Raw genomic sequence first — 46618 nt, 5'->3', positions numbered from 1 at the left:
CGGTCAGCACATTGCCCGGCATCACCGCGTTGATGGTGATGTCGTCGCGCGCCAGCTCCGCCGCCGCCGCGGCCAGATCGCCCCAGGGCAAGACCGCGCAGTCCTCGCGCCGCGGCAGGCCCTGCCGCCAGAAATCGCCGCCGGCCAGTTCGGTGGCTTCCAGGGTCAGCCCGTGAAAGCCGCCGTCGAAACTCAAGGCGCGCCGCCGGCCGCCGGCCATCCGCGCCAGCTTCAGCGCGCCCTCCACCGCCTCCGCGCCGGTGCTGGCGAACAGGGCCTTGCCGTCGGCGAAGCCGGCCAGCGTCAGCAGCGCCGCGGCCAGATCGCCGGCCAGGCCGGAAAAGCCCAGCGGATGCAGATTGGGCGCCGGATCGAACAGGTCTTCCGCCAGGCCGGACAGCAGCGCCCGCGGGCGATGTCCCAGCGCCGCCGCGCCGTAGCCGGCGACGAAGTCCAGCCAGCGCCGGCCGTCCTCCAGCCGCAGCCAAGCGCCCTCCGCCTCCAGCGGCCGGGCGTCCAGCCCGCACTGCTTCAGCGTTTCCAGCCAGGCCGGATTGACGCTGGCGGCGTAGGCGGCTTGCGTCGCCGCGCGTTCAGCCGGCGACGGCATAGCCGTCCAGCGAGCAGACGGCCAGCTGCGCCTGCGGACCGTAGAAGTCCGCCACCTGGTCCATCGCCCGCAGATTGAGCTCCAGCAGGTACGCCAGATTGGCCTCTGCGCGCTGCTGCGTCCGCGGCGACAAGGCGCTGATTTCGCGGAAGAACAGCCGGGACAAGGCGGCGTGGTTGAGCTCCAGATTCAAATCGTCGTGGCGCTTGGCCACGCGCTGGTAATCGGCGCGGAACTCCACCAGCGACTCCAGCCGCTCGTGCACCGGATTATCCACGCCCAACATGCCCTCGGTGACCATGATGGAGCTCAGATAGCCGATGGGGTCGTAACGGCCCAGCACGGTGAAGGCGTCGACATAGGCCTGGAACAAGGGCAGCGGCAGCGCCTGGTCCAGCCAGGCCGGCGGCACGCCCAGCGCTTCGCAGGTGGCGCGCTCGTAGACTTCGTGGCCCAGCTCCTCCTGGAAATAACGGTAGACCCGTTGCTTCAGCGGGCTGCGCAGCCGCTTGGTCATCAGCGGCGCGATGATTTCCACGAAGCGCTGGGTGACGTGGTATTGCTCGATGAACAGGCCTTGCACCAGGGGGCCGAAGCCGGCGTCGTCGGCGTTCACCCTGCGCACATAGCGCGATTCGCCCAGCTCGGCCAGGCCGTCCAGCGCAAACTGCTCGGCGCGGCGCATGAAGTTGACGCCGCTGTCCACCGCCGAGGCCGGCTCGCGGCAGAGGAGCCGCCGCCGCGCCTCGGGCTTGGGCGCCAGCAGCAGCAGATCCACCAGGCACAGCGCATAGGCCTCCAGATGCGCCGGGCAGTAAAAGCCCTCGCTGGCCGGCATCTCCGCCGCGCCGGCCTCGCGGCGGCTGAGCCCGACGAAGCCGGCCCCGTCGGCGAAGCCGTTGAGCACCCGCCGCCACAGCGTCAGCGCCTGCGGCAGATTGTCGGCCAGGTACAGCTTTTGCAGATAGAAGGTTTGCAGCGCGAAATTGTCGCGCCACTCCGGCGCGCCCGCCTCGTCTATGCAAAAGGCGTCGGCCTGCGGCGCCGGCTCGTCCAGCAGGCGCAGCATGTTCAGCACCACCGGCGCGTAAGCGCCGCGCGCCGCGCCGGCGGTGGCCGCCAACAGCTTGTCCACGCAGCGGCGGCTCAGCGCCTCCCACTGCCGGCGCTGCCGCTCCAGCGCCGCCGGGTCCGCCGGCGCGTCGCGGATCAGCGACAGCGCGTCCAGCTGTTCCGCCAGCGACAGCTGCCAGGACGGCGCCGATCCGGCGTGGATGTCGAACCAGATTTCCGCGTCCGGATTGGCCATCGCCAGCACGCTGTCCAGCACCCGGCCGCCGTCCACGCCGGAAAACTGGATTTCATACTCCTTGGCGTCCGCCGCCAGCACCACGGTCTGGCCGTCGTCGGCCAGATGGGCGCTGAAGGGCACCAGGTGGGGCGCGCGATAATGGGTGACTTGCCAGGCTTCCATCGTTCTCTCCTTGGCTGCCGTCTCGAGGACTACTGCGGGGGATTACAAATAGAGCCGCGGCATCAAGGCGTCCGGCCGGCTGTAGTAATCGACGATTTCCTCGTCCTGCAGCGCCATGGTTTCTATGGTCAGCACCAGGTTTTTCTCCACCACCAGCTGCTCCTCGCGACTGATGGCGCTGATGTCCTGCAGCAGTTCGGAGGTGATGTCGTCGTGCCCCAGCGTATCGTTGAGGTAGGCGTGGCGCAGCAGCGGCTCCCAGAAGCCCTTGTCCAGTCCGGCGCGTTCGCAACAGCGCACCAGCGCGCGGTTGAACTCGTCGCCGGGCATTTCGAACAGAAACAACACGCTCTTGAACGACAGCAGATGCTGACGCGCGAACACGCCCAAGGCCGCGCACAAGGCGAAGGTGGACGGCAGGGGCTGCAGATGGTCCAGGCCCTCCACTTCCATGTCCACGCTGGCCAGGCTCTCGGCCAGCATCTGATCATGATCCAGCTCCGACACCAGGAAGCGCTGGATGCTGCGCTGGTTCTGCCGGCTGTCCGCGTGCGACAGCGCGGAGGCGATCAGGCCCGGCGCCGCGCGCACCAGGTAGTAATACTCCAGCGCGTAGCCGATCAGCACATTGCGCGGCGCGCTGCCGTCGGACAGCATGCCGTACAGCCGGGAATGGCCGCGCTTGCGCATCGCCCTTTGCGCCAGATTGCGCAGCCGGGTGTTGAACTCGCAACCGGACAGCGCGTCGTCCGGCAATTCGAAGCTGGCCTCGGTCACCAGGCCCAGGCGGTCCAACTCCTCCAGCAGGCCGGGAATCGTCCCCGCCAATTCCGGATGGGCGGCGCGCAGCGCCGACATGCTGGCCGGCGCGCGCTGCAGATCGTCCAGCAGGGCCAGCAATTGCAGCCGCCCTTCGTCGGCCACTTGCAGATCGCAGGACTGCTCGCGGTACAGCAGGGCCACGCCGCCGTCCTGCGGCTGGATTTCCACCCCGGGCCGCAGCGCCGGGTAACGAAACAGATCATGGGTGCCGGGGCCGTGCATAATGCCTCCTCAATAATGCTCGATGCGGCGCAGCAAGGTGTCGGCGTGCAGATAGTGCCGCCAGACCGCGCTGTAGAAAGCGTCGTAGAGCTCGACGAACAAATGGGTTTGCGCCAGCAGGCGTCGCGCCGTTTCCTGATCCACCACCGGGATCTGCGCGAAGATCTTGCGGGTCAGGCTGCCGTGCTCGCCCTTCAGATTGATGTCCGAGTGCGCCTTCACCGGGCGCAGGAAATCCGCGTCCACGCCCAGCCGGTAAGCGGCGTCCAGGAAGGAGTCCTGACGGATGTCCTTACCTTCCAAAATGCCCAGCGTGGTGAAGAAGAACAGCGGATCGTTGTGCGACCAATAGGCCAGCGCGTTGCACAGCGCCATGGTCTGCGGCAGCGGCACGGCGTGCGCCAGGTCCTCGCGGCTGATGCCGATGCGGTTCAAGGCCTGCAGCAGCAGCTCGTCGTGGCCGTACTCCTCGGCGAAGAAGGCGTTCATCGCCAGCCGCGCCTGGGTATTGGGCACATAGGACAGCACCGGCGCGTCGAAATAGCTTTCGCGGAACAAAAAGTGATAGTTCTCTATCACCATGCCGTGGAACACCCGCTCCGGAATATCCCCCGGCTGGCTGGCGTTCTGGCAATGGGTCCAGAACGGATTGCGGTACAGCGTCTGGTAGAGCAGGCGGTTGGACAGGTCCTCCACCTCCAGCAGCACTTCCAGCCCGGTCTTGCCGCGCGCCGGCGCCAGCGGGCGGATCACGCCGTAGTTTTCCAGGCTGACCAGCAAACGACGCACCTCGTCGGCGGACTGGCGCGGCAGGAGGCGCTCCGCGTCCCGCTGGCTGCAGCCGCCGGCCAGGCGCGCCATCAGCGCGCTGACCTCCTCCGTGCTGGCAAGGCCTGCGGAAATCTCCAATTCCTCGTCGCCGGCGGTTTTGACCACCAGCGGCGATTGCGAAATCACATCGCCGTTCAGGCAAAAACGAAGATCGGACGGATGGGACACAAAGGAGTCTCCTCTTAAAGATGAGCGCGGCCGCCGGCAAGCCGGCGGCGCGGAATCCGGATCGGCCCAGGGCTTTGCGCCTGAAACGGCGGCCCCGTTCCTACCCGATTACAAGTGGACCGGCACCAGGACCGGACGCGGATTGCGGGGTTTGACCACAACCACCGCTTCTTGCGTGCTGGCTTGCATTTGGCTCTCCTTGGCTTAAGAGAAAACAAAAACGCCCTTTTGCAGGCCTCCCTATCTTATGCCTGCCGCCGCAATGCAGAAACGCCTGAAAACTGACACAAATAACTGTTTTTAAATATTATTCTTAAAAATGCGCCCAGCTCGTCGAAACGAAAATCTCAAATGCGGGCGCGCTTACGCCGCAGCGCACGATTGACGCCGGGGCAACATTCTATATGCTGGCAGGGTCTTCCGTTCCCGCCTTAGTCGCTTGAATCCGGCATCAAACGGGCATCCCAAACGCATGCCGGGCCGCCAAAACGGCGGGAATCGGACAGATGAACAAATAGAAAGCCCCCAAGGGCCTGCCAAGCACTCATGAAGAAGGCGTCCGCGCCCTTCACCGCTCTGCAAATAGGGAAATAGCAATGAGAAAGATCCAACCGCAATTGTTGGCCGCGGCCTGCTGCGCCGCTTTCGCCGTCTCCGTCCAGGCCGCCGGCACCCTGGTCTACTGCTCCGAAGCCAGCCCGGACGGCTTCGACTCCGCCCAGTTCACCTCAGGCACCACCTTCGACGCGGCCGGCCACGCGCTGTTCGACCGCCTGGTGGGTTTCGAGAAAGGCTCGACCAAGGCCATTCCCAGCCTGGCCACCTCCTGGAGCGCCTCGCCGGACGGCAAGGTCTACACCTTCAAGCTGCGCCAGGGCGTGAAGTTCCACACCACCGACTATTTCAAGCCGACGCGCGACTTCAACGCCGACGACGTGGTGTTCACCTTCATGCGCATGTTCGACAAGAACCACCCCTTCCGCAAAGCCTACAACACGGAATTCCCCTACGCGGTGGACACCGGCCTGGCCAGCAACGTCAGCGCCGTGGAAAAAGTGGACGCGCAGACGGTGCGCTTCGTCTTGAAAGCGCCGGACGCCGACCTGGCGATCAAGATCGCCATGCCCTTCGCCTCCATCCTGTCCGCCGAATACGCCGAGCAGCTGCTCAAGGCCGGCCGCGCCGCCGACATCAATCAGAAACCGGTGGGCACCGGCCCCTTCATCTTCAAGCGCTACCAGAAGGACGCCCAGATCCGCTACGCCGGCAACAAGGCTTACTGGGACAAGAGCGCGGTGAAGGTGGACAATCTGGTGTTCGCCATCGCCACCGATCCCTCGGTGCGCTACCAGAAAATGAAGGCCGGCGAGTGCCAGATCATGTCCTATCCGCGCCCCAGCGATCTGGCGGTGATGAAGACCGATCCCAAGCTGAAAATGCTGACCGCGCCCGGTTTCAATATCGGCTACCTCAGCTACAACCTGGACAAGCCGCAGTTCCAGAAGCGCGAGGTGCGCCAGGCGCTGGACATGGCGATCAACCGCCAGGCCATCATAGACGCGGTCTACCAGGGCCAGGGCCAGGCCGCCAGCAACCCCTTCCCGTCCTCGCTGTGGTCCTACAACAAGAGCCTGAAGAACGCGCCCTATAATGTGGCCGCCGCCAAGGCGCTGCTGGCCAAGGCCGGCTACCCCAACGGCTTCGAGCTGAGCTTGTGGGCAATGCCGGTGCAACGGCCGTACAACCCCAACGCCAAACTGATGGCGGAGATGATCCAGTCCGACTGGGCCAAGATCGGCGTCAAGGCCAAGATCGTGTCCTATGAATGGGGCGAATACCTGAAGCGGATGAAGCGCGGCGAGCACGACGCCGGCCTGATGGGCTGGACCGGCGACTACGCCAGCCCGGACAACTTCCTGGGCGTGCTGCTCAGCTGCGAGGCGGTGAACGGCTCCAACTACTCGCGCTACTGCAATAAGGAGTTCGACGCGCTGATCATCAAGGCCCGCACCCTGAACGACCAGGCCGAGCGCGCCAAGCTGTACTCGCAGGCGCAAACCCTCTTCAAGCGCGATCTGCCGTGGACCACCATCGCCCACTCCATCATCAATCAACCGATGCGCAAGGAAGTGAACGGCTTCAAGATCAGCCCCTTTGGCGATTATCAGTTCAGCGGCGTCAGCGTGAAGTAAGCCTCAACAGGGCGTCGTCCAGCGGCGCCCTGTCTGGCGGCTACTTGAACAGTCTACGGGCCGCCGCACCCCGGCGGCTAAATACTATGTTGGCTCACCCGCAGAGATAAGGCTTCGGCGCTTTCCTTACGCTCGCTGTAACGATCCGTCAGATAGGGAGAAACATCGCGGGTCAACAGTGTGAACTTCATCAACTCCTCCATCACATCCACCACCCGGTCGTAGTAGGCTGACGGTTTCATCCGGCCTCCCTCGTCGAACTCCAGAAAAGCCTTGGGCACCGAGGACTGATTTGGAATGGTCAGCATCCTCATCCAGCGTCCCAAAATGCGCAGTTGGTTGACCGCATTGAACGACTGAGAACCGCCGGACACCTCCAGCACCGCCAAAGTCTTGCCCTGAGTGGGACGAACGGCCCCAGCGGACAGCGGAATCCAGTCGATTTGTGTCTTCATGACGCCCGTCATCGCCCCATGTCTTTCCGGGGTACACCACACCATGCCTTCGGCCCACAAGACCAACTCACGCAACTCCTGCACCTTGGGATGACTGTCCGGAGCCTCATCCGGCAAGGGCAAACCCTTGGGATCGAACATCCTGACCTCCGCCCCCATCGCAAGCAACAAACGGCCCGCCTCCTCAGCCAAGAAACGGCTGTATGAACGCTCGCGCAACGAGCCGTACAGCAGTAAAAAGCGGGGCGCATGCTTGGATGCGGGCACCGCAGACAACGGCGAATACGATGGGCTTTCAAATAGATCAGCCCGGACATTGGGCAAATCGGGGGAATGGATGAACATAGCGGCCTCCTGCAGATAACGAGTCAATCCCCCTGTGCGGACCCCGCGTTGCGGCCTCACAAGGGTGAGCGGAACGCAGGCCATGATAATGGATCTAGACATTATTTCAATAATTCTTGTATAGTTGAACCATGAAAAACACAACCGCGACCCAAATCTTCGAATCCCTGTCTTCCAGCATCCGGCTCGACATTTACCGCTTGCTGGTCAGGCAAGGACTGGAAGGCATGGTGGCTGGCCAAATCGCCGGCACGCTCAACCTTCCTCCCAACAATGTGTCCTTTCACCTCAAGGGCATGAGCCATGCAGGCTTGGTTTCGGTGGAGCAGGAAGGACGCTACCAGCGCTATCGCGCCAATTTGACCTTGATGCTGGAATTGATCGCCTATTTGACCGAAGAGTGCTGCGCCGGCCATCCGGAGCAATGCGTCGACATGCGTGCGGACTCATGCTGCCCCGAAGCCGCCTTGCCCCCATCATCCAAAACTGAAACGGAAAACTGACCCCATGAACGTGCTTTTCCTGTGCACCGGAAACGCCTGCCGCTCCATCCTGGGCGAAGCCGTTTTCAACCACCTGGCGCCGGCCGGCTGGAAAGCCATGAGCGCGGGCAGCCAACCCACAGGGCAAGTGCATCCGCGCTCGCTGGCGCTATTGAGGCGCGAAGGGATGGCTGCCGAGGGCTGCCGCAGCAAATCCTGGGACAATCTGCCAGCCACCCCCGACATCGTCATCACCGTCTGCGCCGGCGCCGCCGGCGAAACCTGCCCCGCCTACCTGGGGCCGACGCTGCGCAGTCACTGGGGAGTGGAAGATCCCGCCCAGGCCACCGGCTCCGACGCGGAAATCGACGCGGCCTTCATGGCGGCCTACCGCATTCTGCGCACCCGGATCGAAGCCTTCCTGGCTTTGCCGCTGGCCGAGCTGCAACAAGACCCCGCGCGCCTGAAAACGGAACTGGATCGTATCGGCGGCTTGCTGCCCTGAAGGCAAAGCGCCAGGCGGCATGACGGCCATGACCACGCAAGCCATCAGCGCGCGGCCAAGCGGCTGCCCCGATCAAGGCAATCGCAAAATCCCGATCAGCCCGCACGTTTGAAAAAGGAGAATTGTTTTGTCTACCCCTTGCGACGCCGCTCTTCGCCGGGACGGCCCGGCGTCGATGAGCAGGTTTGAACGCTACCTGACCCTCTGGGTTTTTCTTTGCATCATCGCGGGAATCGCGCTGGGACAAACGCTGCCGCAGCTATTCCAGGCTATCGGCAAGCTGGAAATCGCCCAGGTCAACCTGCCCGTCGGTTTACTGATTTGGGTGATGATCATTCCCATGCTGGTCAAAGTCGATTTTGGCGCGCTGCACGAAGTGCGCCATCATGTCCGCGGCATTGGCGTGACCCTGGTGGTGAATTGGCTGCTTAAGCCGTTCTCCATGGCGTTTCTGGGCTGGCTGTTCATTCGCAACCTATTTGCAGACATGCTCCCGGCGGAACAACTGGACAGTTATATTGCCGGACTGATCCTGCTGGCCGCCGCGCCCTGCACCGCCATGGTCTTTGTGTGGAGCCGGCTGAGCAATGGCGACCCCTTGTTCACGCTGTCCCAGGTCGCCCTGAACGATAGCATTATGGTTGTGGCGTTCGCGCCGCTCGTCGGCCTCCTGCTCGGCATCTCCGCGATCACCGTGCCATGGGACACCCTGCTGGTATCGGTCGTGCTTTACATCGTGATTCCGGTCATCCTGGCGCAATTATGGCGCAAGGCGCTGCTAGCCAAGGGGCAGGCGGCTTTCGATGCCGCCATGAGCAAGATTGGCCCTTGGTCTATCACCGCCTTGCTCGCAACCTTGGTTCTGCTCTTCGCCTTTCAGGGCGAAGCGATATTGAAGCAGCCGCTAGTCATTGCCTTGCTGGCGGTCCCCATTTTGATCCAAGTGTTCTTTAACTCCGCCCTGGCCTACTGGCTCAACCGGCTCGTCGGAGAAAAGCATAGCGTGGCCTGCCCGTCCGCTTTGATTGGCGCGTCCAACTTCTTTGAACTATCGGTGGCCACCGCCATCAGCCTGTTCGGATTTCATTCCGGAGCGGCGCTGGCCACTGTTGTCGGCGTGCTGGTTGAAGTCCCCGCCATGCTGCTGGTTGTTCGCATCGTGAACGCCAGCAAAGACTGGTATGAAAGAGGCGCGTAGTCGCTAAACACGCTCAGGCCGTTCGGTACCTGCCGCAAAGCCGCGACGCTGCCGGAGCCGTGCGGCAGCGTCTGAACCGTGGATTGAGTTGTCCGGCCTAGCCTCCCTCCCGAACGAGCCGCGACGGAACGCGTTCCCGGCCCTTGCCGGGGCAGCCGCTAGCGGACGCGCGGCAGGAACAGCTCGGCCAGCATGCAGCGGCAGCTGCCGCCGCCCACCGCCTCTATGGTGGGAATGGGGTTGACCACCGGCTGCCCGTGGCGCTCCAGCGTTCTTTGCTGCGCCGGCGTGAAGCCGTTCCAGGCCTGCTCCGACATCGCGATCAGCGGCTGGCCGCCGGCGCCGCGCAGTTGCAGAATATTGCCGCAGAAGCTGCGCTCCACCTGAGCCAGACTGATGTCGATCACCTCGTGGTGCTCGCTCAGCGCGCTCAGCACTTGCCGCCGCTGCTCCGGCCGGTGCAGGCTTTCGGAGCAGATCACCGCGAAGCCCTCGCCCACGCTCATCATCACATTGGTGTGGTAGATGGGCACGCCGCGGCTGTCCACGGTGTCGAACAGGTGCACCGCTTCCAGGCCGCGCCGGCGCGCGTAACGGTAGAGCGCGCCCGGATGGCAGCGCTGCGAGCGCGCCGCGTACACGCGCTTGCGCGGATGGTCGAACACCATCACCCCGGTGCCTTCCAGGATCAGTTCCTCTTCCAGCGGATGGCCGGCCCACACCACTTGCTCCACCTCGTAGCCGTGGCTCAGCAGCAATTGGCACAGCTCCTCCACCCGCCGTTCCCGGCGGCGGTTCAGCGTGTGCATCGGGTAGACGTGCAGGCTGCCGTCCACGCTGGTGCTGAACCAGTTGTTGGGAAACACCGCGTCCGGGGTTGGATAGCCGTCCGGACTTTTTTCCAGCACCAGCACTTCGACGCCGCGGTCGCGCAGCCGCTGCGCCATGGCGTCGAATTCCGCCAGCGCCCGCGCGGTAACCTGGGCCGGCGGCAGTTGCAGCCGGTGCTGGAACACATTGTCGGCGCCGGTTTGTTCATTGAAGGCGAAATCGTGAGGACGCACCATCACGACGGCGCGGGCCAATTGGCCTTGTCTGGCGCGGAGCCAGATGGGCTCCAGGTTTTCTTGCGCCGGCGCGTCGGCGGCGGCGATGGCTTGGGCTTGCATGGTGGGCGGCTCTTGGGTGGGGGTTCGCATGGCCGCCCGCGGGCGGCAAATCATTCTACTGACAGTACGCGTTGCGGCCATGCCGGAAACATGACGCAAACGTTCAAGCAAGCGACACGCGCGCGCCGGCGTCGGCCCGGCCCAGAATGCGGCACAGCTCCATGCCGGCCTGGGCGTAGCGCAGCGGGTGGCTGACGTAGAGCAGGCCCGCCGCCGGGCTGAGCACCGGGACGACCCGGTTTTCCAGCGGGTCGATCAGCTCCAGCAGCGGCTGGCCGCGCTCCACTTCCGCGCCGACCGCGCAATGGCGCAGCACCAGGCCGGGCGCGGGCGCGCTCACGCTGGTCATGCCGCGCCAGGTCCACGGCGCGGGCACCGGCGGCGGCAAGGCCGGCGCGGCGCCGGCGATGTGGCCGCGGCTTTGCAGATAGGCGTACAAAGCCTCCGCGTCCCGCCGCGCCTGGCCGTGGTCCAGATCGCCCTGCCCGCGCAGCTCCACCGTGGCGGCCACGCAGCCCAGCGGCAGCGGATGCGCCGGCCCCAGTTCGCCGGCCAGCCGCCACCAGCTCTGGCCGCAGGATTCCTCGAAAGTCGTGCCGCCCGGCGCCTCGTTCAAGACCGCCGCGGCCACGCCCAGATAGCGCGCCAGCGGCTCCAGCGCCGGCCAGAACGGCGCGTCGGCGTACACGTGCAGCAGCGCCTGGCTGTCGCAATGCAGGTCCAGCACCAGGTCGCTGTCCAGCGCCAGCCGGCTCAGGGCAAGGCGCAGCGCCTCCAGTTCCGTGACCGGGGTTTGCGCGTCCAGCGCGGCGCGCATCCGGGCGCGCACCGTCCGCAGATTGGCGGCGGCGTCGTCGCCAAGGCCGGCTTCCAGGCCGGGGCGCAGCAGCGGGTGGAAATCGGTGAAGCGGCGGTTGAAATTCTCGCCGCTGCGCAGTTCGAAACGCCCGGGCTGCTGCTGCAACAGCGCCTGGGCCAGCCCGATGGGATTGGCCACCGGCACCAGCACGATTTCGCCGCGCAGCAGGCCGGCCGCTTCGGCCTGGTCCAGCAGCCGGCGCAGATGGTGGATCACCAGCATGCCGGGCAGTTCGTCCGCGTGCAGGCTGGCCTGCAAATAGGCCTTGGGCCCGGCGCCGCGCCGGCCGTAATGCAGGCTCAAGAGTTCGCGCCGCATGCCTATGCTGGCCTGCGGCAACGCCAGGGTGACGAGCTCCATAAAACGCCCTCCCTTTCCATGTCATTGAAATATCAAAACCACGCTGGACGCGCCGCCTTGACACTGTCGGCGCCTGAGGCTCAAATCATCAGGCAGCCCATCCATCCTGAAACCCGCCATGAACGACAAGAAACCCAGCCTGGACCGTATCGACCTGAAAATCCTCGCCGCTTTGCAAGCCAACGGCCGCATGTCCTTTCAACGTTTGTCCGAGCAGGTCAATCTGACGCCTCGGCCCTGCCTGGAGCGCGTGCGCCGGCTGGAAAAAGCCGGCGTGATCCGCGGCTACCGCGCCGTGGTGCAGCTGCCGGAACCGGCCTACCCCGTCATCGTGGTGGCCCAGGTGGCGCTGGCCGATCACGCGCTGTCGCAGCAGGCCTTCATCAAGGAACTGCAACGCAGCGAGGCGGTGCTGGACGCCTGGCTGGTGGCCGGCAGCTTCGATTTCCAGGTGCGCGTCGGCTGTCGCGACATCCAGCAATACCGCGAGCTGGCCGAGCAATGGCTGAACAGCGCCGCCTTCAAGATCGACAAGATCATCACCATCACCGAGCTGCAGGAGATCAAGCGCAGCGCCGGCGCGCTAGGCTGAGCGCGGCCGCAGGAACTTCAGCCAGCGGCGTTCCGCCTGACGAAAGCCCGCCAGCAGCGCGAAGGTGCAGCCCAGGTAGATCGCCGCCGCCATCAGAAAAGGGAAAAACGGCGCGTAGGTGGCCGCGTACAAGGCGCGCGCCACGCCGGTGACGTCCAAGAGCGTGACCGTGGACGATAAGGCGGTGGCGTGCAGCAAAAACACCATTTCATTGCTCAGCACCGGTATCGAGCGCCGCAGCGCGCCGGGCAAGACGATGCGGCGGATGACCCGCGCCCGCGACATGCCGAAGGCCTCCGCCGCCATGATTTCCTCGCGCGGGTAGCCGGCGAGCGCGCCGGACAGGATTTCCTGCGCGTAAGCGGCGGTGTTCAACACATAGGCGAGGATGGCGCAGAAGGTGGCGTCGCGGAACAGCAGCCAGAACGGGGCTTCCGCCTGCCAGCCTTCTATCACCCAGCTGAATTGCGACACGCCGTAATAGATCAGCATCAGCTGCATGAACAAGGGCGTGCCGCGGAAGAAATAGCTGAAGGCGGCCACCGCCCAGCGCAGCGGCGCCGGGCCGTAGACCCTGAGCAGCGCCAGCAGCACCGCCAGCAACATGCCCAGGCCGCCGGACACCAGGAACAGCTTGGCGGTGAGCGCCAGCCCGCTCCATTGGCCGCCCTCTCCCCATAAATAGCTGGGCAAGGCGCGCAGGATTTCGTCTAGCGTCATCGTTTCCCCCTCAAAGCAGGCCGCGGCTGTAACGCAGCCCCAGCCAGCGGAACACCCCGCCGGAGGCGGCGGTGAACAGCAAATAGACCAGGCAGACCAGGAAATAGAACAGGAAAGGCATTTGGGTGGCGCGGCCGGCCTGCTCGGCGAGCCAGGCCATGTCCTCCAGGCCGATCAGCGAGACCAGCACCGCCGACTTCATCAGCGCCAGCCAGTTGTTGTTGATGCCGGGCAAGGCGTGGCGCAGCATCTGCGGAAACAGGATGCGCCGAAACAGCCGCCACGGCCGCATGCCGTAGGCGACGCCGGCCTCCAACTGGCCGCGCGGCACCGCCAGGAAGGCGCTGCGGAAGGTTTCGGTGTAATAGGCGCCGAAGATGAAGCCTATGGTCAGCACCCCGGCCAGGAATTTGTCGAACTCCACCGCCGGCAGCCCCAAGGCCGCCAGCAGCAGATTGAAGACTTTCTCGCCGCCGTAGAACAGCAACAGCATCATCACCAGTTCCGGAATGCCGCGGATCACCGTGGTGTAGGCGATGGACGCCGCCCGCAGCCAGCGCGGCCCGAACAGCTTGACGCAGGCGTTGGCGAGGCCGAACAACAGGGCCAGCCCCAGCGCGGCCAGCGCCACGCGCAGGCTGAGCCAGGCCCCGCTCAGCAACAGGGGCAGATAGGACGCCACCATGGCCGCCCTCCTTGGGGAAGCGGCCGGCGGGCGCCGGCCGGGGGTGGATAGGGATGGAAGCGGTGCGCGCGCCGCGCAGCAGACATTGAACAGGTTCTTAGTGGTAGATATCGAAGCCGAAGTACTTCTTGCGTATCCCCTCGTACACCCCGTTGGCGCGGATGGCGGCGATGGCGCGGTTGATCGCCGCCTTCAGTTCCGGATCGTTCTTGCGCACCGCGACGGCCACCGGATTGGACTCGCCCAGCTTGGGGCCGGCGAAAGCGAACTGCTTGCCGCGCTCGGTGCGTAGAAAGCTGGTCTCGGCCTGGATATTGTCTTGCAAGGCGGCGTCGATGCGGCCGGAGGCCAGGTCCAGGTAGACATTGTCCTGGTTGGCGTAGGTGACGATCTTGACCTTGCCCCCGCCCCAGTTGGCCTTGGCGTACTGCTCGTGCACCGAACCGGACTGCACGCCCACGGTCTTGCCGGCCAGCGACTGCGGCGTGGGCCGCAGCGGGCTGCCCTTGCGCGCCACCAGCTGCGAGGCGGACGCGTAGTATTTGTCGCTGAAATCCACCTGCTTCCGCCGCTCCGCCGTCACGTTCAGCGAGGCGATGACGGCGTCGAACTTATTGGCGTTGAGCGCGGCTATCATGCTGTCGAACGGCTGCTTGACGAAGACGCAGCGGGCCTTGAGTTCGGCGCAGACGGCTTTGGCGATGTCCGGATCGAAGCCGGTGATCTCGCCGTTGGGCGCCAGCACGTCGAAAGGCGGGTAGCCGCCGTCCACGCCCCAGCGGATTTGCTTGATGTCCTTGGCCAGCGACGGGCCGGCGCTCAGCGCCAGCAAGAGCGCGATGCTGATGGTTTTCATCTGGTTTCTCCTTGAGAGCCTGTTCCTCGCCGGCTCAGCGTCGGCGACAGGTTCTGAATCTTCCCGGCTCTGCGGCCGGTGGCGAATGGAACGGTTTTTCAGAAGCGCAGGGACATGCAGGTCAGCCCCCCGTCCATTTTGCGGATTTCGCTGGTGTCGGTCTCGATGATGGGCAGGCCCAGCGTCTTCAGCTTGCGCAGGGTGTCCGGGTAGCCGCTGGGCGTGATCAGGGTGTCGTTGATCCACAGGGTGTTGCCGGCGTATTCCTCGTCCCTGGCCAGCACGATCTGCTGATAGCCGCGGAATACCGGATCGTCGGCGCGGTCTTCGGACAGGATCAGCGTGTTGCGGCCCACGTAGTTGACGATGGATTTCAGATGCAGGCCGGCGCTGACTTCCACCGCGGTGACAACATAGCCAAACTTTTCCACCGCGGCGGCGAACTGGCTGACCCCGGCTTCGTTGGTGCGGCTGGTCAGGCCCACGAAGAAGCGCTTGTCTATCATCAGCACGTCGCCGCCGTCCATGCGCGCGTCGCCGTCCATCCACACCGCGTGACGGAAGCGGGACACCAGCGGCGCGATGCTGCGCACCTCGCCGCGGCGGGACGGCGCGCCGGGTTGGGTGAGCACCGCCAGTTCCGGCATCAGCACCGCGGTGTCTTCAACGAAATGGGCGTCGGGATAATCGGGCTGGGCCGGCAGCGTGCTGACGGTCAGGCCCAGGCTCAGCAGAATGTCCACGTAGTCGCGGAACTGGGCGCGGGTCAGCGCCGGGTCCGGCGCGCCGATATCGGCGGTGGTCAGGCCGCCGGCCACGGTGTCGGCCGGCAAACGGGTGATCGCGTGGGTGAAATGCATGGGCAGGCTCCTTGGTCGGGCGGCCCGGCAAGCGAATGATTGCCGGGGACGGCGCGGGGCCGTTCTCGCTCGAACCATTCTAGGCAGCGCCCCTTGCGGGTGTCGGCCGTATGCGGCGGCCGGCACAGCCGGTTTCGGCTGTTTTCCGGCCAGATACAGCCGTTTGCGCGGCCCGCCGCGGGGGGCGGCGGCGGCAGGATTTTGCTAAACTATCCCAACTACCAGTCGTCCAAAACCGGTATTTGCTTGAAATTGAGCATATCCATGCACAGGCGAGCCCATATGCCGTATATCAAACTCTCCATCCTCCTCGTTTTCGCGCTCTGTACCGTCTATATCCACTATCGCGGCCGCCAACGTCTGGGTTTCTGGCGGCAGTTGACCGATCACTCCACCTTCATGGCGCCGATCAACTGCTTCTGCTACTTGTTCTCCACCTTGCCGGCCCGCCCCTATTTGCCCTTGCAACAGTTTCCGGAATTGCGGACGCTGAACGACAACTGGCAGCGCATCCGCACCGAGGCGCTGGCCCTGTCCGACGGCGGCGCGATCAAGGCCTCCGACCGTTACGACGATCTGGGCTTCAATTCCTTCTTCAAAACCGGCTGGAAGCGCTTCTATCTCAAGTGGTACGACCAGCCGCACCCGTCCGCGGCCAAGCTGTGTCCGTACACCACCGCCTTGCTGGAGGGCATTCCCACGGTGAAGGCGGCGATGTTCGCCAGCCTGCCGCCGGGCAGCCGCCTGGTGCGCCACCGCGACCCCTTCGCCGGATCGGTGCGCTTCCACCTGGGCCTGTCCACGCCGCAAAGCGAGGCCTGCTACATCGAGGTGGACGGCGAGCGCTATAGCTGGCGCGACGGCGAGGCGGTGCTGTTCGACGAAACCTATTTGCACCACGCCGAAAACGCCACCAAGCACCAGCGCATCATCCTGTTCTGCGATATCGAACGGCCGATGCGCTTCCGGCTCGCCGCCTGGTTCAACCGCCAGCTCAGCCGCCTGCTGCTGGGCGCCGCCAGCGCCCCCAATCAGGACGGGGACCGCACCGGCGCGCTCAACCGCCTGTTCCGCTATGTGCAGGCGGTGCGGCTGTTCGGCAAGCGCATCAAGGCGCAGAGCCGCCTCGGCTATTACGCGCTGAAATGGCTGTTGTTCGGCGGCTTGTTGCTGGGCTGGCTGCTGAGTTGAGCCGCCCTATAAACTGAAGAAGGCCCGCGCATTGTCCGCCAACAGCCGCCGGCGGACCTCGGCGTCCGCCACCGTCTCGCGGACCAGGCCGCCCACCGTCTGCTCGCCCAGCGGAAAGGGCGCGTCCGAGCCCAGCATCACCCGCTCCGCGCCCATGGTGGCGATCAATAGCCGCAGCGCGCCGGGATCGAACACCGCGGAATCCACGTAAAACCGGTCCAGATAGCTGGACGGCCGCCGCGGACAGTCTTCGCGCACGATGTCGCGCTGCTCCCAGGCGTTGTCCACCCGGCCCAATAGATAGGCGAAGCTGCCGCCGCCGTGGGCGAAGCAGATTTTCAGGCTGGCCGGCAGGCGTTCGAAAGCGCCGGACAGGATGAGCGACAGGATGGCCAGCTGGGTTTCCGCCGGCATCGACACCAGCCAGGGCAGCATCCAGCGCTTCATCCGCGCGCCGGCGCCCATCATGTCCCATGGATGCACCAGCAGCGGGATGTTCTCGGCCGCGCAATGACTGAGAAACGTCAGCAGGCCCGCGTCGTCCAGATCCCGCTCGCCGACGTGGTTGCCGATCTGCACGCCGATGTGGCCGGCGTCGCGGGCGCGGCTGGCTTCGCGGCAGGCGGCGTCCACGTCCTGCAAGGGCACTTGCGCCAGTACTTTCAAGCGTTGCGGCGCGATGGCCGCCATGTCTAGCGCGCGGTCGTTCATCAGCTGCGCCCACGGCAAGGCGCGCTCTATCGGCGCGGCGTAGGCGAACATCACCGGCGTCGCGCACATGATCTGGATGTCTATGCCCTGCTCGTCCAGCCAGGCCAGCCGGCGCGCGCCGTCCCAAAGCGCGTCGTGCACCGGCCGGAACGGCTGCTCGCCCACCATGATCTGCCCGTTGCGGCCGGAGGTTTCCAGCCAGGGCCCGCGCCGCGGGTCCAGCCGGGCCGCCTCGGCCTGGCTGATCCGCGGGAAGAAATGGGAGTGGATGTCTATCATGGCTGCGTTTCTCGGTTAATTAAGCTTGCTTCAAGAATCGGTTCCCGTCTTGCGAGCTAGGGCGGGAACGCGGCGGTCATGGAACGGACGCTCAATGACGGGAGCGCTGCCGCAACTCGTGCCAGGCGGCGTAATCCTTGCCGGGGTGGACGGTGCCGCAATGGCGGCAGCGGCGCTCGTCCTCGCTCAAGGCGTAAAACAGCTGATAGGCCTTGGGCAGATCGTCCACCAGGCTTTCCAGCTGCTTGGAGAAACGCCAGATCTCGGCGGCGCAGACCGGGCAGTACCATTGCAGGCTGTCGTACTGGCCGACCGGCCGCGGCTTCTCCACCAGCAGGCATAGGCCGGGCTCGGGCCGTTGCGGCGAGTGGATGACGTGGGCCGGCAACAGGAAGGCGTCGCCTTCGCGCAGCTCGATGCGATCGAAGCGCCCGCGGTCCCATATCTCCAGATAGGCGTTGCCCTGGATCTGGTAGAAAATCTCCTCGGTGGGGTTGTCGTGAAAATCGGTGCGGGTATTCGGCCCGCCCACCATATTGATGATGTAGTCGCCGTCCGACCAAACGGCCGCATTGCACACCGGCGGCTTGAGCAGACCCTGGTTGCGCTGCGCCCAGTCCAGCAGATTGAGCGGCATGCCGTATTGCAGTTCCATCTCCTCTCTCCTTCTCTTGTGCTTGATTACACCTAAAAGAACCTACTCGCCGCGAGATCGTAAATACGTTCTTAAAGCGGCTTGTAGGCGATCGCCTTGATCTCAATGCGCAAATGCGGATGCGGCAGCTGATGCACCGCCACCGTGGTCCGCGTCGGCCCTTCCTCGTCGAAGTAGTCGGCGTAAACCCGGTTGTATGCGGCGAAATCGTTCATATCCACCAGATAGGCGCTGATTTCAACCACATCGGCCAGCCCGGCGCCGGCCGTGGCCAGGATGTCGCGGATATTCTCGATCACCGCCCGGGTTTGCAAGGCGATGTCCAGCCGCGTCGCGCCCATGGCGTCGGCCTCGGCGCCGGCGATGCTGTTGTCCGGCCGCCGCGAACTGGTGCCGGAGACAAAGAGGAAGTCCCCGGCCCGCTTCAAGTGCGGAAAGCGACCGCGCGGCGCGGCCTTGCCGCTGACGGTGGTGGCTTGGGTGCTCATCAGGCGCTCCCTTCGGTTTCAAACTCGCAGCGGCCCAGGCCGGCGATCTCCACGCCAACATGCAAGCCGGCGCGCAAGGGCTCGGCCGCGGTGGCCGCGCCGGCCAGCAGCAAGGAGCCGGCCGGCAGCGTGCGCCCTTCCGCGTGCAGCAGCGCGGACACTTCCATCAGCGCGCGCAGCGGCTGGCCCAGGATGGCGGCGCTGCTGCCCAGCTGCACCGGCCGGCCGTTGAAGCGCAGCGTCACGCCCAGATTGTCCAGCGGCGTGTCCGGCGGGCTCAGCGGGCCGACGACGAAATGGGACGATGAGCAGTTGTCCGCCACCACGTCCTCCAGGCTGAAACGGAAGTCGCGGTAGCGCGAATCGATGATTTCCAGCGCCGGCGCCACGCCGGCCAGCGCCAGCCCGGCCTCGGCCAGGGACAGCGGCCGCGAGATCTCCTGCGCGGTGATGAAGGCGATTTCAGGCTCCACCCGCGGATGGATCAGGCGGCCCAGCGCCAGTTCGCCTCCGTCCGCCAGCTGCATGGCGTCGGTCAGCTCGCCCCAGATCAGCGCGTCCACGCCCATTTGCACGCGCTTGGCCCGGCTGGTGAAGCCCAGCTTCAAGCCCAGCGCGCGCTCGCCGCGCTGCTGGCGCAGCGCGATGCCGGCCTGCTGGATGCGATAGGCCTGCGCCAGATCGAAAGGCCGCCGCGCGCTCAGTTGATCGACGGCTTCGCCGGTTTGGGTCGCGATGTCCAGTTCGCGGGCGCAGTTTTGAACAAAGTCCGTCATGCCGCGCCTCCTTTGGCCTTGAGCAAGTCCAGCGCCACGTCGACTATCATGTCCTCCTGCCCGCCCACCATGCGGCGGCGTCCCACTTCCAGCAGGATGTCCAGGGTTTTCAAGCCGTATTGCGCCGCCGCCGTTTCCGCATGGCGCAGGAAGCTGGAGTAGACGCCGGCGTAGCCCAGCGCCAGCGTCTCGCGGTCCACCCGCACCGGGCGGTCCTGGGTGGGCCGCACCAGATCGTCGGCGGCGTCCATCAGCCGGATCAGCTCGCAGCCGTGGTTCCAGCCCAGGCGCTCGGCGGCGGCGATGAACACTTCCAGCGGCGCGTTGCCGGCGCCGGCGCCCTGGCCGGCCAGCGAGGCGTCGACGCGGCGGCAGCCTTCTTCCACCGCCACAATGCTGTTGGCCACGCCCAGGGACAGATTGTGATGGGCGTGGATGCCGGTTTCCGTCTCCGGCCGCAGCGCGTCGCGCAAGGCGCGGAAGCGGTCGCGCACCTGCTGCATCAGCAGAGCGCCGCCGGAATCCACCACGTAGACGCAATGGGCGCCGTAACTTTCCATCAGCTTGGCCTGTTCGGCCAGCCGCTGCGGCGTGGTCATGTGCGACATCATCAGAAAGCCGACGGCGTCCATGCCCAGTTCCCGCGCGTAGCCGATGTGCTGTCTGGCGATGTCGGCCTCGGTGCAGTGGGTGGCGATGCGCGCAATGCGCGCGCCGGCGTCGTAGGCCTCGCGCAAGGCGCGCACGGTGGCGATGCCGGGCAGCAGCAAGGTGGCGATCTTGCTGCTGCGCACGGATTCGGCCGCCGCGGCGATCCACTCCACGTCGCTATGGGCGCCGAAGCCGTAGTTGAAGCTGGAACCCTCCAAGCCGTCGCCGTGCGCCACCTCGATGGAATCCACCCCGGCCGCGTCCAGCGCCGCGGCGATGGCGCGCACCTGGGCCAGCGAATAACGGTGACGGACCGCGTGCGAGCCGTCGCGCAGGGTCACGTCGGAAATATACAGTTTGTCCATGCCGGGCTCCTCAGGCTTGCAGCAGGCGGGCGGCGACGCGTTCGCCGCAGGCCATCGCCGCCGATGTCATGATGTCCAGATTGCCGGCGTAGGCCGGCAGATAGTGGGCCGCGCCTTCCACCTCGATGAAGACGGACACCTTGAGCCCGCCGCTCCGCGCCAGTTCCGGATAGGCCGTCAGCGCTTCCGCCGGCAGCGCCTCGAACTGCACCTCCTGCTTCAGCCGGTAGCCGGGCACATAGGCGCTGACCTTGTCCGCCATCGCGGCCACCGAGCGGGCGATGGCGTCCCGGTCCGCCGGCGCGGTCAGGCAAAACACCGTGTCCCGCATCATCAGCGGCGGCTCCGCCGGGTTCAGGATGATGATGGCCTTGCCGCTGCGCGCGCCGCCGACGCCGACAATCGCCTGGGCGGTGGTTTCGGTGAATTCGTCGATATTGGCGCGCGTGCCGGGGCCGGCGGATTTGCTGGCGATGGAGGCGACGATTTCGCCGTAGAACACCGGCGTCGCCGCGGCCACCGCGGCCACGATGGGAATGGTGGCCTGGCCGCCGCAGGTGACCATATTGATATTGGGCGCGTCCAGGTGCGCGTCCAGGTTCACCGCCGGCACCACATGGGGGCCGATGGCGGCGGGCGTCAGGTCTATCACCCGGACGCCGCGCGGCCGCAGCAGCTGTTCGTGGCGCGCGTGGGCGCCGGCCGAGGTGGCGTCGAACACCAGGCGGATGTCGGCGGCGCCGGGCATGGCCAACAGCCCTTCCACGCCCTGGTGGCTGGTGGCCAGGCCCAGGCGGCGCGCGCGGGCCAGGCCGTCGGAATCCGGATCGATGCCTATCATGGCGGCCAATTCCAGCTGCTGGCCGTGACGCAGTAGTTTGACCATCAGATCGCAAGCGATATTGCCGGAACCGATGATGGCCGCTTTGACGCGAGCGGGATGGCTCATGAGGATGCTCCCTGAAGTGGGGCGAAGCGGGCCGACACCTCGCCCAGGCTCTGAATGCGGGCGGTGAACACGTCGCCGGCGCGCGCCGGCGCCATCGGCCCCAAGGCGCCGGTCAGCACGATGTCGCCGGCCTTGAGCGGCTCGCCGCGCCGCGCCATCGTGTCCGCCAGCCACAGCGCGGCCAATAAGGGATTGCCGAGACAGGCCGCGCCGGCGCCCACCGAGACCGGCTCGCCGCGCAGCTCCAGCGTCATGCCGCAGCCGAGCAGATCGACGTCGGCCAGCCGCCGCGGCCGGTTGCCCAGCACGAAGAGGCCGCTGGACGCGTTGTCGGCGATGGTGTCGCTGATGCGGATATCCCAGCCGGCGATGCGGCTGTCCACGATCTCCAGCGCCGGCAAGACCGCGTCCACCGCCCGGAACAGATCGGCCAGCGTATGTTTGTCATGGTCCAGATCGCGCCCCAGCAGCAGCGCCACTTCCGCCTCTATCTTGGGCTGCAGCAGCCGCCGGCTGTCGATCTCCTCGCCGTCGCACACCGCCATGTCGGCGAACAGGCGGCCGAAATCCGGCTGCGCCACGCCCAGCTGCCGCTGCACCGCGGCCGAGGTCAGGCCGATCTTGCTGCCCACCAGCCGCCGGCCCTGGGCCTGCGCATGCCGGACATTCAGCGTTTGCACCTGATAGGCGGCGTCGACGTCTCCCTCGCCGAGCAGGCCGCGCACCGGCGCGCAGGGCTGGCCGGCGTCGGCGGCGCGACGCAGCTGCTCGGCGGCGGCTTGCAATGCGGATGGTGGAACTGGGCTCAAGGCGTTCTCCTTATTCAAGCGCTCCGGCGCGGACCAAACCGGCCGTATCAGTGGGACGCGTCCAGTCTATGGAGCGCGGCGATAAGGAGAAAATGAATATCCGGGCTTCTGCTATTCCCTAAAGTTATGCCATAGTCTTCTGCCGCGCCGTCCCAACCGCACAGGAGCGCCGATGGACCCTCTCACGCCCTTTTCCGTTCACGATATGGTGTTGAACCGGCTCAAGCTGCGGCCGCTCTTGGTGTTCGACCGGGTGCTGCGCTGCCAGTCCATCGCCCGCGCCGCGCGCGAGCTGCACCTGACCCAGCCGGCGGTGACCAAGGCGATACGCGAGCTGGAGCAGCAGCTGGACACCGTGCTCTTCCTGCGCGGCAACCGCGGCGTGACGCCCACCGAATACGGGCTGCTGCTGGGCGAGCGCGTCAAGGCGGTGATCGCCGAGCTGCGCTATCTGACCGACGAGATCAACGCCTTCAAGGGCGGCATTTGCGGCCATGTCATCATCGGCACCCAGATCTCCGCCAGCGCCAGCCTGCTGCCGCAGGCCATCCTGCGGCTGAAGGCCCACGCGCCCAAGCTGCTGGTCACCGTGCGCGAGGGACCGCAGGATTATCTGTTCCCGGCGCTGGCCGCCGGCGAACTGGACCTGGTGGTGGGCCGCCTGCCGGACCCGGAAGCACCGCTCACCCGCAAACTGCCCTTGCGCCACCAGCCGCTCTATCTGAACCGGCTGTGCATCGTGGCCGGCGGCCACCATCCGCTGCTGGCCGCGCCGCCGTCCCGCCTGGCCGAACTGCGCGACTGGCCGTGGATTCTGCCGCCGCCGGATTCGCCGGCCCGCCTGGTGGCCGAGCAGTTCTTCCACGACGCCGGCCTCCCGCTGCCGGACAATCTGCTGGAATCGCTGTCCCTGCTGACCAATGTCAATCTGCTGGTGGATTCGGACTGCCTGGGGCTGATGCCGCGGCTGGCGGCGCGCCGCTTCGCCGCCGCCAAGCTGCTGGCGGTGCTGCCGCTGGACGAGGTGGGGCCGCCCACCGCCGTCGGCTACTCGGTGCGCGCCGACAAGCCGCTGACGCCGGCGGCCCGGCAGATGATAGACAGCCTGAAACTGGCCGCCGCCGCGCTGGACGCGGCGGATCAGGTATAAGCGCGCGGAATAGCAAGACTCGATTTATTCATTTTCGCGCCCAAGGCCGCCTTTCCTACACTCGCCAATATTGCGTCGCCCCTTAAGAACGTGTTTACGATCTCGCGAGCTAAGGCGAGACAAGGCGAAAACGGTTGAGACAGCGGAGTGTACAGACGGTGCATGAGCATTTCGAAACCATTTTCAACGCCGTATCGCCGACGCGCAGCAGATCGTAAACAGGTTCTAAGACCGCGGCGTCCACCCCCGTTGACGAGGATAGAAACCATGAGCCGCCCCGCCCTGCTGCCGCTGTACATCAATGGCCGATTCGAAGAGGAAGGCCAGCGCTTCGACAATATCAGCCCGGTGGACGGCCGGCTGTTGAACCAGGCGGTAGAAGCCGACGCCGTCCAGGTGGCCCGCGCCGTCCAGGCCGCCAGCAACGCGCTGCAAGGGCCCTGGGGCCGCTATAGCGCGCCGGAGCGCGCCGCGCTGCTGCACAAGGTGGCCGACGGCATCCAGGCGCGTTTCGACGACTTCGTCGCCGCCGAGGTGGCCGACACCGGCCGGCCGCTGCACCTGGCGCGCACCTTGGACCTGCCGCGCGCCATCGCCAATTTCCGGACCTTCGCCGATCTCGCCGTCGCCCAGGTGGACGACTGCTGCGAAACGCCGCAGGCCGACGGCGGCCTGCTGTTCAACTACACCGTGCGCAAGCCGCTGGGCGTGGTGGCGGTGATCGCGCCGTGGAACCTGCCGCTGTTGCTGCTGACCTGGAAGCTGGGCCCCGCGCTGGCGATGGGCAATACCGTGGTGTGCAAGCCCTCCGAGGAAACGCCGTCGTCGGCCGCCCTGCTGGCCGAGGTGATGGACGCGGCCGGCGTTCCCGCCGGCGTGTTCAATCTGGTGCACGGCTTCGGCCCCGGCTCCGCCGGGGAACACCTGACCCGCGCGCCGCAAATCAGCGCCGTATCCTTCACCGGCGAATCGCGCACCGGCAGCGCCATCATGAAGGCGGTGGCCGACGGCGTGAAAGACATCTCCTTCGAGCTGGGCGGCAAGAACGCCGCCGTGGTGTTCGCCGACGCCGATTTCGACGCGGCGGTGGCCGGGGTGGCCAGATCGTCCTTCTTCAATACCGGGCAGGTCTGCCTGTGCACCGAGCGGGTCTATGTGGAGCGCCCTATCTTCGAACGCTTCGTCGCCGCGCTGAAAGCCCGCGCCGAGGGCCTGAAACTGGGCTATCCGGACGAGGACGGCGTGGACCTGGGCCCGCTGGTGTCGCGCCAGCACCGCGAGAAGGTGCTGTCTTATTTCACGCTGGCGCGCGAGGAAGGCGCGGCGGTGGTGACCGGCGGCGAAACGCCGCAGTTCGGCGACGCGCGCGATCAAGGCGCTTATGTGCGCCCGACGATCTGGACCGGCCTGCCTGACCACGCCCGCTGCGTGCGCGAGGAAATCTTCGGCCCGGTCTGCCACATCGCGCCCTTCGACGACGACGAGGAGATCCTGCGCCGCGTCAACGACAGTCCCTACGGCCTGGCCTGCGCGCTGTGGACTCAGCGGCTGGACCGCGCCCACAGGCTGGCGCGGCGCGTCCAGGTCGGCATCGTCTGGGTCAACGCCTGGTACGCGCGCGATCTGCGCACCCCCTTCGGCGGCAGCAAGCTGTCCGGCCTCGGCCGCGAAGGCGGCCGCCATTCGCTGGATTTCTACTCCGACATCAGCAATGTCTGCGTCAAGCTGTGACGCGCCGGGAGAACGCCGCCATGTCCGCCGCCCTGGATGTTGACCGCTTCATCGACCGAAGCCGCCTGGGACCCTTTCACGCCGTCTTGCTGACGCTGTGCTTTCTGGTCATGTTCGCCGACGGCTACGACCTGGCGGCCCTGTCCTACATTGCACCCGCGCTGATGGAGCAGTGGGGGCTGAGCAAGCCGCAGCTGGGCCAGGCGCTCAGCGCCGCCCTGTTCGGCCTGGCCGGCGGCGCCTTGCTGGGCGGGCCGCTGGCCGACCGCCTGGGCCGCAAGCCCGCGGTGATCGCGTCGACGCTGCTGTTCGGCGTCGGCAGCCTGCTGACCGCGGCGGCGGACTCGCTGAACGCGCTCACCGTCTACCGCCTGTTCACCGGCATCGGCCTGGGCGCGGCGCTGCCCAATACCATCACCCTGCTGTCCGAATACAGCCCGGCGCGACGCCGCGCGCTGCTGGTCAGCGCCATGTTGTGCGGTTTTCCGCTGGGCGCCGGCGCCGGAGGCCTGTGCGCCGGCTGGCTGATTCCCTCTTACGGCTGGCGCGCGCCGCTGTGGCTGGGCGGGGTGTTCCCGCTGCTGCTGGCGCTGGCGCTATACCGCTGGCTGCCGGAATCGGTGCGCTATCTGGCGGCGCGCCGGCGCTCAGTCAACGAGATTAAAGCGCGGCTGCGCCGCCTCGCCGCCACGCCGGAACTGGAGCAAGCCGTCGCTTTCCGCCTGGGCGACGACGGCGACGCGCCGCGCGCCGGCCTGCGCGCGGTGCTGAGCCGGCCCTTGACGGCCGGCACCTTGCTGCTCTGGCTCAGCTGCTTCATGAGCATGTTGATCTATTACCTGGTGGTGAACTGGATGCCGCTGCTGTTGAAGGAGGCGGGCCTCTCGCTGAGCCGCTTCGCCTGGATCAGCGCGCTGTTTCCGCTGGGCGGCGGCGTCGGCTCCATTCTGCTGGGCTGGTGGATGGGCCGCGCCGAGCCGCACCGCCTGCTGGCGGCCAACTTCGCCGTCGCCGGCCTGCTGGCCTGGGCGATAGGCGCCGCCGTCGCCCAGGGCGAGCAAGGCGGACAGCTGGGCTTGCTGGTGTTCTGCATGGGCTTCGCCTCCGGCGGCGGGCAATCGGCGCTGGCCTCGCTGTCCGCCGCCTTTTATCCAACCCGCTGCCGCGCCAGCGGAGTGGGCGGCATGTACGGCGTCGGCCGCGGCGGCGCCATCTTCGGAGTGCTGGCCGGCGCCGAGCTGATGCGTCAGCAGGTGCGCCCGGACTGGATTTTCAGCATGCTGCTGTTGCCGGCCGCGCTCATCGCCGTCGCCCTCTTGTTCAAACGGCGAAGCTACGCCCCAGGCCCGGGCCGCGAGACTTGAACGGGCCCTACTCGGCCGGCGCCGCGCCGCCGGCCTTCAAGTCCTCCTCGTTGAAACTCATTTCCATCATCTCCCCGGCGGCGTCCCGGCACCCCACCGCGAAATCGGGCCGTTCCGGGCTCTTGCTCCCCGGATGAATCCGGACGGAGACCACCTCCATGCAGTGCCGCGCCAGCGTCGCCCGGCGCCCCACCTCCGCCAGCTCCGGCGCCCAGCGGCAAAAAGCGCCGGCAGCGAAAGCCTCGCCGCCGCACAGCTCCTCCTTGGCCTGCTCCGCGCCCGGCAACACCACGCCGGCGATTTCCCTCAGTTCCGCCTCGTTCCTGGCCTCGGCCTGCTGCTGGCTGGGCCAGACCATGTACGTCAAGCCCGCCGCGCCGGCCAGCAGGACGACGATCACCGCGCCCACATGCGCCCATTTGAGCCGGGACGCCGCTTCCGGCTCGCGCCGCGGCAACGGCTGCGGATACATTTCCTGATAAGGCGCCTGACACAGCGGGCAGGCGTAAGCCGGCGCCCGCCTATCGCGCGGCGCGTCGCCGCGCCAGTACCCGCAATGAAGACATTGTTTCTTTTCCATGGGCACAACTCCCCAGATTGAAGCCGACTGCGCTCTCCGGCGTTTCGGACCCGCTTCTCAAACGTTATTAGCGCCCGCATGCATATGTCCTCGCATGCTAACAAAAAAATGCCATTGCAGTTTCACACCGTAATCCCGGCCCGGGCACTAGCGCTTCGGTCAGGTGCATTCCGGCGGAATCCTGCGATCGACGCCTGCGGATCCGCCCAATCCGCTACGGCCTCGGCCCGCTGGCGAACGGGCGACTGACTCGCTCAATATTAAACCAATTGATTTAAACAAATATTTAACTTTGTTTCTAGCGAAACCTGTGCTAGCTTAATTTAAACAAACAAAAACAGTAGTTTTAACAAAACAAACAAAGTCAGCCGTATCAAGGCCATGGAATCGCTGCAATGGAGACAATATGTTTACTGTACTGACAATCTTTGGCACCCGTCCGGAGGCCATCAAGATGGTGCCCGTGATCCACGCGCTGCAAGACTGCCCGGGCGTGGCGTCAAAAGTGTGCGTGACCGGCCAGCACCGCGAGATGCTGGATCAGGTCTTGGATTTTTTCGAGATCAAGCCGGACTTCGACCTGAAGCTGATGCAACAGGCTCAGGGCTTGGCGTCTTTGACCGCCAGACTGGTGGAAACCGTCGACAAGGTGCTGGAGGAAGTCCAGCCCGACGTCGTGCTGGTGCACGGCGACACCGCCACCACGCTGGGCGCCAGCCTGGCGGCGTTTTACCGCAGGATTCCGATTGGACACGTGGAAGCGGGCTTGCGGACCGGAGACTTGTACTCCCCCTGGCCGGAGGAGATGAACCGCCGCGTCACCGATATTCTGGCGTCCTGGCATTTCGCCCCGACAGAGGAGTCTTGTCTCAATCTGCGCAATGAAAAGGTCGATCCCGAGCGGATCTTCATCACCGGCAACAGCGTCGTCGACACTCTGCTGCTGACGGTGAAGAAGCTGGAGCAGCAGCCGGAGCTCAAGGCCGGCGTCGCCGCCGCCTTCTCCTATCTGCGGCCGGAGGCGAGAGTGGTGCTGGTCACCGGCCACCGCCGGGAGAAGTTCGGCGAGAAGTTCGAAAGCTTCTGCCGCGCGCTGGTCCAATTGGCGGAACGCTACCCGGACGTGGACATCGTCTACCCGGTGCATTTGAATCCCAATGTTCGCCAACCGGTGTACGCGCTGCTGTCCCGGGTGCGCAACATTCACCTGATCGAGCCGCTGCAATACCTGCCCTTCGTCTACCTGATGGCCCGTTGCCACCTGATCATCACCGACTCCGGCGGCATACAGGAAGAGGCGCCGGCGCTGGGCAAACCGGTTCTGGTCACCCGGGACACCACGGAAAGGCCTGAAGCGCTCGCGGCCGGCACCGCCAAGCTGGTGGGCACCGAAACGGATCTTATCGTCCGCCACGCCAGCGCCTTGCTGGACGACCAGGCCGCTTACCAGCGCATGTCTCAAGCCCACAACCCCTATGGCGACGGCAGCGCCGGCAGACGCATCGCCGCCATTCTTTCCGCCTTGCCGCGCCCGCGGCAGGCCGCCAGCGCTCTCGCCTCCGCGCCGGGGAGATAGGAATGGCACCGCGAGCCCTGCTCTGGCTGATCCTGCTGATTTTCTGTTCGCCGGCCTGGTCCGCCAAGGAGCCGGCCGCCGCCGGCCATCACGCTTCCCGGCGCGGCGCGGCCGCGTCGTCGGAAAGCCGGGCCGCCATGGAGGCGCTGCCCATGGACCCGGACGCGCTCCCCGCCGCCGTCCGTCCCTCCGTCAGCATCAAGGGGGCGTCGGACAACGTCGACCTGCGCCATACCCAGCAACTGATCCTGGATCAGATCGAAGAAGCGCGCCGCCGCACGGTCAGCCAGGAGGACGACCCCCTGCTGCTGCGCGCCAGCGCCCAACCCTTCATCTGGCCCTTGCGCGCGCTGAACATGGTGCTGTATGGCGTGGTGCTCCTGATCATGGTGTACGCGGCGCGGCATATGGCCTTCACCTTGAACCGGCTGTTCGGCCATCAGCGTCATCCTTATCTGGACATTGAGACGGCGCATTGGCCCAAAGTCACGGTCTTCATCGCGGCGCACAACGAGGAGGCCGTGATCGCCGATGCGATGGAGGCCTTGCTCGAATCCGACTACCCGCCGGGGCAAATGATCATCATGCCGGTCAACGACCGCTCGACGGACGGCACCCGCGCCATCATAGACCGCATCGCGGCGCGCAGGCCGGACGTGATCAGGCCCTTCCACCGCAGCCAGGGCAAGCCCGGCAAGGCCGCGGCGCTGAAGGACGCGACGGCCTTGATCGACACCGAGCTGTTCATCGTCTTCGACGCCGATTACCTGCCAAGCCGCGGCTTGCTCAAGCAATTGATCGCGCCGTTTTTCGATCCCGAGGTCGGCGCGGTGATGGGCCGCGTGGTGCCCTTGAATCCGGGCGCCAATCTGCTGACCCGCATGCTGGACATGGAGCGCGCCGGCGGCTATCAGGTGGACCAGCAGGCCAGGATGAATATGAAACTGGTGCCGCAGTACGGCGGCACGGTCGGCGGCATCCGCGTCGCCGCGCTCAACAGCGTGGGCGGCTGGCACGACGACGTGCTGGCCGAAGACACCGATCTGACCTACCGGCTGCTGATCGGCGGCTGGCTCACGGTCTACACCAATCGCTCCGAGTGTTACGAGGAGGTGCCGGAAAGCTGGCCGGTGCGCATCCGGCAATTGATGCGCTGGACGCGCGGCCACAACCAGGCGCTGGCGCGGCACGTCGGCCGCCTGCTGAGCACCCGCGGGGTGCAAAAGCGGGAAAAACTGGACGGGCTCCTGCTGCTGGGCACTTACGCCATGTCCCCGCTCTTGCTGCTGGGCTGGGCCATTACCCTGCTGCTGTTCTTTTTCGACAGCATGTTGCCGTCTCCCGGCGTGTTGCTGATCCTGGCCCTGGTCTGCTACAGCGCGATGGGCAATTTCGCCGCCTTCTTCGAGATCGGCGTCGCCTGTTATCTGGACGGCAACGGCAAAAGGCTGCGCATTTTGCCTTTCGCCATTCTGGGTTTTCTCGTCAGCCTGGTCACCATTTCCCGCGCCACGCTGCAGCAGTCGCTGATCGAACCCTTCAAGAAAAACAGAACGCTGCATTGGGACAAAACCAAGCGTTATCGGAGGCAGCCGGGATGATGGCCTTGATCTATATCTTGGGCGTCGCGCCGCTGGTCGCCCTGCCGCTCTTGCCCGGCCTGCTGGAATTGCTGCGCAAGACCGACACCTCCGCGCTGGGCATCAACCGGCTGCATATCGGCACAGCCAACGTCTTCGCCCGCAACTATCGGCAGCGGCTGGACGCGCTGGACTCGGACGAATGGCGGCAAGACTGGAACGCCCGCCTGGAAGCCCTCGGACAAACACCCCGCCCCGTCGTGGACGAAGAAGTCTTGGCCGCGGGCGCGTTGCGCATCCCCGCCCACTTCAGCTTTCTGAAGGAAATCCATTGCGATGACGACATTGCCACCGGACCGGGCGCGATCCTGCGCAGCGTCCTGGCCGACGGCGAGCTGAGCCTGGGGCGAGGCAGCTCCATCCTGCGCTGGGCCGGCGCCCGGAACGTCCGCATCGAACCGGACAGCCAGCTGTTCGGACGGGCCGTGGCGGAGGAAACGCTGGACATTGCCGGCCCCATCCTGTTCCAGCGCATCCAAGCCGCAAACATACGCCTGGGAGACGCGCCGCCGCAGCAGGCCGCGGCCGGGCCGCTCAGGGAGGTGGACATCGGCGGCTTGCCCGCGGCCCATCCCTTTAACGCGGAAATGCGCCGGGCGGTGGTGGACGGCGATTTCCAGTTGCCGGCAAACAGCTTGTTGCGCGGCCACCTGGTGGTGCGCGGCGGCTTGCGCATCCGCGCCGGCTGCCGGATAGAAGGCAGCGTCAAGGCCAGCGGGCCGGTGCGCCTGGCCCGCGGTGTGGTCGTGACCGGCGCCGTCGTGTCCGACCACTCCATCATCTGCCGGGAACACTGCCAGCTGCTGGGCCCGGTCGTGGCGGACCGGCTCGTCGCCATCGGCGCCCATTCCGCGCTGGGCGCGCCGGACGCGCCCAACACCGTTTCTTCGCGCCGGGTCTTGCTGACGCCGCCTCTGCGCGCGCACGGCACCATCTGGGCCCGCGTCCGTGGCAAGGTGCGCGGATGATGAAGCGTCTCTATCTGCTGCTGGCCTTGTGCTGCGGGGCGGGACAGGCCGCAGCCGGCCTGCTCAGCTGGCCCGGCTATCAAGACGAGGACGGCGCCATCCTGCTGCAAGCGCATGGTCGCCATGTCGACCCTTATTTCGCGATGAAAGCCTTGCTGACGGCCGACGAGCTGGGCCTGTCCATCGCCTCCGCCGCGGACGCCTGGACGGCGTGGCTGGCGCCCAGACAGGAAAGCAACGGCAGTTTTCCCCGTTTCGAACGCCAGGCCGATGGCGTTTGGCGTCGGGCGGCCGACGCCGACGCCGACGACTCCACGCTGGCCATGTGGATTTCCTTGCTGAACCGACGCTACCGGCGACAAGAAATGCCGCCGGCCCTGCAGGCCTCGCTGGCGCGCGCCCGGCGCGCGCTGTGGCGGCTGAGGCAAGCGCGCAGCGGCGTTTACGATTACACAGCCGGCGCCAAGCTGGCTTACCTGATGGACAACGTCGAGGTCTACGCGGCGCTGCGCGACGACTGCGTCAACACCGGCGCCAGCTGCCGGAGGATGCGCCAGCTGGCCGCGGCGCTGCCCAAGACCTTTTGGGAGGCGAAAACCCGGCGTTGGCGCGTCGCCAGCCGCGACATCCCGCCCATCGCCTTCTACCCGGAAGCCGCCGCGCAACTCTTCCCCGACATGGCGGATTTGCCGGTGATGCCGGGGCAGGCCTCCTTCGACGCCTGGCTGCGCGGCGAAGGCCGGCCCTGGCTTGTCCAGGACAAGGCTCATCTGGACTTTCCCTGGGGCGTGCTGGCCCTGGCCGCGCTGAGAGGCGGCCGCGAGGACGCGGCGCGCGCCTGGCTGCGACAGGCGGCGCCGGCGCGCGGAACGCCGCGCTGGAACGTGCTGGAGGAAGCGGTTTTTCAAGGATTGACGCACCGCCTGGCGACAGCGGCGGAGCAAGAACAAAGGCAGGAAGAATGAACAAGATTCGATCATGTCCTCTTTGGGTGTTCATCATCCTATTGCTTGGACTATTGCTGGCGGCAAGCGCGATCTGGCACAAGCTGAGCGCAAGCCGGACGCCGCCGCCCAGGGCCTTCATCGCCCTATTGCTGCCCGACAAGCCGGCCAGCAACAAATACGCGCTGGCCTGGCAGGACGCGGCCAACGAAGGCGGCGTGGCGATGATGCAGATCACCGCCAGCCAATTGGTGGACATGGAGCCGGAACAACGCGCCCGCATCCGCGGCATCATCTTGCCGGACACCATTCACCGCCATGTCGACGCGGCGCTGGCCGGGGTGCTGGAGGAATACGTGCAGGCGGGCGGCGCCTTATGGATCAATTACGACGCCGCCAGCGAAAACGCTGGCGGCCGCTTTCTGGACAAGCCGACGCTCGCTCGCATGGTGGGCGTGGATTATCTGCTGTACCGGGAACTGGGCAAGCAGATGGTGCGCAGGGACCTGATGCTGATGTCGCCGTCCGCGGTGGCCGAACTCGGCATCACCCCCGGCCGCTTCCAGCCCTATGCCGGCGGCAAGCCCTCCTTGCTGCAGGCCTCGACCTACGGCTACGACCAGGCCGCCTTCAGTTATCTGGCGACCCGCGGTTCTTTCCAGGGACGGGTGCTGGCCGAAGGCCCGGACGGCACCTTGATTGCCGGCCTGCGGGATTACGGCCGCGGCAAAGTCTTGTTCGTCAATCTGCCGGTCACCTTTCTCAAGATACGCACCGACGGCCTGTGGCTGCAGTCCTATCTGAACTTTTTCAATACGCGAGTGCTGCATCTGCCTCAGCTCGCCTCGGTGCCGGACGGCGTCGGCGGCCTGGTGATGAACTGGCACGTGGACGACGCCAACGCCATCCCCTATCTGGACCTGCTGAAAAAACTGGGCTTTCTCGAGCAAGGCCCCTATTCCGTCCATTTCACCACCGGTCCGGACACCAATCAGCCCGGCGACCGCCGGGGCATGGACCTTGCCCATAACGCGCAAGCCCAGGACTGGGTTCGCCGCTTGCGGGCGCTGGGTTACGACATCGGCGCGCACGGCGGCTGGATGCACAACTACTTCGCCTTCAACATCAACGAGCACAACGGCAAGCAGTGGGCGTCCTATCTCGCCAACAACAAGCAAGACCTGGAAAACCTCACCCGGCAAGCGCTCACCGAGTATTCGGCGCCCAACGGCCACCATCCGGACTGGGTGACCGCCTGGCTGCGCCAACACGGGGTGCTGGCTTATTACTATGTGGGCGATCTGTCCATGGGCCCCACCCGGACCTATATCGACCCCGCCGACATGCATGGCCGGCCCTGGGCCTTTCCGGTATCGGCCAACGGCGGCATCGCCTCCTTCGAAGAAGCGGTGCGCAATAAGCTGCCCAGCGAGCAAATGACGCTTTGGCTGCAGGACATGACCCGCTTCGCCGTGCAACAGCGGGTGGCGCGCCTGGTCTATTTCCACCCGCCGGGCGTCTACTTCTATCAGCAGACGGTCAAGCAATGGCTGGCTCAAACCCGGGCGCTGCGCGACCAGGGCGTTTTTCACTGGTACACGATGACCCAGCTGTCCCGCTTCCTGTCCCAGCGCGAACTGACTCAATGGCAAGTCGCGCCGGCGGAAGGCCGGGACGCGTCCTGGGTCAGCGTGAGCGCGCACAACCCAGGCAGCCTGGCGCGGCAAAGCTGGCTGCTGCCCAAAAGCTCGGCAAGACCGGTGCTGCGCTCCGGCAAAGCGGAGATAGAAGCGCTGCCGGACGCCTGGCGCGTCAGCGCCCAATCCGGGCAGGACCTGCGCTTTGACTATCTGCAAACAACGAGCGACACGACGGAGACCCGCCATGCTCAGTAAACCACTCGCCCACCTCTGCCTATTGGCCTGCTGCCTTGCCGGCCAAGCCCGCGCCGACGAGGCCGCCGCCCCGGAGGCGGCCGAAGCCTCGCCGGCCGCCGCCGATGTCGAGACGGAAGCCTCGACGCCGGAGCCGTACTCCTGGGCGCGCAGCATCGAAGTCGGCGGACAGCATTCCAGCCTCACCGCAAACAATCCCGCCTGGAACGGCGTCTATCTGTCCGGGGTATGGCAAACCGACGCCGGCAACGTCTTCGACTGGATCGCGGAGCAGGACAGCCGTTTCGGCGAACACGGCATCGCCTTGAACGCGGGCTGGAACCACGACATCAACCCGGACTGGTACAGCCGGCTGGAATTGGGGCGCAGCAGCAGCGGCACCTTCTGGCCCGGCACCCATTACGGCGCCGCCCTCAACCGCAAATGGCTGCCCGGCCGCAATCTGGTCAGCACCTTCGGCCTGGCCTACAACGACAACCGCCAAGGCTATAGCGACCGCATTCTGACCCTGGGCATGGCTTATTACTTCGACTCGCCCTGGGTGGTGGAAGGCGGCGTGCACCGCACGCTGAGCAATCCCGGCAGCGTGAGTTCGATGCAGGCTTACGGCGCGGTGACCTATGGACGCGACCGCTGGCGCCTGATCACCCTGGCCGTCAACGCCGGCGGCGAGGGCTATATGCCCATCGGCGTCGACCAGCCCAAGCAAAGCTTCGACAGCCAGCTCTATCAACTGAGCTGGAGGGAATGGATAGGCCGGCATTGGGGCATCCATGTCGGGGTCGAGCGCTACCACAGCCCTTATTACGACCGCTCCGGCATCACCACCGCCGTGTTCTGGAACCTGCCATGAGCCTTCAAGAACGTCTGCAACACTTCAAGGCGGTCCGCCACACCGGTCACGGCGGCGAGCGCATCTCCCTGCACCGGGCCATGCGCACCGAGCCGTTCCGGCGTCTGCGCTGGCTGGAAATCCTCGGCTTGCCGCTGCTGTTCAATCTCTTGCTGCTCGCCTTCCTGCCGCAGACGCTCGCCTTTTGGCAGGCGGTTACAGAGTGGAGCATCGCGGCGACCGGCGTGCCCGCCCAGCTCTCCCGCCTGGAGATACTGGACGGGCGGATACCGGGTTTATGGCTGCCGTGGCTGGATCTGCCGGCCTCGGTGCCCTCGTTCTGGCAATGGTGGAGCAATGGGCTTGCCGGCTTGCTGCTGCTGTTGCTGTCGTTTTTGATCAGCCCGGAAAACATGCCGCTGCGCTATCTGCTGCGCTTGTTCGTCATCATCCAGGCTTGCGCCTGCGTGTACTTCGCCTTCTTGCCGGCGGCCTTCAGCCACTCGCTTCCCGAATATCACAGCTCCTGCCTGACCTTTGTGCTGACCTTGCTGTTCTTGATGCCCTGGGTGCACGCGCTGACCTTTCACGTGCTGGAAAAACCGCTCTGGCACAAGCTTGCCCTGAGCGGCGCGTCCCTCGCCTATCTGTTGCTGGAAGCGCCGCTGCATTATTTCGCCGCCGCCTTGGTGCTGCATTACGGCTCGCTGCTGTTCATGCCCCTGCTCTTCATACTGGGCAGCCTGATGATGGAAGTCATGATGATGATTGCGCTGTACGCCTGGGCGATGAGTTGGGAATAAGAACCTGTTTACGATCCGCTGCGCGTCGTGAAACGTGACACGGCGAGTACCGCTTCGAAATGCTCATGTACCACCTGTACATTCCGCTTTCTCAGCCGTTTTCGCCTCTAGCTCGCGAGATCGTAAACACGCTCTAAGAGCGGCATCGGCGCGAAACATCTCCGCCGCCCCTCATTCAAACCGCGCGGCGCGTGTATCCTGTGAGGTGGACCGCAATCAAGACCGGGAGGCCGCATGGGTTTCAGCACAAATGAAAAAGACAAGATGGTGGCTTTGAAAGGCGTGGGCGCCACCGTGGTTTCAAGGCTGGAGCAAATCGGCTTTTCTTCCTTGCCGCAACTGGCGGACCAGGACCCTGCCTTGCTGACCCGCCAGATCGCCGACATGATGGGCTCCAGCTGCTGGCACAACAGCCCGCAGGCCAGGGCCGCGATCCAGGCCGTCGTCGATCTGGCGCGAGCGGAGCGCGGCCAGGCCGCGGCGACGGACCTTGACCCGATCGCCAGATAGGCAGGCCGCCAAGCTAGCTGCGCACTTTTGCCCGATCCGGTATATTGATTCTCATGCTCCAACCGCCTCCCCGTTCGGCCCGCGCTCAAACGCGCGGACGCCGCCGGAGGCATCAAATAGCTGGCAAACCCTTTAAGGCCAGTGAAATCAAAGGTTTAAGCCAAACATGCTATTGATGATCGACAACTACGACTCCTTCACCTACAACCTGGTCCAGTACTTCGGCGAACTGGGCCAGGAGGTCAAGGTGTTCCGCAACGACGAAATCGGCTTGCAGCAAATCGAAGCGCTGCAGCCCAAATACCTGGTGATCTCCCCCGGCCCCTGCACACCCAACGAAGCCGGCGTATCGGTGCCGGCCATCCGGCACTTCGCCGGCAAACTGCCCATCATGGGCGTATGCCTGGGCCATCAGGGCATAGGCCAGGCTTTCGGCGGCCGCATCGTCCACGCCAAACAACTGATGCACGGCAAGGTGTCGCCGGTCAAACACCGCGATGTCGGCATGTTCCGCGGCCTGCCCAATCCCGTGACCTGCACCCGCTATCACTCGCTGGTGATCGAGCGCGAGACGCTGCCGGACTGCCTGGACGTCACCGCCTGGACCGACGACGGCGAAATCATGGGCGTGCGCCACAAGACGCTGCCGATCGAAGGCGTGCAGTTCCACCCGGAATCCATCCTCACCGATCACGGCCACGCGATGCTGGACAACTTCCTGAAAGAGTTCGCCTGATGAAGAGGATGTTGATGCTGAGCGCCGCACTGACTCTGTCCAGCGCGGCGCAGGCCGGCGCGCTGGACGACTGCATGCGGGCCGAGGCGCAAAGCCCGGCCGTGTCCGTCTGTCTGCAACAGCGCTTGAGCAAGGCCGAGGCCGAGCTGAGCCGCGGCGAGAACCAGGCCGCCGCGGCGATGCGCGAACTGGACCAGATCACCGGCAACCGCTACCGCGCCCGGCTGGCGCTCAGCCAATCCGGCCGCGCCTTCAAGACCTATCTGGACAAGCAGTGCCGCTGGGTGGCCAGCAGCTACGCCAGCGGCAACGGCGCGGATCAGGCGCGGACCGCCTGCCGCGTCGATCTGATCGAGCAGCGCCTCTCCCAACTGGCGGCGCACGCCGGCAATTGAATCACCGGACGGCGAGCCTTCGCGCGACGCCGCCCACGCAAGCAAAAGGACTCCCCCGATGATTACCCCGCAGGCCGCGCTGAACCGTCTGATCGACGGCAACGAGCTGTTCTATGACGAAATGCTGGACTTGATGCGCCAGATCATGCGCGGCGAACTGACGCCGGCGCAAACCGCGGCCATCCTGATCGGCCTGCGCGTCAAGGTGGAGTCGGTGCTGGAAATCGCCGCCGCCGCCACGGTGATGCGCGAGTTCGCCACCCCGGTGCCCATCAGCCAACGCGACCACCTGGTGGACACCTGCGGCACCGGCGGCGACAAATCGCATACCTTCAATATCTCCACCACCTCCGCCTTCGTCGCCGCGGCGGCCGGCGCCCGCGTGGCCAAGCACGGCGGCCGCTCGGTGTCGTCCAGCTCCGGCAGCGCCGACGTGCTGGAGTCGCTGGGCGTCAAGCTGAGCTTGAACGCCGAGCAAGTGGGCCGTTGCGTCGACGAAATCGGCATCGGCTTCATGTTCGCCCCCAACCACCACACCGCGATGCGCCACGTGGCCCCCATCCGCAAGGAGCTGGGCGCCCGCACCATCTTCAACATCCTGGGGCCGCTGACCAATCCGGCCGACGCCGAAAACCAGTTGATGGGCGTGTTCCACCCGGACCTGGTGGGCATCCAGGCGCGGGTGCTGAAACAGCTGGGCAGCCGCCACGCGCTGATCGTGCACGGCCTGGACGGCCTGGACGAGCTGACCCTATCCGGCCCCAGCATGGTGGCTGAACTAAAGAACGGGCAAATCGAAGAGTACGAGCTGGACCCGCGCGAACTGGGCCTGGACTTCGCCGAACTCAAGCAGTTGCGCGCGGACACCGCCGCCGCCTCGCGCGACATTCTGCTGTCGGTGCTTGACGGCCAAGCCGGCCCGGCGCGCGACATCGTCTGCCTCAACGCCGCCGCCGCCATCTACACGGCCGGCGTTTCCCCTACCCTGGCCGACGGTGTTACCATGGCGCGCGAAGCGCTCGACTCCGGACAGGCGCGCGCCAAGCTGGACCAATTGATCAGCCTGAGCGCCGCGCTGGCCGCCTGAGCCCCTAATTTCCGACGCGGAGCACCGCCGCTCCGCGCGCCTCTTTCATTTCGATTGCATAAGAACGCCATGAGCAAACTGTCCAAAGACATCTTCAAGGCCTATGACATCCGCGGCATCGTCGGCAAGACTCTGACCAATGAAGTCGCCCGCCAGATCGGCCAGGCCGTCGGGTCCGAAGCCAAGGCCCGCAAAGTGAAAACCGTTGTGGTCGGCCGCGACGGCCGCCTGTCCGGCCCGGACCTGTGCCAGGCGCTGGCCGAAGGCATCCAGGCCGCCGGCGTCGACGTGATCGACGTCGGCCGCGTCGCCACCCCCATGCTGTACTTCGCCGCTCACGAGCTGGGTTCGGTGTCCGGCGTCATGGTCACCGGCAGCCACAATCCGCCGGACTACAACGGCTTCAAGATGATGCTGGCCGGCAACACCCTGGCCGGCGACGACATCCAGAAGCTGTACCAGCGCATCGTCGACGGCGATCTCGCCAGCGGCGAGGGCGGCTACGGCACCCACGACATCGCGGAAGCCTATCTGGACCGCATCACCTCCGACATCAAGCTGGAGCGCCCGCTCAACATCGTGGTGGACTGCGGCAACGGCGTGCCCGGCGCTTTCGCCCCGGTGCTGTTCCGCCGCCTGGGCTGCCGCGTGCGCGAGCTGTTCTGCGACGTGGACGGCAATTTCCCCAATCACCACCCGGATCCGGCCAAGCCGGAAAACCTGCAGGACGTGATCGACGCGCTGCAGAAGACCGACGCCGAAATCGGCCTGGCCTTCGACGGCGACGGCGACCGCCTGGGCGTGGTGACCAAGGACGGCGCCATCATCTGGCCGGACCGCCAGCTGATGCTGTTCGCCGCCGACGTGCTGGAGCGCAACCCCAAGGCCAAGATCATCTACGACGTGAAATCCACCCGTCTGCTCAAGCCCTGGATCAAACAGAACGGCGGCGTGCCGGTGATGGCGCGCACCGGTCACAGCTTCATCAAGGCCAAGATCAAGGAAACCGGCGCGCTGCTGGCCGGCGAGATGAGCGGCCACGTCTTCTTCAAGGAGCGCTGGTACGGCTTCGACGACGGCATGTACGCCGGCGCCCGCCTGCTGGAAGTGCTGTCCCGTGTGGACGACCCGAGCGAACTGCTCAACGCGCTGCCCAATGCGGTGTCCACGCCGGAATTGAATCTGAAAATGGCCAAGGAAGGCGAAAACCACGCCTTGATCGCCAAGCTGCAGGCTTCCGCCCGCTTCGACGACGCCGAAGAGGTCAACACCCTGGACGGCCTGCGCGTGGAATACAAGGACGGCTTCGGCCTGGCGCGCGCCTCCAACACCACGCCGGTGATCGTGCTGCGCTTCGAGGCCGACAACGACGCGGCGCTGGAACGCATCAAGGGCGACTTCCGCCGCGTGCTGGGCACCGCCACCGACGCCAAGCTGCCGTTCTGACGCCGACGGCCCAGCCACATTGACCGCGCTCCGCGCGAGCGCGAACCCACACCGCCGGGGACATGGCCGCCGCCATGTCCCTGTTGTATTGAAAGGAAAACCATGTACGCCCAGGCTGCATCCAGCTTCAACACCTTGCGCGACCTGCTGCGTTTCGCCGTGTCCCGCTTCAACGACGCCGGCCTGTTCTACGGCCACGGCACCCAGAACGCCTACGACGAAGCCGCCTATCTGACGCTGTCCGCGCTCAAGCTGCCGGTGGACCAGCTCGAGCCCTTCCTGGACGCCAAGCTGCTGCCCACCGAGGTCAAGGACGTGATCGACATGATCGAGCGCCGCGCCGAACAGCGCGTGCCGGTGGCCTATCTGACCCACGAAGCCTGGCAGGGCGATTTCAACTTCTACGTGGACGAACGCGTGCTGGTGCCGCGCTCCTTCATCTACGAACTGCTGGGCGAGCCGCTGCAGCCGTGGATCGAACACCCGGAGCTGGTCCAACGCGCGCTGGATCTGTGCACCGGCTCCGGCTGCCTGGCGATTCAATTGGCTCACCACTACCCGGACGCGGAAATCGACGCGGTGGACATCTCGCTGGACGCGCTGGAAGTGGCGGCCATCAATGTGCAGAACTACGGCCTGGACGAGCGCGTGCAGCTCATCCACACCGATATGTTCGAGGGCATCGAGGACAAGTACGATCTGATCATCTCCAACCCGCCCTATGTCGACGCCGAATCGGTGGACGCCTTGCCGCCGGAATACCTGCACGAACCGGAACTGGCGCTGGGCTCCGGCGAAGACGGCCTGGACGCCACCCGCGAAATCCTGCGCCGCGCGCCGGACTTCCTGAACGACAAGGGCGTGCTGCTGGTGGAAATCGGCCACAACCGCGACATGCTGGAAGAGTGCTTCCCCACCCTGCCCTTCATGTGGATGGAAACCGAAAGCGGCGACGGCTTCGTCTTCCTGATCACCCGCGAGGATCTGGTGGCCGGCCTGGCCGCCGACGCGCAGTAAAAACGTGTCAAAGTCCGCTGCGCTCCAGCGGAATTGTTGGACAAGGGCGTGGATAACGCCAAGCTTCGGCTAGGAACCTGTTCATAGTCTGCTGTGCTTCGGCGATACGGCGTTGAAAACATCCTCAAAATGCTCATGTACCACTTGTACATTCCGCTTTTTCGCTTGTTTTCGCCTTGTCTCGCCATTGCTCGCGAGACTTTGAACAGGCTCTAAGGAGAAAACCGGCGACACCCTTGCGGATGTCGCCGGTTTTTTGCGACCGCTAGCCCTTGGACTGAACCGCGCCCGGATGCAGTTCGCGCCAGATCTGCTCGGCCCGCTCCGCCGCCGCGGCTTTCTGCCCGGCGTTCAACTGCCGGTAGTCCTTGGTGGTCAGAAACCAGTCCGCGCTCAGCGCGTCCCCGGCTCGCCGCGCCACCAGATTCCAGGCCGCGGCCTCCAAGGGCTGCCGCTCCAGCAGATAGCTCTCGGAGATCATCGCCGCCGCATGCCGGTTGCCCAGCCGATACGCTTGCTGCAAGGCGGCGCGCGCCTCCTCGCGGTAACGCATCTCCGGCTCGAAGCCCGGCCGCTGCGGCTTGCCGTCCAGCTCGAACAAATAGCGTTCGGCCAGATGGGTCAGGGCCTGGACATTGCCGGCGGCGGCCAGCTTGCGCAAGTCGGCCAGGGACATCCGGTAGAAGCGCTCGTCGATGGCATAGCCCAGCTGGCGCAAGGCCTGCTTGCGCTGGCGTTCGGCCTTGCTCTCCGGCAAGGGCTCCGCCGGGGCCGCGGCCGGCGGCGGGCCGTCGCCCACCGCGAAGCTCAGGCCCTGGTAAGCCCGCGCCGGACCGGCGCCCTTGGCCGGCGCGGCAGTCCCCGACTGAGCGGCGACAAAGGCCGCAGGAGCCTCCGGCGCCGGCTCGCTCAGACCCAGCCGCGCGCGGACCGGCTCAGGCAGGCTGAGCCAGGCCAAGCCCAGCAAGGCCAGCCCGCCGGCCAGCCCCCACGCTCGCTTGCCCATTATCGATCAGATCGAGTTCAGGCAAGCGTTGAGGCCGTTGGCGTGGCCGTAGCGCGAATAGTAATCGCGCTGCGACGGCGTGCCGTGCTCGCCGTAATCGGCGGCGTTGCGCGCCGAAGCCACCGCGTTCTCGATGAAGCTCGGATAACGCAGATTGGTTTCAGCGTACTTGGCGAAAGTGCCGCCCACGCAGTCGGCCTGCAGCTCCTGCATCGGCGCCTGACGGTAGATGTTATGGGTGAACTGGATGGAATGGCCCCATTCGTGCGCCAGGATGAACTTGGCCACATAGTTGCCATAGCTGTTTTCCTGCTGCTGCAGGAAGCCGGTGCCCACGCTGATGGTGTAAGGACCGCACGCCATCGCGCTGAGTTGAGGCTCGCGGCAGGCATACTGGTTGACGTAGACCGTCGGCCGCGCGTAGCCGCCGAGGAAGCCGCGGATCTCATTGGCGCTGGACTGGAGATAACTGTTGTTCACCGGGGCTGCCACCACCGGGGAAGACAGACCGCCCAACACGGAAACCGCCATCAGACTGGCTTGAATCAAAGCTTTCATGACTAACTCTCCTTATGTTGTTCACAACGGAGATTTAGTTATGGTAAATGATTTGGTATTTACAAAGTTATTTTGCAATTCCAAATGAATATTTACGCAGTGAAAAATTACCTTGTCACGACAAACCGCATATGAAAAAGTGACGGGTTGCCCAAAAGCAAGCCGTCACTTTCAAAAAAACGCGCGTCAAACGCCGTCTCAGCTGCTCAGGCCATCCCTTCAAAACCGTAATTGCGCAACAACATGAAGGCGGTGAACAACATCACCAGACCAATCACGCAATCCAGCACCCGCCAGCTTTGCGGCCGCTGGAACAAGGGGGCCAGCTTGCCGGCGAAGCAGCCGATGCCGCCGAACCACAGCACCGAGGCGCTGAGGCTGCCCAAGAGGAAGGACGGCGCGGCGCTCTCGCCGTAGATGGCGGACACGCCGCCGATCAACACCACGGTGTCCAGCCAGGTATAGGGATTGAGCAGGGTCACCGCCAGCACGGTGCGGATGGCGCGCTTGCGGTCCCGCTCCACGCCGCCGGCCAGCGACATCGCGCCCGGCGTCAGCGCGGAACGGAAGGCCTTGTAGCCCAGCCACAGGATGAAGCCCGCGCCCAGCCAGGTCACGGTGACGATGAAGCCGGGAATGGCGTTGAGCAGCTTGCCCACCCCCATCACCCCGCAGGCGATCAGAAACACGTCGGCGACGATGCAGATGACGATGATGGGCAGGATGTGGCTGCGGCCTATGCCCTGCCGCAGCACGAAGGCATTCTGCGGCCCAATGCCGACGATCTGCCCGATGGATAGCCCAAGGGCAGACAGATAAACGCTGAAGTTGAACACGTACCGCTCCCGGAAAGTTTGGACACAGACTAAGGGAGCGACGCATCAAAGTAAAACTAATAAAAATTATTATATATAAGCTGAATTAATACTTACCCGCCGCTCCCAGTCCGCGATCCACGCCGGCAAGTGCTTGGGGTCCACCGGAGGCGAAATCTCGTAGCCCTGCCCGTCCAGGCAGCCTATCTCCAGCAGACGGTCCCAGATCGCCCGGCTCTCCACGCCCTCCACCACCAGCTTGCGGCCGGTGTAATGGGCGAAGGACACCATGCTGCGGATGATGGCCTCGTTGCCCGGCGTATCCAGCAGCAGCCGGACAAAGCGCTGATCGATCTTGATGGTGTCGAAGGGCAGTTGCTGCAAATGCACCAGCGAAGACGCGCCGGTGCCGAAATCGTCCAAGGCGATGGACAGGCCCAGGTCGCGGCAATGCTCCAGCTTGGCGGTGATCTGCTCCGCCTCCTGCTGGGTCACGCTCTCCAGCACCTCCAGCTCCAGATAACCGGCCGGCAAGGGGTAGGCCTGCAACAAGGCCTGGATGCCGGGCACGAAGCCCTCGTGTTTCAAGGTGATGGCGGACAGATTGACGCTGACCGGAATATGGCGGCCGTCCGCCAGCCATTCGCCGGACTGGCGCAAGGCCTCGCGCAGCACCCACCAGTCCAGCTCCCGCATCAGATCGGTGTTTTCTATCGCCGGGAAGAAGGCGCCCGGCATTTCCAACCGGCCGTCCCGGCGCCAGCGCACCAGCGCTTCCACGCCCTCGATGCGGTTGTCGCGCAGATTGATCTTGGGCTGGTAGAACAGCGCCAGTTCATCGCGGGCGATGGCCACGGCGAAGGCGTTGCGCACCGCGTGCATGTGCTGGATTTCTTCGTCCATGGTCACATGGTAGTAACGGCAGTGGCCGCCGCCGGCTTCCTTGGCCCGGCTCAGCGCCAGCTCGCCGCGCCGCAGCAGCGCCGCGGCGTCGCTGCGCCCGTTCACCGGCTCCACCACGATGCCCATGCTGCAACGGGTGTGGATCACCACCCCCATGCAGTCCACCGGCTGCTGCAGACTGCCCATCAGGCTGTCCACCAATTGGTCCAGCTGCTCGTGACGGTCGCTGCAGGCGACAAAGCGCGAAGCGCCCACCCGGCCGACGTAGCCATAGGGATAGATGCAGCGCCGCAGCCGGTTGGCCACCTCGCACAGCACCGCGTCCCCGCCCTCGTGGCCCAGGCGGGCGTTGATTTCGTGAAAGCCCTCGATGGACAGCACCAGCACCGCCAGCCGCGCGTTGGCGCGGCGGATCTGCAGCTGCTTGTTGATGTGTTCCTTCATCAGGTGCCGGTTGGGCAGGCCGGTCAGCGGATCGTGGAAGGACAGGAAGGCCAGTTCGGATTCGGCGCGATGGCTGCGCTCCAGCGCGTCCTGGCGCTCCAGCGCGCGGCTGATCTCCCGCGCCATGGTGTCCACCAGCGCCACCTTGGTGTCGTCGAAAAACCCCGGCTGGCCGGAGTAAAGCGACAAGGTGCCGATCACCTGCTCGCGCAGCGTCAGCGGCGCCACCAGCGCGCTGCGCACATTCCTGGCGTTGAGCACCCGCATCCACGGCTGCATCGACGGGTCTTCGCCGCAATCATTGACCACCTGGACCGCCAGGCCGCGGATGGCCCGGCCGCTGGGGCCGCGGCCATGCAGGCTTTCGGACAGCGCGGAGACTTGCAGCCGGGGAATGAAGGCTTCGGCGTGAACGCCGGCCATCGCCGCCGGACGCACGCACTGGGAGTCGGCGTCCAAGAGGCCCACCCAGGCATGGGAGAAATCGCCCTCGCGGACGCAGACGTCGCAAATCGCCTGGAACAGTTCGCGGCGCTCAGAGCAGCGCACCAGGGCCATGCTGACCCCGCTGAGAGTGGCGTACAGGCCGGACATGGTCTGCAAATGGCGGTGCTTGCTGTCCACCGCCTCCTGCAAGGACTGCTGGTGGCCGTGCAATTGCAGCATCTGGTCCAGCAGAATGCGCTTGCGCAAGAGCCGCGACAGCGCGGCAAGCTCGTCCAGGGCCAGCCCGGCCTCGGTCAAGCGCGCCAGGAAATGCGCCTGGCAGCGCTCGTAAGCGCCCACCACCCACATCAGGCCCACGCCCAGCTGGCGCATCAAACGCCCTTGCTCCACCACGCGCCGGGCAGCGCGTCCGTTGACCGGGCGGGTCAGCATCCGCTCGCAATACTGCAATAAGGCGTCCACCAGCGAATCGATGCCGCCCGGCAGGCGCTCGCTCAGCAGCGCCAGCGTGTCCGGGCATTTCAACGCATACCAGTAGAACTCCTTGCCCAAGGCCTCCTTGCGCGACAACAACAACGGAGCATGGGCGCTGAGCGTCGCCATATGATCCGCCCGAACTCCGATAAAACGGCACATGCCATCCAATAGTGCCTTATTATCTGCTTGCATCTTCAACATGCCTGTCATTGGCCATGAGCCGCCGGCGCCAGCCGATCAGAACCGTCGCCGCCAGCCGCTCTAATTATTTTTATGCCGCCACCGCGTGCAGGCAAACCTTTGCACCGTCCGTGTTCGGACGAAGCAGCACAACATGCCATAGGTGGCGGCGATAAGGCAAGAAACACCGTGGAATTATCACGGCAAGGACGTAAAAACATGCTTGATCCGAAACAACTGGAAACCTTATCGGCCGTCGCCGAAACCGGAGGCTTCGACAAGGCGGCCAAAAAGCTGTTCCTGACCCAGTCCGCCATTTCTCAACGCATCCGCCAGCTGGAAGAACAACTGGGCCAGCCGGTGCTGACCCGCACCATCCCGGCCGAACCCACCGAGGCCGGCCGCCAGCTGCTGCAATACTTCCGCCAGATCAGCCTGATGGAAAACCAGCTGATGAACACCCTGCTGCCCAGCGGGCCGCGGCCTGAGTTCACCACCCTCGCCATCGCCGTCAACGCCGACAGCCTGGCCACCTGGTTCTTGCAGGCGGTGCAGCCGGTGCTGGACAGCCAGCCGGTGCTGCTGGACATCATGGTGGACGATCAGGATTACACCCATGAGTTGATGCGCGCCGGCCACGTGGTCGGCTGCGTCAGCACCCGGCCGCAGCCTATCCAGGGCGGCGACAGTCTGTTCCTGGGCCATATGCGCTATCTATGCGTCGCCACCCGCGATTTCGCCCGCCGCTACTTTCCGGACGGCGTCACCGAAACGGCGCTGGCCGCCGCGCCCACCATTCTGTACAGCCGCAAGGACGACGTGCATCGCGAATTTC

Annotated in this window: 46 protein-coding genes (1 of these 46 only partly in view); 23 read left to right on the top strand and 23 right to left on the bottom strand. The window is 65.6% G+C overall.

Annotated elements, in window-relative coordinates:
* From NK214_RS02140 to NK214_RS02125, 4 genes are all read right to left on the bottom strand, one after another.
* A partial coding sequence (locus NK214_RS02140) for an aminotransferase class III-fold pyridoxal phosphate-dependent enzyme (protein ID WP_253313672.1) occupies positions 1 to 610 on the bottom strand: 610 nt, incomplete at its 3' end.
* Complete coding sequence (locus NK214_RS02135) at positions 594 to 2084, bottom strand: hypothetical protein (RefSeq protein WP_227103209.1); 1491 nt, start codon at positions 2082 to 2084, stop codon at positions 594 to 596. The genes NK214_RS02140 and NK214_RS02135, both read right to left, overlap by 17 nt.
* 42 nt (positions 2085 to 2126) lie before the next feature.
* The gene (locus NK214_RS02130; protein WP_107799038.1) at positions 2127 to 3128 is read right to left on the bottom strand and encodes a hypothetical protein; all 1002 of its coding nucleotides are present in this window, start codon (positions 3126 to 3128) and stop codon (positions 2127 to 2129) included.
* Positions 3129 to 3137: 9 nt separating this feature from the next.
* Entirely contained in the window at positions 3138 to 4127 is a 990-nt protein-coding gene (locus NK214_RS02125) for an iron-containing redox enzyme family protein (protein ID WP_199225850.1), read from the bottom strand.
* A 596-nt stretch (positions 4128 to 4723) separates the two neighbouring features.
* Here NK214_RS02125 and NK214_RS02120 point away from each other — a divergent pair.
* Positions 4724 to 6319, top strand: coding sequence for an ABC transporter substrate-binding protein (locus NK214_RS02120; RefSeq protein WP_107799037.1), 1596 nt, complete (start codon positions 4724 to 4726; stop codon positions 6317 to 6319).
* Between the two features lie 77 nt (positions 6320 to 6396).
* Here NK214_RS02120 and arsH read toward each other — a convergent pair whose 3' ends face one another.
* Positions 6397 to 7119 carry an arsenical resistance protein ArsH gene (gene arsH, locus NK214_RS02115; protein WP_227103211.1) on the bottom strand — a complete coding sequence of 241 codons (723 nt, stop codon included), beginning with the start codon at positions 7117 to 7119 and terminating at the stop codon, positions 6397 to 6399.
* 131 nt (positions 7120 to 7250) lie between these two features.
* On the opposite strand from arsH, the gene NK214_RS02110 reads away from it, so the two are divergent.
* The 3 genes from NK214_RS02110 to arsB all read left to right on the top strand — a co-directional run bounded on the left by NK214_RS02110 (position 7251) and on the right by arsB (position 9304).
* The gene (locus NK214_RS02110; protein ID WP_227103213.1) at positions 7251 to 7622 is read left to right on the top strand and encodes a helix-turn-helix transcriptional regulator; all 372 of its coding nucleotides are present in this window, start codon (positions 7251 to 7253) and stop codon (positions 7620 to 7622) included.
* Positions 7623 to 7626: 4 nt separating this feature from the next.
* The gene (locus NK214_RS02105) at positions 7627 to 8106 is read left to right on the top strand and encodes an arsenate reductase ArsC (protein WP_227103214.1); all 480 of its coding nucleotides are present in this window, start codon (positions 7627 to 7629) and stop codon (positions 8104 to 8106) included.
* A gap of 175 nt (positions 8107 to 8281) precedes the next feature.
* A complete protein-coding gene (gene arsB, locus NK214_RS02100; protein WP_227108586.1) occupies positions 8282 to 9304 on the top strand; it encodes an ACR3 family arsenite efflux transporter in 1023 nt (340 codons plus the stop codon).
* A 158-nt stretch (positions 9305 to 9462) separates the two neighbouring features.
* Here arsB and NK214_RS02095 read toward each other — a convergent pair whose 3' ends face one another.
* Together NK214_RS02095 and NK214_RS02090 are read right to left on the bottom strand one after the other, a co-directional pair.
* Positions 9463 to 10503, bottom strand: a complete 1041-nt coding sequence (locus NK214_RS02095; RefSeq protein ID WP_253313671.1) for an arginine deiminase-related protein — start codon at positions 10501 to 10503, stop codon at positions 9463 to 9465.
* Between the two features lie 73 nt (positions 10504 to 10576).
* Positions 10577 to 11692: a succinylglutamate desuccinylase/aspartoacylase family protein gene (locus tag NK214_RS02090; RefSeq protein WP_253313670.1), complete on the bottom strand. Its 1116-nt coding sequence runs from the start codon at positions 11690 to 11692 to the stop codon at positions 10577 to 10579.
* 118 nt (positions 11693 to 11810) lie between these two features.
* On the opposite strand from NK214_RS02090, the gene NK214_RS25065 reads away from it, so the two are divergent.
* The gene (locus tag NK214_RS25065; RefSeq protein ID WP_305883538.1) at positions 11811 to 12284 is read left to right on the top strand and encodes an Lrp/AsnC family transcriptional regulator; all 474 of its coding nucleotides are present in this window, start codon (positions 11811 to 11813) and stop codon (positions 12282 to 12284) included.
* Here the strand turns inward: NK214_RS25065 and NK214_RS02075 are convergent.
* The 4 genes from NK214_RS02075 to NK214_RS02060 form a co-directional block, all read right to left on the bottom strand.
* On the bottom strand, positions 12276 to 13004 hold the full coding sequence (locus NK214_RS02075; RefSeq protein ID WP_253313669.1) for an ABC transporter permease: 729 nt from the start codon (positions 13002 to 13004) through the stop codon (positions 12276 to 12278). The two genes, NK214_RS25065 and NK214_RS02075, sit on opposite strands and share 9 nt — an antisense overlap.
* A 10-nt stretch (positions 13005 to 13014) precedes the next feature.
* Positions 13015 to 13689: an ABC transporter permease gene (locus NK214_RS02070; RefSeq protein WP_235088533.1), complete on the bottom strand. Its 675-nt coding sequence runs from the start codon at positions 13687 to 13689 to the stop codon at positions 13015 to 13017.
* Between the two features lie 97 nt (positions 13690 to 13786).
* Positions 13787 to 14545 (bottom strand): transporter substrate-binding domain-containing protein, encoded by a 759-nt coding sequence (locus tag NK214_RS02065; protein WP_253313668.1) that lies wholly within the window; start codon positions 14543 to 14545, stop codon positions 13787 to 13789.
* Between the two features lie 98 nt (positions 14546 to 14643).
* Complete coding sequence (locus tag NK214_RS02060) at positions 14644 to 15405, bottom strand: dimethylarginine dimethylaminohydrolase family protein (protein WP_107798935.1); 762 nt, start codon at positions 15403 to 15405, stop codon at positions 14644 to 14646.
* Between the two features lie 282 nt (positions 15406 to 15687).
* Between NK214_RS02060 and NK214_RS02055 the strand changes: the two genes are divergently transcribed.
* On the top strand, positions 15688 to 16596 hold the full coding sequence (locus NK214_RS02055; RefSeq protein WP_227103227.1) for an aspartyl/asparaginyl beta-hydroxylase domain-containing protein: 909 nt from the start codon (positions 15688 to 15690) through the stop codon (positions 16594 to 16596).
* A gap of 6 nt (positions 16597 to 16602) precedes the next feature.
* On the opposite strand, the gene NK214_RS02050 is transcribed toward NK214_RS02055, so the two are convergent.
* From NK214_RS02050 to NK214_RS02020, 7 genes are all read right to left on the bottom strand, one after another.
* Positions 16603 to 17586, bottom strand: coding sequence for an amidohydrolase family protein (locus NK214_RS02050; RefSeq protein ID WP_235088526.1), 984 nt, complete (start codon positions 17584 to 17586; stop codon positions 16603 to 16605).
* Positions 17587 to 17677: 91 nt separating this feature from the next.
* A complete protein-coding gene (gene nbaC, locus NK214_RS02045) occupies positions 17678 to 18241 on the bottom strand; it encodes a 3-hydroxyanthranilate 3,4-dioxygenase (protein ID WP_107798933.1) in 564 nt (187 codons plus the stop codon).
* Positions 18242 to 18312: 71 nt separating this feature from the next.
* Entirely contained in the window at positions 18313 to 18729 is a 417-nt protein-coding gene (locus tag NK214_RS02040; RefSeq protein ID WP_227103231.1) for a RidA family protein, read from the bottom strand.
* Positions 18729 to 19505, bottom strand: a complete 777-nt coding sequence (locus tag NK214_RS02035) for a 2-keto-4-pentenoate hydratase (protein WP_253313667.1) — start codon at positions 19503 to 19505, stop codon at positions 18729 to 18731. The genes NK214_RS02040 and NK214_RS02035 overlap by 1 nt, the downstream gene beginning before the upstream one ends.
* Positions 19502 to 20521 (bottom strand): 4-hydroxy-2-oxovalerate aldolase, encoded by a 1020-nt coding sequence (gene dmpG, locus NK214_RS02030; RefSeq protein WP_235088524.1) that lies wholly within the window; start codon positions 20519 to 20521, stop codon positions 19502 to 19504. The genes NK214_RS02035 and dmpG overlap by 4 nt, the downstream gene beginning before the upstream one ends.
* A gap of 10 nt (positions 20522 to 20531) precedes the next feature.
* Positions 20532 to 21470, bottom strand: a complete 939-nt coding sequence (locus NK214_RS02025) for an acetaldehyde dehydrogenase (acetylating) (RefSeq protein WP_253313666.1) — start codon at positions 21468 to 21470, stop codon at positions 20532 to 20534.
* Entirely contained in the window at positions 21467 to 22279 is an 813-nt protein-coding gene (locus tag NK214_RS02020) for a 2-keto-4-pentenoate hydratase (protein ID WP_253313665.1), read from the bottom strand. The genes NK214_RS02025 and NK214_RS02020 overlap by 4 nt, the downstream gene beginning before the upstream one ends.
* A 172-nt stretch (positions 22280 to 22451) precedes the next feature.
* On the opposite strand from NK214_RS02020, the gene NK214_RS02015 reads away from it, so the two are divergent.
* From NK214_RS02015 to NK214_RS02005, 3 genes are all read left to right on the top strand, one after another.
* Complete coding sequence (locus NK214_RS02015; RefSeq protein WP_107798927.1) at positions 22452 to 23429, top strand: LysR substrate-binding domain-containing protein; 978 nt, start codon at positions 22452 to 22454, stop codon at positions 23427 to 23429.
* 267 nt (positions 23430 to 23696) lie between these two features.
* Entirely contained in the window at positions 23697 to 25160 is a 1464-nt protein-coding gene (locus NK214_RS02010; RefSeq protein WP_253313664.1) for a 2-hydroxymuconic semialdehyde dehydrogenase, read from the top strand.
* Between the two features lie 20 nt (positions 25161 to 25180).
* Positions 25181 to 26524 carry an MFS transporter gene (locus NK214_RS02005; protein WP_253313663.1) on the top strand — a complete coding sequence of 448 codons (1344 nt, stop codon included), beginning with the start codon at positions 25181 to 25183 and terminating at the stop codon, positions 26522 to 26524.
* Between the two features lie 7 nt (positions 26525 to 26531).
* Here the strand turns inward: NK214_RS02005 and NK214_RS02000 are convergent, their stop codons facing one another.
* The gene (locus tag NK214_RS02000) at positions 26532 to 27104 is read right to left on the bottom strand and encodes a hypothetical protein (protein ID WP_253313662.1); all 573 of its coding nucleotides are present in this window, start codon (positions 27102 to 27104) and stop codon (positions 26532 to 26534) included.
* 406 nt (positions 27105 to 27510) lie between these two features.
* Here NK214_RS02000 and wecB point away from each other — a divergent pair, with 406 nt between their 5' ends.
* The 13 genes from wecB to prmB all read left to right on the top strand — a co-directional run bounded on the left by wecB (position 27511) and on the right by prmB (position 40953).
* Positions 27511 to 28680, top strand: a complete 1170-nt coding sequence (gene wecB / locus NK214_RS01995) for a non-hydrolyzing UDP-N-acetylglucosamine 2-epimerase (RefSeq protein ID WP_235088516.1) — start codon at positions 27511 to 27513, stop codon at positions 28678 to 28680.
* A 2-nt stretch (positions 28681 to 28682) separates the two neighbouring features.
* Complete coding sequence (locus NK214_RS01990) at positions 28683 to 30281, top strand: glycosyltransferase family 2 protein (protein WP_235088510.1); 1599 nt, start codon at positions 28683 to 28685, stop codon at positions 30279 to 30281.
* Positions 30278 to 31288: a hypothetical protein gene (locus NK214_RS01985; RefSeq protein ID WP_227103253.1), complete on the top strand. Its 1011-nt coding sequence runs from the start codon at positions 30278 to 30280 to the stop codon at positions 31286 to 31288. Before NK214_RS01990 ends, NK214_RS01985 begins: the two co-directional genes overlap by 4 nt.
* Positions 31285 to 32253, top strand: coding sequence for a hypothetical protein (locus NK214_RS01980; protein WP_253313661.1), 969 nt, complete (start codon positions 31285 to 31287; stop codon positions 32251 to 32253). Before NK214_RS01985 ends, NK214_RS01980 begins: the two co-directional genes overlap by 4 nt.
* Positions 32250 to 34127 (top strand): polysaccharide deacetylase family protein, encoded by a 1878-nt coding sequence (locus NK214_RS01975; protein WP_253313660.1) that lies wholly within the window; start codon positions 32250 to 32252, stop codon positions 34125 to 34127. The genes NK214_RS01980 and NK214_RS01975 overlap by 4 nt, the downstream gene beginning before the upstream one ends.
* Positions 34117 to 34980: a YaiO family outer membrane beta-barrel protein gene (locus NK214_RS01970; RefSeq protein ID WP_107798919.1), complete on the top strand. Its 864-nt coding sequence runs from the start codon at positions 34117 to 34119 to the stop codon at positions 34978 to 34980. Before NK214_RS01975 ends, NK214_RS01970 begins: the two co-directional genes overlap by 11 nt.
* A complete protein-coding gene (locus tag NK214_RS01965) occupies positions 34977 to 35762 on the top strand; it encodes a hypothetical protein (RefSeq protein ID WP_107798918.1) in 786 nt (261 codons plus the stop codon). Before NK214_RS01970 ends, NK214_RS01965 begins: the two co-directional genes overlap by 4 nt.
* Before the next feature lie 234 nt (positions 35763 to 35996).
* Positions 35997 to 36272, top strand: a complete 276-nt coding sequence (locus NK214_RS01960; RefSeq protein WP_253313659.1) for a recombinase RecA — start codon at positions 35997 to 35999, stop codon at positions 36270 to 36272.
* A gap of 166 nt (positions 36273 to 36438) precedes the next feature.
* Positions 36439 to 37008 (top strand): aminodeoxychorismate/anthranilate synthase component II, encoded by a 570-nt coding sequence (locus NK214_RS01955; protein ID WP_107798914.1) that lies wholly within the window; start codon positions 36439 to 36441, stop codon positions 37006 to 37008.
* A complete protein-coding gene (locus NK214_RS01950; RefSeq protein ID WP_253313658.1) occupies positions 37008 to 37403 on the top strand; it encodes a lysozyme inhibitor LprI family protein in 396 nt (131 codons plus the stop codon). Before NK214_RS01955 ends, NK214_RS01950 begins: the two co-directional genes overlap by 1 nt.
* 58 nt (positions 37404 to 37461) lie before the next feature.
* Positions 37462 to 38490 (top strand): anthranilate phosphoribosyltransferase, encoded by a 1029-nt coding sequence (trpD, locus tag NK214_RS01945; protein ID WP_107798912.1) that lies wholly within the window; start codon positions 37462 to 37464, stop codon positions 38488 to 38490.
* A gap of 69 nt (positions 38491 to 38559) precedes the next feature.
* The gene (locus NK214_RS01940; RefSeq protein ID WP_253313657.1) at positions 38560 to 39936 is read left to right on the top strand and encodes a phosphomannomutase/phosphoglucomutase; all 1377 of its coding nucleotides are present in this window, start codon (positions 38560 to 38562) and stop codon (positions 39934 to 39936) included.
* Between the two features lie 102 nt (positions 39937 to 40038).
* Positions 40039 to 40953, top strand: a complete 915-nt coding sequence (gene prmB / locus NK214_RS01935) for a 50S ribosomal protein L3 N(5)-glutamine methyltransferase (protein WP_107798910.1) — start codon at positions 40039 to 40041, stop codon at positions 40951 to 40953.
* Positions 40954 to 41218: 265 nt separating this feature from the next.
* Here the strand turns inward: prmB and NK214_RS01930 are convergent, their stop codons facing one another.
* The 4 genes from NK214_RS01930 to NK214_RS01915 all read right to left on the bottom strand — a co-directional run bounded on the left by NK214_RS01930 (position 41219) and on the right by NK214_RS01915 (position 45795).
* Complete coding sequence (locus tag NK214_RS01930) at positions 41219 to 41959, bottom strand: hypothetical protein (protein WP_253313656.1); 741 nt, start codon at positions 41957 to 41959, stop codon at positions 41219 to 41221.
* Between the two features lie 6 nt (positions 41960 to 41965).
* On the bottom strand, positions 41966 to 42517 hold the full coding sequence (locus NK214_RS01925) for a hypothetical protein (protein ID WP_107798908.1): 552 nt from the start codon (positions 42515 to 42517) through the stop codon (positions 41966 to 41968).
* A gap of 206 nt (positions 42518 to 42723) precedes the next feature.
* Entirely contained in the window at positions 42724 to 43353 is a 630-nt protein-coding gene (locus NK214_RS01920) for a LysE/ArgO family amino acid transporter (RefSeq protein ID WP_107798907.1), read from the bottom strand.
* Between the two features lie 69 nt (positions 43354 to 43422).
* On the bottom strand, positions 43423 to 45795 hold the full coding sequence (locus NK214_RS01915; RefSeq protein ID WP_256477342.1) for an EAL domain-containing protein: 2373 nt from the start codon (positions 45793 to 45795) through the stop codon (positions 43423 to 43425).
* Positions 45796 to 46002: 207 nt separating this feature from the next.
* Between NK214_RS01915 and NK214_RS01910 the strand changes: the two genes are divergently transcribed.
* A protein-coding gene (locus NK214_RS01910) for a LysR family transcriptional regulator ArgP (protein WP_107798905.1) crosses the window boundary here: on the top strand, positions 46003 to 46618 show its 5' portion. Its footprint extends 275 nt past the window's final position; the window shows 616 of its 891 coding nt (coding positions 1-616); its start codon is at positions 46003 to 46005; its stop codon lies beyond the right edge, outside the window.

It is taken from the genome of Chromobacterium sp. S0633 (assembly GCF_024158805.1).
Taxonomy (GTDB): Bacteria; Pseudomonadota; Gammaproteobacteria; order Burkholderiales; family Chromobacteriaceae; genus Chromobacterium.
The sequence above is the reverse complement of the archived record's forward strand: the minus strand, read 5'-3'. Positions and strand labels throughout refer to the sequence as shown.

Excerpts from the sequence above, each read along its gene's own strand:
- NK214_RS02095 (WP_253313671.1), bottom strand. The coding sequence starts at position 10,503 with ATGCGAACCCCCACCCAAGAGCCGCCCACCATGCAAGCCCAAGCCATC.
- NK214_RS02025 (WP_253313666.1), bottom strand. The coding sequence starts at position 21,470 with ATGAGCCATCCCGCTCGCGTCAAAGCGGCCATCATCGGTTCCGGCAAT.
- NK214_RS02060 (WP_107798935.1), bottom strand. The coding sequence starts at position 15,405 with ATGCATTTCACCCACGCGATCACCCGTTTGCCGGCCGACACCGTGGCC.
- NK214_RS02075 (WP_253313669.1), bottom strand. The coding sequence starts at position 13,004 with ATGACGCTAGACGAAATCCTGCGCGCCTTGCCCAGCTATTTATGGGGA.
- NK214_RS01965 (WP_107798918.1), top strand. The coding sequence starts at position 34,977 with ATGAGCCTTCAAGAACGTCTGCAACACTTCAAGGCGGTCCGCCACACC.
- NK214_RS02135 (WP_227103209.1), bottom strand. The coding sequence starts at position 2,084 with ATGGAAGCCTGGCAAGTCACCCATTATCGCGCGCCCCACCTGGTGCCC.
- NK214_RS01930 (WP_253313656.1), bottom strand. The coding sequence starts at position 41,959 with ATGGGCAAGCGAGCGTGGGGGCTGGCCGGCGGGCTGGCCTTGCTGGGC.
- NK214_RS01915 (WP_256477342.1), bottom strand. The coding sequence starts at position 45,795 with ATGCAAGCAGATAATAAGGCACTATTGGATGGCATGTGCCGTTTTATC.
- NK214_RS02110 (WP_227103213.1), top strand. The coding sequence starts at position 7,251 with ATGAAAAACACAACCGCGACCCAAATCTTCGAATCCCTGTCTTCCAGC.
- dmpG (WP_235088524.1), bottom strand. The coding sequence starts at position 20,521 with ATGGACAAACTGTATATTTCCGACGTGACCCTGCGCGACGGCTCGCAC.
- NK214_RS02070 (WP_235088533.1), bottom strand. The coding sequence starts at position 13,689 with ATGGTGGCGTCCTATCTGCCCCTGTTGCTGAGCGGGGCCTGGCTCAGC.
- NK214_RS02005 (WP_253313663.1), top strand. The coding sequence starts at position 25,181 with ATGTCCGCCGCCCTGGATGTTGACCGCTTCATCGACCGAAGCCGCCTG.
- arsH (WP_227103211.1), bottom strand. The coding sequence starts at position 7,119 with ATGTTCATCCATTCCCCCGATTTGCCCAATGTCCGGGCTGATCTATTT.
- NK214_RS02120 (WP_107799037.1), top strand. The coding sequence starts at position 4,724 with ATGAGAAAGATCCAACCGCAATTGTTGGCCGCGGCCTGCTGCGCCGCT.
- NK214_RS01955 (WP_107798914.1), top strand. The coding sequence starts at position 36,439 with ATGCTATTGATGATCGACAACTACGACTCCTTCACCTACAACCTGGTC.
- NK214_RS02130 (WP_107799038.1), bottom strand. The coding sequence starts at position 3,128 with ATGCACGGCCCCGGCACCCATGATCTGTTTCGTTACCCGGCGCTGCGG.
- prmB (WP_107798910.1), top strand. The coding sequence starts at position 40,039 with ATGTACGCCCAGGCTGCATCCAGCTTCAACACCTTGCGCGACCTGCTG.
- NK214_RS02090 (WP_253313670.1), bottom strand. The coding sequence starts at position 11,692 with ATGGAGCTCGTCACCCTGGCGTTGCCGCAGGCCAGCATAGGCATGCGG.
- NK214_RS01970 (WP_107798919.1), top strand. The coding sequence starts at position 34,117 with ATGCTCAGTAAACCACTCGCCCACCTCTGCCTATTGGCCTGCTGCCTT.
- NK214_RS01925 (WP_107798908.1), bottom strand. The coding sequence starts at position 42,517 with ATGAAAGCTTTGATTCAAGCCAGTCTGATGGCGGTTTCCGTGTTGGGC.
- NK214_RS02000 (WP_253313662.1), bottom strand. The coding sequence starts at position 27,104 with ATGGAAAAGAAACAATGTCTTCATTGCGGGTACTGGCGCGGCGACGCG.
- NK214_RS01950 (WP_253313658.1), top strand. The coding sequence starts at position 37,008 with ATGAAGAGGATGTTGATGCTGAGCGCCGCACTGACTCTGTCCAGCGCG.
- NK214_RS02050 (WP_235088526.1), bottom strand. The coding sequence starts at position 17,586 with ATGATAGACATCCACTCCCATTTCTTCCCGCGGATCAGCCAGGCCGAG.
- nbaC (WP_107798933.1), bottom strand. The coding sequence starts at position 18,241 with ATGGAACTGCAATACGGCATGCCGCTCAATCTGCTGGACTGGGCGCAG.
- NK214_RS01985 (WP_227103253.1), top strand. The coding sequence starts at position 30,278 with ATGATGGCCTTGATCTATATCTTGGGCGTCGCGCCGCTGGTCGCCCTG.
- NK214_RS02065 (WP_253313668.1), bottom strand. The coding sequence starts at position 14,545 with ATGAAAACCATCAGCATCGCGCTCTTGCTGGCGCTGAGCGCCGGCCCG.
- NK214_RS01960 (WP_253313659.1), top strand. The coding sequence starts at position 35,997 with ATGGGTTTCAGCACAAATGAAAAAGACAAGATGGTGGCTTTGAAAGGC.
- NK214_RS02105 (WP_227103214.1), top strand. The coding sequence starts at position 7,627 with ATGAACGTGCTTTTCCTGTGCACCGGAAACGCCTGCCGCTCCATCCTG.
- trpD (WP_107798912.1), top strand. The coding sequence starts at position 37,462 with ATGATTACCCCGCAGGCCGCGCTGAACCGTCTGATCGACGGCAACGAG.
- NK214_RS02035 (WP_253313667.1), bottom strand. The coding sequence starts at position 19,505 with ATGACGGACTTTGTTCAAAACTGCGCCCGCGAACTGGACATCGCGACC.
- NK214_RS01980 (WP_253313661.1), top strand. The coding sequence starts at position 31,285 with ATGATGAAGCGTCTCTATCTGCTGCTGGCCTTGTGCTGCGGGGCGGGA.
- NK214_RS02010 (WP_253313664.1), top strand. The coding sequence starts at position 23,697 with ATGAGCCGCCCCGCCCTGCTGCCGCTGTACATCAATGGCCGATTCGAA.
- NK214_RS02015 (WP_107798927.1), top strand. The coding sequence starts at position 22,452 with ATGGACCCTCTCACGCCCTTTTCCGTTCACGATATGGTGTTGAACCGG.
- NK214_RS02040 (WP_227103231.1), bottom strand. The coding sequence starts at position 18,729 with ATGAGCACCCAAGCCACCACCGTCAGCGGCAAGGCCGCGCCGCGCGGT.
- NK214_RS01975 (WP_253313660.1), top strand. The coding sequence starts at position 32,250 with ATGAACAAGATTCGATCATGTCCTCTTTGGGTGTTCATCATCCTATTG.
- arsB (WP_227108586.1), top strand. The coding sequence starts at position 8,282 with ATGAGCAGGTTTGAACGCTACCTGACCCTCTGGGTTTTTCTTTGCATC.
- NK214_RS25065 (WP_305883538.1), top strand. The coding sequence starts at position 11,811 with ATGAACGACAAGAAACCCAGCCTGGACCGTATCGACCTGAAAATCCTC.
- NK214_RS01940 (WP_253313657.1), top strand. The coding sequence starts at position 38,560 with ATGAGCAAACTGTCCAAAGACATCTTCAAGGCCTATGACATCCGCGGC.
- NK214_RS02055 (WP_227103227.1), top strand. The coding sequence starts at position 15,688 with ATGCCGTATATCAAACTCTCCATCCTCCTCGTTTTCGCGCTCTGTACC.
- NK214_RS01990 (WP_235088510.1), top strand. The coding sequence starts at position 28,683 with ATGGCACCGCGAGCCCTGCTCTGGCTGATCCTGCTGATTTTCTGTTCG.
- wecB (WP_235088516.1), top strand. The coding sequence starts at position 27,511 with ATGTTTACTGTACTGACAATCTTTGGCACCCGTCCGGAGGCCATCAAG.